The sequence below is a fragment of the Streptomyces sp. NPDC058335 genome, from assembly GCF_042723915.1.
In the GTDB taxonomy this organism is placed as follows: Bacteria; Actinomycetota; Actinomycetes; order Streptomycetales; family Streptomycetaceae; genus Streptomyces.
Window position 1 is genome coordinate 510656 of sequence record NZ_JBHXHX010000002.1, and the last position, 56230, is coordinate 566885.

The 56230-nt window shown below is 71.7% G+C and carries 52 protein-coding genes, 1 tRNA gene, 1 pseudogene and 1 riboswitch (1 of these 55 only partly in view); of the genes and pseudogenes, 35 read left to right on the forward strand and 19 right to left on the reverse strand.

Annotated elements, in window-relative coordinates; genetic code table 11:
• Positions 1–505 precede the first annotated feature (505 nt).
• From ACFWJX_RS05390 to ACFWJX_RS05430, 9 genes are all read left to right on the forward strand, one after another.
• Positions 506–1804, forward strand: a complete 1299-nt coding sequence (locus ACFWJX_RS05390; protein WP_383237103.1) for a cytochrome P450 — start codon at positions 506–508, stop codon at positions 1802–1804.
• A gap of 180 nt (positions 1805–1984) precedes the next feature.
• Positions 1985–2992 (forward strand): transglycosylase family protein, encoded by a 1008-nt coding sequence (locus tag ACFWJX_RS05395; RefSeq protein ID WP_383237105.1) that lies wholly within the window; start codon positions 1985–1987, stop codon positions 2990–2992.
• 203 nt (positions 2993–3195) lie between these two features.
• Positions 3196–3378, forward strand: a riboswitch (cyclic di-AMP (ydaO/yuaA leader).
• Between the two features lie 3 nt (positions 3379–3381).
• Entirely contained in the window at positions 3382–4092 is a 711-nt protein-coding gene (locus ACFWJX_RS05400; protein WP_383237108.1) for a transglycosylase family protein, read from the forward strand.
• Between the two features lie 331 nt (positions 4093–4423).
• Positions 4424–5710 carry a phosphopyruvate hydratase gene (gene eno, locus ACFWJX_RS05405; protein WP_073496092.1) on the forward strand — a complete coding sequence of 429 codons (1287 nt, stop codon included), beginning with the start codon at positions 4424–4426 and terminating at the stop codon, positions 5708–5710.
• 132 nt (positions 5711–5842) lie between these two features.
• Positions 5843–6322 carry a septum formation initiator family protein gene (locus ACFWJX_RS05410; RefSeq protein WP_383237111.1) on the forward strand — a complete coding sequence of 160 codons (480 nt, stop codon included), beginning with the start codon at positions 5843–5845 and terminating at the stop codon, positions 6320–6322.
• Between the two features lie 40 nt (positions 6323–6362).
• Positions 6363–6938, forward strand: a complete 576-nt coding sequence (locus ACFWJX_RS05415) for a DUF501 domain-containing protein (protein ID WP_383237114.1) — start codon at positions 6363–6365, stop codon at positions 6936–6938.
• Positions 6935–7879, forward strand: coding sequence for an exopolyphosphatase (locus ACFWJX_RS05420; RefSeq protein WP_383237117.1), 945 nt, complete (start codon positions 6935–6937; stop codon positions 7877–7879). Before ACFWJX_RS05415 ends, ACFWJX_RS05420 begins: the two co-directional genes overlap by 4 nt.
• Before the next feature lie 418 nt (positions 7880–8297).
• Positions 8298–9698: an NAD(P)/FAD-dependent oxidoreductase gene (locus ACFWJX_RS05425; RefSeq protein ID WP_383237120.1), complete on the forward strand. Its 1401-nt coding sequence runs from the start codon at positions 8298–8300 to the stop codon at positions 9696–9698.
• A 225-nt stretch (positions 9699–9923) separates the two neighbouring features.
• Complete coding sequence (locus tag ACFWJX_RS05430) at positions 9924–11213, forward strand: class I SAM-dependent methyltransferase (protein WP_383237123.1); 1290 nt, start codon at positions 9924–9926, stop codon at positions 11211–11213.
• A 66-nt stretch (positions 11214–11279) separates the two neighbouring features.
• On the opposite strand, the gene ACFWJX_RS05435 is transcribed toward ACFWJX_RS05430, so the two are convergent.
• Both ACFWJX_RS05435 and ACFWJX_RS05440 read right to left on the reverse strand, forming a co-directional pair.
• Positions 11280–13808 (reverse strand): ABC transporter permease, encoded by a 2529-nt coding sequence (locus ACFWJX_RS05435; protein WP_383237126.1) that lies wholly within the window; start codon positions 13806–13808, stop codon positions 11280–11282.
• Positions 13809–13896: 88 nt separating this feature from the next.
• Positions 13897–14667 (reverse strand): ABC transporter ATP-binding protein, encoded by a 771-nt coding sequence (locus tag ACFWJX_RS05440; protein ID WP_355906450.1) that lies wholly within the window; start codon positions 14665–14667, stop codon positions 13897–13899.
• Positions 14668–15059: 392 nt separating this feature from the next.
• Between ACFWJX_RS05440 and ACFWJX_RS05445 the strand changes: the two genes are divergently transcribed.
• From ACFWJX_RS05445 to ACFWJX_RS05455, 3 genes are all read left to right on the forward strand, one after another.
• Positions 15060–15142 (forward strand) — tRNA-Leu (locus ACFWJX_RS05445).
• Positions 15143–15344: 202 nt separating this feature from the next.
• Positions 15345–16520 (forward strand): 4-hydroxybenzoate 3-monooxygenase, encoded by a 1176-nt coding sequence (locus ACFWJX_RS05450; protein WP_383237129.1) that lies wholly within the window; start codon positions 15345–15347, stop codon positions 16518–16520.
• Between the two features lie 247 nt (positions 16521–16767).
• Positions 16768–17682 carry a Bax inhibitor-1/YccA family protein gene (locus ACFWJX_RS05455; RefSeq protein WP_383237132.1) on the forward strand — a complete coding sequence of 305 codons (915 nt, stop codon included), beginning with the start codon at positions 16768–16770 and terminating at the stop codon, positions 17680–17682.
• A 104-nt stretch (positions 17683–17786) separates the two neighbouring features.
• Here ACFWJX_RS05455 and ACFWJX_RS05460 read toward each other — a convergent pair whose 3' ends face one another.
• Positions 17787–18017 carry a DUF4287 domain-containing protein gene (locus ACFWJX_RS05460; RefSeq protein ID WP_319259027.1) on the reverse strand — a complete coding sequence of 77 codons (231 nt, stop codon included), beginning with the start codon at positions 18015–18017 and terminating at the stop codon, positions 17787–17789.
• 104 nt (positions 18018–18121) lie between these two features.
• On the opposite strand from ACFWJX_RS05460, the gene ACFWJX_RS05465 reads away from it, so the two are divergent.
• On the forward strand, positions 18122–18433 hold the full coding sequence (locus ACFWJX_RS05465) for a hypothetical protein (RefSeq protein ID WP_383237135.1): 312 nt from the start codon (positions 18122–18124) through the stop codon (positions 18431–18433).
• 39 nt (positions 18434–18472) lie between these two features.
• On the opposite strand, the gene ACFWJX_RS05470 is transcribed toward ACFWJX_RS05465, so the two are convergent.
• The 3 genes from ACFWJX_RS05470 to ACFWJX_RS05480 all read right to left on the reverse strand — a co-directional run bounded on the left by ACFWJX_RS05470 (position 18473) and on the right by ACFWJX_RS05480 (position 22110).
• On the reverse strand, positions 18473–19273 hold the full coding sequence (locus ACFWJX_RS05470) for a hypothetical protein (protein ID WP_383237138.1): 801 nt from the start codon (positions 19271–19273) through the stop codon (positions 18473–18475).
• 312 nt (positions 19274–19585) lie between these two features.
• A complete protein-coding gene (locus ACFWJX_RS05475; protein WP_383237141.1) occupies positions 19586–20806 on the reverse strand; it encodes an acetyl-CoA C-acetyltransferase in 1221 nt (406 codons plus the stop codon).
• Positions 20807–21090: 284 nt separating this feature from the next.
• Entirely contained in the window at positions 21091–22110 is a 1020-nt protein-coding gene (locus ACFWJX_RS05480) for an SGNH/GDSL hydrolase family protein (protein WP_383237144.1), read from the reverse strand.
• Positions 22111–22260: 150 nt separating this feature from the next.
• Here ACFWJX_RS05480 and ACFWJX_RS05485 point away from each other — a divergent pair, with 150 nt between their 5' ends.
• The gene (locus tag ACFWJX_RS05485; RefSeq protein WP_383237147.1) at positions 22261–23652 is read left to right on the forward strand and encodes a cystathionine beta-synthase; all 1392 of its coding nucleotides are present in this window, start codon (positions 22261–22263) and stop codon (positions 23650–23652) included.
• A 383-nt stretch (positions 23653–24035) separates the two neighbouring features.
• On the opposite strand, the gene ACFWJX_RS05490 is transcribed toward ACFWJX_RS05485, so the two are convergent.
• Positions 24036–24881 carry a helix-turn-helix transcriptional regulator gene (locus tag ACFWJX_RS05490; RefSeq protein ID WP_383237149.1) on the reverse strand — a complete coding sequence of 282 codons (846 nt, stop codon included), beginning with the start codon at positions 24879–24881 and terminating at the stop codon, positions 24036–24038.
• Positions 24882–25027: 146 nt separating this feature from the next.
• On the opposite strand from ACFWJX_RS05490, the gene ACFWJX_RS05495 reads away from it, so the two are divergent.
• Entirely contained in the window at positions 25028–25786 is a 759-nt protein-coding gene (locus ACFWJX_RS05495; RefSeq protein ID WP_383237152.1) for an SDR family oxidoreductase, read from the forward strand.
• Positions 25787–25803: 17 nt separating this feature from the next.
• Here ACFWJX_RS05495 and ACFWJX_RS05500 read toward each other — a convergent pair whose 3' ends face one another.
• Positions 25804–26229: a hypothetical protein gene (locus tag ACFWJX_RS05500; protein WP_383237395.1), complete on the reverse strand. Its 426-nt coding sequence runs from the start codon at positions 26227–26229 to the stop codon at positions 25804–25806.
• 136 nt (positions 26230–26365) lie between these two features.
• Between ACFWJX_RS05500 and ACFWJX_RS05505 the strand changes: the two are divergent.
• The 3 genes and pseudogenes from ACFWJX_RS05505 to ACFWJX_RS05515 all read left to right on the forward strand — a co-directional run.
• A pseudogene (locus tag ACFWJX_RS05505) lies at positions 26366–26632 on the forward strand (histidine ammonia-lyase); the annotation flags it as partial.
• Positions 26629–27534 carry a MurR/RpiR family transcriptional regulator gene (locus ACFWJX_RS05510; RefSeq protein ID WP_383237155.1) on the forward strand — a complete coding sequence of 302 codons (906 nt, stop codon included), beginning with the start codon at positions 26629–26631 and terminating at the stop codon, positions 27532–27534. The pseudogene ACFWJX_RS05505 and the gene ACFWJX_RS05510, both read left to right, overlap by 4 nt.
• Positions 27535–27645: 111 nt before the next feature.
• Positions 27646–28230 (forward strand): hypothetical protein, encoded by a 585-nt coding sequence (locus ACFWJX_RS05515; RefSeq protein WP_383237157.1) that lies wholly within the window; start codon positions 27646–27648, stop codon positions 28228–28230.
• A gap of 62 nt (positions 28231–28292) precedes the next feature.
• Here the strand turns inward: ACFWJX_RS05515 and ACFWJX_RS05520 are convergent, their stop codons facing one another.
• Genes ACFWJX_RS05520 through ACFWJX_RS05535 form a run of 4 tightly spaced genes read right to left on the reverse strand, consistent with a single transcriptional unit; the run spans position 28293 to position 30471 of the window.
• Entirely contained in the window at positions 28293–28667 is a 375-nt protein-coding gene (locus tag ACFWJX_RS05520) for a hypothetical protein (RefSeq protein WP_356568617.1), read from the reverse strand.
• Positions 28668–28686: 19 nt separating this feature from the next.
• Positions 28687–29226: a roadblock/LC7 domain-containing protein gene (locus tag ACFWJX_RS05525; RefSeq protein ID WP_383237161.1), complete on the reverse strand. Its 540-nt coding sequence runs from the start codon at positions 29224–29226 to the stop codon at positions 28687–28689.
• Between the two features lie 34 nt (positions 29227–29260).
• Positions 29261–30082, reverse strand: coding sequence for a transcriptional regulator (locus ACFWJX_RS05530; protein ID WP_383237163.1), 822 nt, complete (start codon positions 30080–30082; stop codon positions 29261–29263).
• Positions 30079–30471 (reverse strand): hypothetical protein, encoded by a 393-nt coding sequence (locus tag ACFWJX_RS05535; RefSeq protein WP_383237166.1) that lies wholly within the window; start codon positions 30469–30471, stop codon positions 30079–30081. Before ACFWJX_RS05535 ends, ACFWJX_RS05530 begins: the two co-directional genes overlap by 4 nt.
• Positions 30472–30956: 485 nt before the next feature.
• Between ACFWJX_RS05535 and hutU the strand changes: the two genes are divergently transcribed.
• The 4 genes from hutU to hutI all read left to right on the forward strand — a co-directional run bounded on the left by hutU (position 30957) and on the right by hutI (position 36596).
• Entirely contained in the window at positions 30957–32621 is a 1665-nt protein-coding gene (gene hutU / locus ACFWJX_RS05540) for a urocanate hydratase (protein ID WP_383237169.1), read from the forward strand.
• Positions 32622–32797: 176 nt separating this feature from the next.
• The gene (locus tag ACFWJX_RS05545; RefSeq protein ID WP_383237398.1) at positions 32798–34015 is read left to right on the forward strand and encodes an allantoate amidohydrolase; all 1218 of its coding nucleotides are present in this window, start codon (positions 32798–32800) and stop codon (positions 34013–34015) included.
• On the forward strand, positions 34012–35388 hold the full coding sequence (locus ACFWJX_RS05550) for a formimidoylglutamate deiminase (RefSeq protein WP_383237172.1): 1377 nt from the start codon (positions 34012–34014) through the stop codon (positions 35386–35388). The genes ACFWJX_RS05545 and ACFWJX_RS05550 overlap by 4 nt, the downstream gene beginning before the upstream one ends.
• A 35-nt stretch (positions 35389–35423) precedes the next feature.
• The gene (gene hutI, locus ACFWJX_RS05555) at positions 35424–36596 is read left to right on the forward strand and encodes an imidazolonepropionase (protein WP_383237174.1); all 1173 of its coding nucleotides are present in this window, start codon (positions 35424–35426) and stop codon (positions 36594–36596) included.
• On the opposite strand, the gene ACFWJX_RS05560 is transcribed toward hutI, so the two are convergent.
• The 3 genes from ACFWJX_RS05560 to ACFWJX_RS05570 all read right to left on the reverse strand — a co-directional run bounded on the left by ACFWJX_RS05560 (position 36536) and on the right by ACFWJX_RS05570 (position 38829).
• The gene (locus tag ACFWJX_RS05560) at positions 36536–37516 is read right to left on the reverse strand and encodes a DMT family transporter (RefSeq protein WP_383237177.1); all 981 of its coding nucleotides are present in this window, start codon (positions 37514–37516) and stop codon (positions 36536–36538) included. The two genes, hutI and ACFWJX_RS05560, sit on opposite strands and share 61 nt — an antisense overlap.
• Positions 37517–37636: 120 nt before the next feature.
• On the reverse strand, positions 37637–37927 hold the full coding sequence (locus tag ACFWJX_RS05565) for a hypothetical protein (protein ID WP_383237180.1): 291 nt from the start codon (positions 37925–37927) through the stop codon (positions 37637–37639).
• Positions 37924–38829 carry an RNA polymerase sigma factor SigF gene (locus ACFWJX_RS05570; protein WP_383237183.1) on the reverse strand — a complete coding sequence of 302 codons (906 nt, stop codon included), beginning with the start codon at positions 38827–38829 and terminating at the stop codon, positions 37924–37926. The genes ACFWJX_RS05565 and ACFWJX_RS05570 overlap by 4 nt, the downstream gene beginning before the upstream one ends.
• 246 nt (positions 38830–39075) lie before the next feature.
• Between ACFWJX_RS05570 and ACFWJX_RS05575 the strand changes: the two genes are divergently transcribed.
• The 6 genes from ACFWJX_RS05575 (at position 39076) to ACFWJX_RS05600 (ending at position 45540) form a co-directional block, all read left to right on the forward strand.
• Entirely contained in the window at positions 39076–39459 is a 384-nt protein-coding gene (locus tag ACFWJX_RS05575) for an STAS domain-containing protein (RefSeq protein ID WP_383237186.1), read from the forward strand.
• A 346-nt stretch (positions 39460–39805) separates the two neighbouring features.
• On the forward strand, positions 39806–40288 hold the full coding sequence (locus ACFWJX_RS05580; RefSeq protein WP_383237190.1) for an ATP-binding protein: 483 nt from the start codon (positions 39806–39808) through the stop codon (positions 40286–40288).
• Positions 40289–41493: 1205 nt separating this feature from the next.
• A complete protein-coding gene (locus ACFWJX_RS05585; protein WP_383237193.1) occupies positions 41494–42192 on the forward strand; it encodes an LPXTG cell wall anchor domain-containing protein in 699 nt (232 codons plus the stop codon).
• 23 nt (positions 42193–42215) lie between these two features.
• Positions 42216–43040, forward strand: a complete 825-nt coding sequence (locus tag ACFWJX_RS05590; RefSeq protein WP_383237196.1) for a hypothetical protein — start codon at positions 42216–42218, stop codon at positions 43038–43040.
• Positions 43037–44203 (forward strand): hypothetical protein, encoded by a 1167-nt coding sequence (locus tag ACFWJX_RS05595; RefSeq protein WP_383237198.1) that lies wholly within the window; start codon positions 43037–43039, stop codon positions 44201–44203. The genes ACFWJX_RS05590 and ACFWJX_RS05595 overlap by 4 nt, the downstream gene beginning before the upstream one ends.
• Positions 44200–45540 (forward strand): hypothetical protein, encoded by a 1341-nt coding sequence (locus ACFWJX_RS05600; RefSeq protein WP_383237201.1) that lies wholly within the window; start codon positions 44200–44202, stop codon positions 45538–45540. The genes ACFWJX_RS05595 and ACFWJX_RS05600 overlap by 4 nt, the downstream gene beginning before the upstream one ends.
• Before the next feature lie 66 nt (positions 45541–45606).
• Here the strand turns inward: ACFWJX_RS05600 and ACFWJX_RS05605 are convergent, their stop codons facing one another.
• Positions 45607–47103 (reverse strand): oligopeptide:H+ symporter, encoded by a 1497-nt coding sequence (locus ACFWJX_RS05605; RefSeq protein WP_383237203.1) that lies wholly within the window; start codon positions 47101–47103, stop codon positions 45607–45609.
• Between the two features lie 507 nt (positions 47104–47610).
• Here ACFWJX_RS05605 and ACFWJX_RS05610 point away from each other — a divergent pair.
• Positions 47611–48288 carry a response regulator transcription factor gene (locus ACFWJX_RS05610; protein WP_073499288.1) on the forward strand — a complete coding sequence of 226 codons (678 nt, stop codon included), beginning with the start codon at positions 47611–47613 and terminating at the stop codon, positions 48286–48288.
• A 191-nt stretch (positions 48289–48479) separates the two neighbouring features.
• Entirely contained in the window at positions 48480–49754 is a 1275-nt protein-coding gene (locus tag ACFWJX_RS05615) for an ATP-binding protein (protein ID WP_383237208.1), read from the forward strand.
• A 61-nt stretch (positions 49755–49815) separates the two neighbouring features.
• Here ACFWJX_RS05615 and ACFWJX_RS05620 read toward each other — a convergent pair whose 3' ends face one another.
• The gene (locus ACFWJX_RS05620; RefSeq protein ID WP_383237210.1) at positions 49816–50331 is read right to left on the reverse strand and encodes a GtrA family protein; all 516 of its coding nucleotides are present in this window, start codon (positions 50329–50331) and stop codon (positions 49816–49818) included.
• 167 nt (positions 50332–50498) lie between these two features.
• Between ACFWJX_RS05620 and ACFWJX_RS05625 the strand changes: the two genes are divergently transcribed.
• The 5 genes from ACFWJX_RS05625 (at position 50499) to ACFWJX_RS05645 (ending at position 54963) form a co-directional block, all read left to right on the forward strand.
• Positions 50499–51638 carry a 5-(carboxyamino)imidazole ribonucleotide synthase gene (locus tag ACFWJX_RS05625; RefSeq protein ID WP_383237213.1) on the forward strand — a complete coding sequence of 380 codons (1140 nt, stop codon included), beginning with the start codon at positions 50499–50501 and terminating at the stop codon, positions 51636–51638.
• Positions 51635–52165: a 5-(carboxyamino)imidazole ribonucleotide mutase gene (gene purE, locus ACFWJX_RS05630; protein WP_383237216.1), complete on the forward strand. Its 531-nt coding sequence runs from the start codon at positions 51635–51637 to the stop codon at positions 52163–52165. Before ACFWJX_RS05625 ends, purE begins: the two co-directional genes overlap by 4 nt.
• 5 nt (positions 52166–52170) lie before the next feature.
• Complete coding sequence (locus ACFWJX_RS05635) at positions 52171–53349, forward strand: dipeptidase (RefSeq protein ID WP_383237219.1); 1179 nt, start codon at positions 52171–52173, stop codon at positions 53347–53349.
• A gap of 28 nt (positions 53350–53377) precedes the next feature.
• A complete protein-coding gene (locus ACFWJX_RS05640; protein ID WP_383237401.1) occupies positions 53378–53737 on the forward strand; it encodes a MerR family transcriptional regulator in 360 nt (119 codons plus the stop codon).
• Positions 53738–53838: 101 nt separating this feature from the next.
• Positions 53839–54963 (forward strand): dipeptidase, encoded by a 1125-nt coding sequence (locus ACFWJX_RS05645; protein WP_383237222.1) that lies wholly within the window; start codon positions 53839–53841, stop codon positions 54961–54963.
• 12 nt (positions 54964–54975) lie between these two features.
• On the opposite strand, the gene ACFWJX_RS05650 is transcribed toward ACFWJX_RS05645, so the two are convergent.
• Entirely contained in the window at positions 54976–55383 is a 408-nt protein-coding gene (locus ACFWJX_RS05650; RefSeq protein WP_383237225.1) for a VOC family protein, read from the reverse strand.
• Between the two features lie 224 nt (positions 55384–55607).
• Positions 55608–56230, reverse strand: partial view of a UDP-glucose dehydrogenase family protein gene (locus ACFWJX_RS05655; RefSeq protein ID WP_383237228.1) — the 3' end only. 721 nt of this gene lie beyond the right edge of the window; only the last 623 of its 1344 coding nucleotides appear in the window; its start codon lies off the right edge, out of view; its stop codon occupies positions 55608–55610.

A 56230-nucleotide genomic window follows, 5' to 3' on the forward strand; every position in this document is an offset into this window, starting at 1 on the left:
CGGACGCGACCAGGCCGGACGCAGACGGCCGTAGGGCCACCGATCCAGGCACGGGGGCGCGGCGGGCCTCCGTCGTCGCTCCGGTCCGGCAGCGCGCCGGGGCGGTTCGGTCGTTCCGCCTCGGGGGGTGTGGCGCATACGGTCAGGCCGCATGTCGGTGTCGTGGCGCCGCTGACCCCGGCACTGGGGTTGCAGGGCCTCCGCCGTCGCTCCGGTCCGGTAGCGCGCCGGGGCGGTTCGGTCGTTCCGCGTCGGGGGGTGTGGCGATCACGGTCAGGCCAGGCGCAGGCGGCCGTAGTGCCACCGATCCAGGCACGGGGGCGCGGCGGGCCTCCGTCGTCGCTCCGGTCCGGCAGCGCGTCGACGCGTCTCGGTCGTTCCGCCTCGGGGGGCGACTACGGCCGGGCCGCGCGTCGGTGCCGTGGAGCCGTGGATTCGGCATCCGTGTCCAGGACGGGTAAGGCCTGCGCGAGGCCCCCGCGCCTGTCCCCGATACCGTCGAGGTGTGACCGACCAGCCCGTACCCGAGACGTCCGCGCCAGCCCTGTTCACCTGGGAGTTCGCCACCGATCCCTACCCCGCCTACGCCTGGCTCCGTGAGCACGCGCCCGTGCATCGCACCCGGCTGCCCAGCGGTGTGGAGGCCTGGCTGGTCACCCGGTACGCCGATGCAAAGCAGGCGCTCGCCGACCCGCGGCTCAGCAAGAACCCGGCGCATCACGACGAGCCCGCGCACGCCAAGGGCAAGACAGGAATCCCCGGTGAGCGCAAGGCCGAGCTGATGACGCATCTGCTGAACATCGACCCGCCGGACCACACCCGGCTGCGACGGCTCGTCAGCAAGGCGTTCACACCCCGCCGCGTCGCCGAGTTCGCGCCCCGCGTCCAGGAGCTGACGGACGAACTCATCGACCGGTTCGTGCAGAAGGGGACCGCCGACCTCATCCACGACTTCGCCTTCCCGCTCCCCATCTACGCCATCTGCGACCTGCTCGGTGTCCCCCGCGAGGACCAGGACGACTTCCGTGACTGGGCGGGCATGATGATCCGGCACGGCGGCGGCCCGCGCGGCGGTGTCGCGCGGTCGGTGAAGAAGATGCGCGGCTATCTCCTGGACCTCATCCACCGCAAGCGCGCCGAGCTTCCCGCCGACCCGGCGCCCGGCGAGGACCTCATCTCCGGTCTGATCCGCGCCTCCGACCACGGCGAGCACCTCACCGAGAACGAGGCCGCCGCCATGGCCTTCATCCTCCTGTTCGCCGGTTTCGAGACGACCGTGAACCTGATCGGCAACGGCACCTACGCCCTCCTGAACCACCCCGAGCAGCGCACCCGCCTCCAGGACTCCCTGGCGGCGGGCGACAGCGACCTCCTGGCGACCGGCGTGGAGGAACTCCTGCGCTACGACGGCCCGGTGGAACTCGCCACCTGGCGGTACGCCACCGAGTCCGTCACCGTCGGCGGACAGGACATCGCCCCCGGCGACCCCGTCCTCGTCGTCCTGGCGGCCGCCGACCGGGACCCGGAGCGGTTCACCGACCCGGACGTCCTCGACCTCTCCCGCCGCGACAACCAGCATCTCGGCTACGGCCACGGCATCCACTACTGCCTGGGCGCCCCCCTGGCCCGCCTGGAGGGACAGACCGCGCTGGCCACCCTCCTCACCCGCCTGCCGGATCTGCGACTGGCCGCGGACCCGGCCGACCTGAGGTGGCGCGGCGGCCTCATCATGCGCGGACTGCGCACGCTGCCCGTGGAGTTCACTCCCGCTGTTTCCGGTGAACCCGCCGCAGCCGTCCGCTGACCGTCCGTTATGTGACCAAGTGGCGAAGCAAAGGTGACCGTTCCTCAACTCTGTGATCTTCACGTGATCTGCGCGGCATTAACTTGTGACAAGTGATCGTCTGCCGATACGTTCACCTGTCAGCGCGGCGCCCCGCTTCACTCGCCGCGCAGGCACTGCTGTCTCGAGAAAGGCCCCCGCATGCTCTCCGGGAACGGTCGTCACCGGCGCCCCCGCCAGGCTCCGGCCCTCCTCGTCGCGGCCGGCGTGACCGGCACCGCGATCGCCATCCCGCTGCTCGGCGCCACCGGCGCGAGCGCAGCCGACGGCACGGTGTGGGACACGGTGGCGGAGTGCGAGTCCGGCGGCTCCTGGAGCGCCGACACGGGCAACGGCGAGTACGGCGGCCTGGCGCTGAGCCAGGAGGACTGGGAGGCGTACGGCGGCCTCGACTTCGCCGAGCGCCCCGACCTGGCCAGCCGCAACCAGCAGATATCCGTCGCCCAGAAGGTCCTCGCGGACCAGGGCATCGGCGCCTGGGGCACCTGCGGGCTGACGTCCGGGCTCACCAAGGACAACGGCGCGGGCAGCGTGGACACCGGAGTGGCGGACGACTCGTCCGACTCCTCCGTGTCGTCCGGCTTGTCCGACCTGTCCAAGGGTTCGTCCGGTTCGTCGGGCTCCACCGACTCCTCGCAATCCTCGGGTTCCACGGGGGGTTCCGCCGACCCGTCGGCCGAATCGTCCCTGGACGGCACGGACTCGACGTCCCCGTCACCTTCGTCCCCTTACTCCGGTACGCCGGACAGCTCCTCGAAGTCCGATACGCCCGCAGATGCGGACGCGAGCGCCTCGGGGTCGGGCGACAGCTCACCCACGGCCAACCCAGAAGTGGACGACTCGGACAAGTCGGTCCAGGATGTGGGTTCTTGGAGCCTCGTCGACACGGGCTCCCTCACCTCCGGCCGGCACCGCGGCACCACCGCCGAGGAGGCCGCGCCCGCGCCGGACGGCACCACCACCGCCTCGTCCGGCCGTCACGCCGCGAGCACCTACGTCGTGCGCGAGGGCGACTCCCTGGCCTCCATCGCCGACTCCCTTGCCCTCGACGGCGGATGGCGTGCCCTCTACGCCGAGAACAAGGCCGCCATCGGCGCCGACCCGAACAACATCACCGCCGGTCAGACGCTCGACACAGCGGTCGAATAGGGCCGAAAAACGGGAAAAGCAGCGGGAGTTCACGTCACGCTTCGCACTGAATGTCTGGTTTGGTGAAAGTGTGGGATGAGTCTCAGAAGGCGTGATCGTCTTTGAAATTCCGCCGAGCGCGTGTCTACCGTCAGGACCGCTCGGCAACCCGAGCCCCGGCTGTCGCAACGCCGAATCCTGCCAGTGGCAGCCCGGGAACAGTCGTCGCGCAAGCGCCGTAGGCAGGAGCGGGGGACCCAAGGTAAGTGCCGGACCGGTCGGTTGACCGGAACGGCTTGGGGTGAAGCCACACGTCCCAGGGAGCGGCGCTCCCGAGGGCGAGTGGCCGGGCAACTCACACGGCCCGAACCCGACAGCTCACCTCGCAGGCGTCGGTGAGGGGATCCACCATGCTGTTTTCCGGCAAGGGCAAGCACCGCCGCCCGTCCAAGGCCACCCGTGTCGCCGCGCTCGCCGGTGTCACCGGCGTCGCCATAGCCGCCCCGCTGATGGCGGCCGGCAACGCCTCCGCCGCCACCGCCTCCGAGTGGGACGCCGTCGCCCAGTGCGAGTCCGGCGGCAACTGGTCCATCAACACCGGCAACGGCTACTACGGCGGCCTGCAGTTCTCGGCCTCCACCTGGGCCGCGTACGGCGGCACGCAGTTCGCCTCCACCGCCGACAAGGCCTCGAAGTCCCAGCAGATCCAGATCGCCGAGAAGGTCCTCGCGGGCCAGGGCAAGGGTGCCTGGCCGTCCTGCGGCGTGGGCCTGTCCGGCGCCGCGTACAACGGCGGCTCGGCCTCCACGGGCTCGTCGTCCACCGGCAGCTCCTCCTCCGGCGGCTCCTCGGAGACCACCACGCGCTCCACCGAGGAGCAGAGCGCCTCCCGCTCCGCCGAGCGCCCGGCCGCCAAGGCCCCGAAGACGGTCACCACCCCGACCGGCAAGAAGGTCAAGAAGGGTGACGGCGAGTACAAGGTCGTCAAGGGCGACACGCTCAGCTCCATCGCCGAGGCGCACGACGTCAAGGGCGGCTGGGCCAAGCTGTTCGAGCTGAACAAGGACATCGTCCAGGACGCCGACCTCATCTACCCGGGTCAGCAGCTGCACCTGAAGTGACATCCGGCTCCCAGCCGGACCACAGCCCCCTCACAGCCGAGGCCGCCACGCTGAAGGCCTCGTGAGGGAGCCCCCGTCCCCACGGTCCCCCGCCCCGGTGCGTGTTCCCCCGTACGCACCGGGGCGGGGTTTTCTTTTCCCGTTCGCCACCTTCTGTTGGCCACCCCCCTTTGTTCCGGCCGGAAACAATGGGTACCGTCTCCCTGTCCACGGGACGGTCGGTCGGCCGACCGACCGCCCGAGACGGTTAGGCTCTAGTCGCAAGGCTCGCCAAGGGCTCATCAACGCCCCCACGTGCCCCGCACAACCAGCGTCACATCCCAAGAAGGAGATGCTCGTGCCGTCCATCGACGTCGTCGTAGCCCGGGAAATCCTGGACTCCCGAGGCAACCCCACGGTCGAGGTCGAGGTCGGCCTCGACGACGGCAGCACGGGTCGTGCCGCCGTTCCCTCCGGCGCCTCCACCGGCGCCTTCGAGGCCATCGAGCTCCGCGACGGTGACCCGAACCGCTACCACGGCAAGGGTGTCGAGAAGGCCGTCCTGGCCGTCATCGAGCAGATCGGCCCCGAGCTGGTCGGCTACGACGCCACCGAGCAGCGCCTGATCGACCAGGCGATGTTCGACCTGGACGCCACCGACAACAAGGGCTCCCTCGGCGCCAACGCCATCCTCGGCGTCTCCCTGGCCGTCGCGCACGCCGCCTCCGAGGCCAGCGACCTCCCCCTCTTCCGCTACCTGGGCGGCCCGAACGCGCACCTGCTGCCCGTTCCGATGATGAACATTTTGAACGGCGGCTCGCACGCCGACTCCAACGTGGACATCCAGGAGTTCATGATCGCCCCGATCGGCGCGGAGTCCTTCTCCGAGGCCCTGCGCTGGGGCGCCGAGGTCTACCACACCCTCAAGAAGGTGCTGAAGACCAAGGGCCTGTCCACCGGCCTGGGTGACGAGGGCGGCTTCGCCCCGAACCTGGAGTCCAACCGCGCCGCGCTCGACCTCATCATCGAGGCCATCAAGCAGGCCGGTTACGTCCCCGGCGAGCAGATCGCGCTCGCGCTCGACGTCGCCGCGTCCGAGTTCTACAAGGACGGCAAGTACGAGTTCGAGGGCAAGTCCCGCTCGGCCGCCGAGATGACCGAGTACTACGAGGAGCTGGTCTCCGCGTACCCGCTGGTCTCCATCGAGGACCCGCTGTACGAGGACGACTGGGCCGGCTGGAAGGTCATCACCGACAAGCTGGGCGACAAGGTCCAGATCGTCGGCGACGACCTCTTCGTCACCAACCCGGAGCGCCTGGCCCGCGGCATCGAGGAGGGCTCCGCGAACGCCCTGCTCGTCAAGGTCAACCAGATCGGCTCGCTGACCGAGACCCTGGACGCCGTCGAGATGGCCCAGCGCAACGGCTTCAAGTGCATGATGTCCCACCGCTCCGGCGAGACCGAGGACGTCACCATCGCCGACCTCGCCGTCGCGGTGAACTGCGGCCAGATCAAGACGGGCGCCCCGGCCCGCTCGGACCGCGTCGCCAAGTACAACCAGCTGCTGCGCATCGAGGAGATCCTCGACGACGCCGCGGTGTACGCCGGCCGCAGCGCCTTCCCCCGCTTCAAGGGCTGAGCAGGGCAGGCCTGAAACCGGCCCGGCTGAGCCGTTAAGGGTCAAGCCTGCGCCAGTCGTACGTACGTCCCCGTACCGGTCCCGTACCGTGTCCGGGGACGTACGCACGTGTGAGACGGGAGGCGGGGACACATGGCCGTGAAGGACCGGGACCGTTTCTCCACCGCGACCAGGATCAAACTGCTCGGCGAGCAGACCGCGGCCCGGGTCTACCGGTCCCAGACCAAGCGCCAGGCCCGCCGCTCCCGCCTCACCGGCCGGGCGGCCCTCCTCGCGCTCGTCCTGTGCACGCTGATCGTGGCCCTGGCCTACCCCATGCGGCAGTACGTCTCCCAGCGCGCGGAGATCGCCGATCTCCAGCGCGAGAAGCGGGAGGCCCGCGAGCGGGTGGAACAACTCCGCGACCTCAAGGCACGCTGGCAGGACGACGCCTACGCCGAACAGCAGATCCGGCTGCGGCTCCACTACGTGATGCCGGGGGAGACGGGTTTCGTCGTCGTCGACCCCGACGCCGCGGAGCAGTCCCGCGCCGACCAGGGGGCCGCCGACCGCCCCTGGTACTCGAACGTCTGGGACGGCGTCGACAAGTCCGACGCCGCCGCCGGACGATGAACTGCGACCGATGAACTGACAGAGAGACTTTCGTACAGGCATGGAAACCCCCCCGCCGACCACTCCCCGCACCGAGCCCACCGACGCCGACGTCGAGGCCTTCAAGCAGCAGCTCGGACGCCCGCCACGCGGCCTGCGCGCGATCGCGCACCGCTGCCCGTGCGGCCAGCCGGACGTGGTGGAGACGGCCCCCCGCCTCCCCGACGGCACCCCCTTCCCGACGCTGTACTACCTGACGTGCCCGAAGGCCAACTCGGCGATCGGCACGCTCGAGGCGAACGGCGTGATGAAGGAGATGACGGAACGGCTCCAGACCGATCCGGAACTGGCGGCGGCGTACCGTGCGGCGCACGAGGACTATGTGCGGCGGCGGGACGAGATCGAGGAGCTGAAGAACTTCCCCAGTGCGGGAGGGATGCCGGACCGGGTGAAGTGTCTCCACGTGCTCGTCGCCCACTCCCTGGCCGCGGGGCCCGGGGTGAACCCGCTCGGGGACGAGGCGCTGGGCATGTTGCCGCAGTGGTGGTCCAAGGGGGCGTGTGTGACGCAGGTGGGGACACCGGAGGACGGGTCGGGCCACTTCGCCTCCGAGCCGGCCGAGGGAGACGCCCGATGACTCGCGTCGCCGCCGTCGACTGCGGTACGAACTCCATCCGTCTGCTCGTCGCCGACGCCCACCCCGAGACGGGTGAACTGGTCGAGCTGGACCGCCGTATGACGATCGTGCGGCTCGGGCAGGGGGTCGACCGGACCGGGCGGCTCGCGCCCGAGGCGCTGGAGCGGACCTTCGCCGCGTGCCGGGAGTACGCGGCCGTCATCAAGGAGCACGGCGCCGAGCGGCTCCGCTTCGTGGCCACCTCCGCCTCGCGCGACGCGGAGAACCGGGACGAGTTCGTGCGTGGGGTGCTCGACATCCTGGGCGTCGAGCCCGAGGTGATCTCCGGTGACCAGGAGGCGGAGTTCTCCTTCACCGGCGCCACCAAGGAACTGACGGGCCGTGACGACCTGACGAAGCCCTACCTCGTCGTGGACATCGGCGGCGGCTCGACCGAGTTCGTCGTAGGGAACGACCAGGTGCGCGCGGCACGTTCCGTGGACGTCGGCTGCGTGCGGATGACCGAGCGGCACCTGGTCGTCGACGGGGCGGTCACCGACCCGCCGACGGAGCAGCAGATCGCGGCGATGCGCGCCGACATCGAGGCGGCCCTGGACCTCGCGGAGCGCACGGTCCCGCTGAGCGAGGCGCACACCCTGGTCGGCCTCGCCGGTTCGGTCACGACGGTCTCGGCGATCGCGCAGAAGCTGCCCGCGTACGACTCGCGGGCCATCCACCACTCCCGGGTCTCCCGGGAACGGGTCCGCGAGATCACCGAGTGGCTGCTGCGCTCCACCCACGCAGAGCGCGCGGCGGTCCCGTCGATGCATCCGGGCCGGGTCGACGTGATCGGCGCGGGCGCGCTGGTCCTGCTGTCGATCATGGACCGGATCGGCGCGGAGGAGGTCGTGGTGAGCGAGCACGACATCCTGGACGGCATCGCCTGGTCGGCTCTCTCCTGAGCAGGTCGGACACCGTTTGAGCATGATCGAGGGGCTCGATCCGGCCCGGAATCGCCCCTTGGTGACACCCTCTCGGAAAACTTCGTGAAGTTCTTCACAAGGAAAACGGCCCTGCCGGGGGACGAAGAGCGGCCGACTGGCCCTTCCGGGGCCCCGGAAGGCGGGTGAACATGTTCAAAAGTGGAAGGCGCGGACGTTTCCCGAGTGTTGCGCGAGGCGTGTTTCGAGGGCCTCACTCGGCACCCCGAGCCCCGGAGAGGCAGCTCACGCGGCATTGACAACGGCACCGGATGCATACGGGTTCCCATGGCGCACCATGACGTGGATCACGTGAGCGGCGGAGGATAGCACATACCCCGAGGAAGCTTGTGAAGGGGCGCACGAGCGACCCCCCTCGGGCGGGTGGATACTCGATGGCATGAGCACCACGGAGCGTCCCAGGATCCTCGTAGTAGGCGGTGGGTACGTAGGCCTGTACGCAGCTCGGCGTATCCAGAAGAAGATGCGCTACGGCGAGGCGACCGTCACGGTCGTCGACCCCCGGTCGTACATGACCTACCAGCCCTTCCTCCCCGAAACCGCCGCCGGCAACATCTCCCCGCGCCACGTCGTCGTCCCGCTGCGACGCGTGCTGCCCAAGGCGGAGGTCCTCACCGGCCGGGTCACCACCATCGATCAGGACCGCAAGGTCGCCACGATCGCCCCGCTGGTCGGCGAGGCGTACGAGCTGCCCTTCGACTACCTCGTCGTCGCGCTCGGCGCGGTCTCCCGCACCTTCCCGATCCCCGGCCTCGCCGAGCAGGGCATCGGCATGAAGGGCATCGAGGAGGCCATCGGCCTGCGCAACCACGTCCTCGAGCAGCTCGACAAGGCCGACTCCACCACCGACGAGGAGATCCGCCGCAAGGCGCTCACCTTCGTCTTCATCGGCGGCGGTTTCGCCGGTGCGGAGACCATCGGCGAGGTCGAGGACATGGCCCGCGACGCCGCGAAGTACTACAAGAACGTGTCCCGCGAGGACATGCGCTTCATCCTGGTCGACGCCGCCGACAAGATCCTTCCCGAGGTCGGCCCGAAGCTGGGCGCCTACGGCAAGGAGCACCTGGAGAGCCGCGGTGTGGAGATCTACCTCTCCACCTCGATGGACTCCTGCGTCGACGGCCACGTGGTGCTGAAGAACGGCCTGGAGGTCGACTCCAGCACGATCGTCTGGACGGCCGGCGTCAAGCCGAACCCGGTCCTCGCCCGCTACGGCCTCCCGCTGGGCCCCCGTGGTCACGTCGACACGGCCGCCACGCTCCAGGTGCAGGGCACCGACTACATCTGGGCCGCCGGCGACAACGCCCAGGTGCCCGACGTCGCCGCCCGCAAGGCCGGCGTCGAGAACGCCTGGTGCCCGCCGAACGCGCAGCACGCGCTCCGTCAGGCCAAGGTCCTCGGCGACAACGTGATCTCCGGTATGCGGGGCTTCCCGCAGAAGGAGTACGCGCACTCCAACAAGGGTGCGGTGGCGGGCCTCGGCCTCCACAAGGGCGTCGCGATGATCGTCATGGGCAAGATGAAGATCAAGCTCAAGGGCCGGCTGGCGTGGTACATGCACCGCGGCTACCACGGCCTGGCGATGCCGACGTGGAACCGCAAGATCCGCGTCTTCGCCGACTGGACGCTCGGCATGTTCCTCAAGCGCGAGGTCGTCGCCCTCGGCGCGCTGGAGTCCCCGCGCGAGGAGTTCTACGAGGCCGCGAAGCCGGCCCCGGTAGCGGCCAAGCCGGCCGCGGAGAAGACCGAGAAGACCGGGGAAAAGGCCAAGGCCTCCTGACCTCGGTCACCGAAACACCCCCGAAGGGGCCGCCCGCCATCCGTGGTGCGGGCGGCCCCTTCGGCGTGCCGCAGGACCGCCGGGTCCGCGCGGGGGTCCGGGGCGGGACCACACCGGTTCGGATGGTTTGCACAGACATAACCCTCGGAGGGGACTGCGTTCCGGCCGCGGTGGTGTTTACGTGGTGCAAGGACATCCGGGATCACCGTCACGGAGGTGTGCACCATGGCAGACGCCGCGCCGCGGCTCCATGCCCTCGTCCAACAGTTGCTGGGAGCGCCTTTTCCGGTGCGGGTCCGGGCCTGGGACGGCTCGCTGGCCGGGCCGCCCGACGCGCCGACCCTCGTCGTACGGAACCGCAGAGCCATCCGCCGGCTCCTCTTCAAGCCGGGTGAGCTGGGTCTTGCCCGCGCCTGGGTGTCCGGTGACCTGGAGGTGGAGGGCGACCTGTACCGGGCCCTCGACCTGATCTCCGGCCAGGTCTGGGAGCGCGACGAGGACGCCCGTACCCTCACCGAGGCCCTGCGCGACCCCGCCTTCCGCGCCGCGGTCCGCGGTCTGCTGAAGCTCGCCGGACCGCCGCTGCCGCCCGCCCCGCCCCCCGAGGAGGTCAGACGGACGACCCACCTGCACACCCGCCGTACCGACCGGCGGGCGATCAGCCACCACTACGACGTCGGCAACGACTTCTACGAGATCGTCCTCGGCCCGTCCATGGTGTACTCCTGCGCCTACTGGGAGTCGGCCGACAGCACCCTCGAGGACGCCCAGCGCGACAAGCTCGAACTCGTCTGCCGCAAACTCGGACTGACACCCGGTCAGCGCCTGCTGGACGTGGGGTGCGGCTGGGGCTCGATGGCGATCCACGCCGCCCGTGAGCACGAGGTGAACGTCGTCGGCATCACCCTCTCCCAGGAGCAGGCGGCGTACGCCCGCAAGCGCGTCGCGGACGCCGGCCTCACCGACCGGGTCGAGATCCGCGTCCAGGACTACCGGGACGTCGCCGACGGGCCGTACGACGCGATCTCCTCCATCGGCATGGCCGAGCACGTCGGCGCCGACAGGTACCTGGAGTACGCCGGCGTCCTGTACGCCCTCCTCAAGCCTGGCGGCCGGCTGCTCAACCATCAGATCGCCCGCCGCCCGCATCGCGACGAAACCGCCTACGAGATCGACGAGTTCATCGACGCCTACGTCTTCCCGGACGGCGAACTCGCCCCCCTCGGCTCCACCGTCACCCAGCTCGAACGGGCCGGCTTCGAGGTCCGTGACGTGGAGTCGATCCGCGAGCACTACGCCCTCACCCTGCGCCGCTGGGTGTCCCGGCTGGAGGACGACTGGCGCCGGGCGGTGCGAATGACCGGTGCGGGCCGGGCCCGTGTCTGGCGCCTCTACATGGCGGCCTCCGCGCTCGCCTTCGAGCACCAGCGCATCGGCGTCAACCAGGTCCTGGCCGTCCGCACCCCGCCCTCCGGCGCCTCCGGCCTGCCCCTGCGCTCCCGCACCTGGAACTGAGCCGGTCGGCAGACAGCGGAAGGGGCCCCGCCGACGTTCCCGACGGGGCCCCGAACCAGCTCGTCCCTACTCGGACTTGATGGCGGCCAGTACGTTCAGCCCGGCCGCCCGCCGCGCCGGCCAGAGCGCCGCGAGGACACCCACCGCAGCGGCCAGCGCCAGGAACACGGCCATCCGGGCCCACGGCAGGACGAGTTCGTACGTCGGCATCGACGTGCCGATCAGCTCACCGGCCGCCCAGCCGAAGAACACGCCGAGCCCGATGCCGAGCACCCCGCCGAACAGCGCGATGACGAGCGACTCAAGCCGCACCATCCGCTTCACCGCCCGCCGGTCCAGCCCGATCGCCCGCAGCATGCCGATCTCCTGCGAGCGCTCGAACACCGACATCGCCAGCGTGTTGATGACGCCGAGCACCGCGACGATCACGGCCATGGCGAGCAGGCCGTAGAGCATGTTCAGCATCAGCGTGAACATCTGCGCGATCTCGTCGGAGAGGTCCTGCTTGCTCTGCACCTTGATGGCCGGGTTGGCGCCGAGGGCCTTCTCCAGCCTGTCCTTCGTCGCGTCCGAGGCGCCGCCGGACGTCTTGACCATGATCTGCATGTCGGTCGGGTCGTCCTGGTGCGGCGCGAGGGCGGTGTTGTCCAGGATGATGCCCTGGATCATCTCGTTGCCCTGGTAGACCCCGGCGACCGTCAGCTCCTGCTTCTTGCCGTCCTCGTACGCCACCGTGAAGTCCGAACCGGCCTTCCAGCCGTGCGACGTGGCGGTGTCGTCGTCGACGACGACCTTGGTGCCGCCGACCGTGAAGGAGCCGTCGTCGAGCGTGAGGTCGGTCAGCTCGCCGATGGCGGAGCCGGTGACGCCCGTGACGTACTCGGTCTGTCCGTCGATGCGGGCGGGCGCGTTGCGCAGCGGGCTGGTGACGGCCACCCCGTCGGTGGCCTTCAGCTTCTTCTCGACGTCGGGGGACAGCTCGTTGCCGTTCGCCATCGACACGACGTAGTCGGCCTTGATCGCCGTGGAGGCCATCTTGTCGATCGACTTCTGGAGGCTGCCCGCCATCACCGTCATGCCGGTGATCAGGGTGAGGCCGACCATCAGCGCGGAGGCCGTGGCGGCCGTACGGCGCGGGTTGCGCACCGAGTTCTGCCGGGCGAGCTTGCCGGACACCCCGAAGATCCGCAGGACCGGCGAGGCGGCCGCGATCAGCGGGCGGGACAGCAGCGGGGTCAGCACGAACACGCCGATGACGAGGAGGACCGCGCCGAGCCCCATGGGGGCCTGGCCGTCGGAGCCGCTCATGGTGGTGGCCGCGAGGACCACCGCGATGCCCGCGGCCGAGAGCAGGGCCCCGATGGTGTTGCGCAGCACCAGCGACTTGGTGGACGCCGTGGCGTGCACACTGCTCATCGCGGCGACCGGCGGGATCTTCGCGGCCCGGCGGCCGGGCAGCCAGGCCGCCAGCATGGTGATGACGACGCCGACGACGAGGGCGGTCGCGACCGTGCCGGGCGAGACGACCAGCGGACCGTCGGGGACGGTCGCGCCCAGGCTGCCCATCAGCGAGCGCATTCCGGCGCCGATGCCGACGCCGGCGACCAGTCCGGTCAGACCGGCGACCGTACCGACCACGAACGCCTCGATCAGCACCGACCGGGTCACCTGCCGGCGGGAGGCACCGACCGCGCGCAGCAGCGCCAGCTCCTTGGTGCGCTGGGCGACCAGCATGGTGAAGGTGTTGGCGATGATGAAGGTGCCGACGAAGAGCGCGATGCCGGCGAAGACCAGCAGGCCCTGCCTCAGCCCGCTGGTCGAGGCGGAGATCATCTCGGCCTGGTCGTCGGCGAGTTGCTCGCCGGTGGTGGTCTCGACGAGGTCCTTCGGCAGCGCCTTGTCGAGAGCGGCCTTCAGCGCGCTCTGCGAGGTGCCGGCGGCGGCCTTCACGTCGATCTCGTCGTACGTGCCGGTCTTGCCGTACAGCTGCTGGGCGGTGGCCGTGTCGAACAGGGTGAGGCTGCCGCCCGCGGCGACGTTGCCGTCGTCGGTGGTGAAGATGCCGGTGATCTTCGGGCTGAGGACGGGGCCGTCCACCGAGAGGCGCACGGTGTCGCCGACCTCGTAGCCGGCCCGCCGGGCGGTCTCGGAGTCCAGGGCGATCTGTCCGGGGCCCCGCGGTGCGGTGCCCTCCTTCAGCGTGTACCGGGGGTCCTTGTCGCCCCAGTAGTTGCCGCCCTGCGACTGGAAACCGCCGCCGACGAGCTTGCCGTCCTTGTCGGCGATCGCCGTGAAGCCGCCGACCACGCCGATCGCGGACCCGGCGCCGGGAACCTTGGCGCTCTCGTCGAGCAGGGCCTGGGTCAGCTCGGGCGTCTTGCCGATGCGGTCGCCCTCGTCCTCCTGGGACTCGGCCGTGACGGCGACGTCGACCTGGTCGAATCCCTTGGCGGAACTCTTCTGGAAGGCGTCGGAGATGGTGTTGGTGAAGACCAGGGTCCCCGACACGAAGGCCACGCCGAGCATCACGGCGAGCACGGTCATCAGGAGCCGGGCCTTGTGCGCGAGGACGTTGCGCAAGGCGGTACGGAACATGGGTTCTTTTCTTCTCAGTCGTGCCGGGACGGCCGGGGCTGTCGGTTCTGCCGGTGCAGGCTGTCGGCCAGGCCGGACCGACCGGGGATCAGCTGGTGCGGCCCTTGGCGTCGAACTGCTTCATGCGGTCGAGGACCGACTCGGCGGTGGGGCCGTACACCTCGTCGACGATCCGGCCGTCCGCGAGGAACACGACCCGGTCCGCGTACGCCGCGGCCACCGGGTCGTGGGTCACCATGACGACCGTCTGCCCCAGTTCGCGCACGGAGTTGCGCAGGAAGCCGAGCACTTCGGCGCCCGACCGGGAGTCGAGGTTTCCGGTCGGCTCGTCACCGAAGACGATGTCCGGCCGGGAGGCCAGGGCGCGGGCCACGGCGACGCGCTGCTGCTGGCCGCCGGAGAGCTGCGAGGGGCGGTGGCGCAGCCGGTCGGCGAGCCCGACCATCCGGATGACGTTGTCCAGCCACTCCTTGTCCGGCTTGCGGCCGGCGATGTCCATCGGGAGGGTGATGTTCTCCAGGGCGTTCAGTGTGGGCAGCAGGTTGAACGCCTGGAAGATGAATCCGATCTTGTCCCGGCGCAACTTGGTGAGCTGCTTGTCCTTCAGGGAGCCCAGTTCGGTGTCGCCGATGCGCACGGAGCCGGAGGAGAAGGTGTCCAGCCCGGCCACGCAGTGCATCAGCGTGGACTTGCCGGAGCCGGAGGGGCCCATGATCGCGGTGAACTCGGCCTGCCGGAAATCGACGGAGACCCGGTCGAGGGCGACCACCTGGGTCTCGCCCTGTCCGTAGATCTTCGAGAGATCCGTGGCTCGTGCGGCCACGGCGGTGGTCCGGTCGGCGAGGGGCATGGTGGTCACGGAGGTGCTCCTGTCGGGACGACGGCGTTGTTCGTTTCGGGGTCCGCACCATCGTCTCGGCCGCCCGGCGCCGTGTAGTCAGCCGCTGTTCCGGTTCCGAGGGCAGACTTCGGAGTGACCGCCGGCCGCCGTGTCATACCAGGGGATGACCCGCGCCCCTGAGGGGCCGTTCGTCGAGAACCGGTGGAGCACCCTCGTTCGGACGGTGAAATTCCGTCATTCCGTGTACACCGGTCGACGTCGCACATGAGGCTATTGGCATGTGCGGATGGCCAGTTCCAGGGCTGATGAACCCTCAGGCCTCAATAAAATAAGACAACATGGGGTTGCCCGGCCCCTGTTGGCCCGACGCCTCCCGATAGGCTCGAACTTCGACGCGGAGCCCATGGCCTGCCCGGATGGTGGAATGCAGACACGGCGAGCTTAAACCTCGCTGCCCCTCGCGGGCGTACCGGTTCAAGTCCGGTTCCGGGCACCTCCCGTCTTTCGACGGCTCGTCGTTCGCCGGCCCTTCATCGAGTGCCTCGCCGCCTCCGGTCCGACCCGTTGACACCTGAGGGACACGCGCGCAGACTCACGTCCGACAAGAGTGAAGAAAAGTTCACTGGACGAACACGTCCAGAAGATGACCGTACGAACACCGCGTGGCAATGACGCCCGTCTGAAGGGAACGACCGATGCGCACCACCGTCGGCATCATCGGCGCCGGCCCCGCCGGCCTCCTCCTCGCCCGCCTGCTGCACAACGCCGGAATCGACTCCGTGGTCCTGGAGAGCCGCGACCGGAGCTACGTCGAGCAGCGCCAGCGCGCAGGGATCCTGGAGCAGGGCACGGCGGACGTCCTGCGCGCGGCCGGCGCCGGGGAGCGCCTGGACCGTGAGGGGCTGCGCCACGACGGGATCGAGCTGCGCTACGACCGCAAACGCCATCGCGTCGACTTCCCCGCCCTCACCGGCGGCCGGTCCGTCACGGTCTACGCCCAGACCGAGGTGTGCAAGGACCTCATCGCCCTCCAGCTGAAGGAGGGCGGCCCGCTGCTGTTCGAGGCGGAGGCGCTCGCCGTCGAGGGCGCCGACACCGACCACCCCCGCGTGCGGTTCCGGCACGACGGGCGCGAGGACGTCCTCGACTGCGCGTACGTCGTCGGATGCGACGGCTTCTGGGGGATCTCCCGTACGGCGATACCCGCCGAACTGACCCGTGTCTTCGAGCGCACGTACCCGTTCGGCTGGCTCGGCGTCCTCGCCGACGTGCCGCCCTCGCACGACGAGCTGGTCTACGCCCGCCACGACCGCGGCTTCGCCCTGCTGTCCATGCGCTCCCCCTCCGTGTCCCGGCTCTACCTCCAGGTGCCCGAGGGCACGGACGCCGGGACCTGGAGCGACGAGGAGATCTGGGCCGAGCTGGAGCGCCGCTTCGAGACCGACGACGACTGGACGCTGGAGCGCGGCCCGATCACCCAGAAGTCGGTCACCCCCATGCGCTCCTACGTCCACGAGCCCATGCGGCACGGCCGCCTCTTCCTCGCCGGCGACGCGGCTCACATCGTGCCGCCGACCGGCGCCAAGGGCCTGAACCTGGCCGTCGGCGACGTCGTCACCTTCGCCCGCGCCCTCGTCCACGAGCGGGAGACGGGGTCGGCGGAGCTGCTGGAGGCGTACTCGCGGACCTGCCTGCGCCGGGTCTGGCAGGCCGAGCGGTTCTCCTACGACATGACGACCCTCCTGCACCGCGCCCCCGGCGCCACCCCCTTCGAGGAGCGTCTCCAGCTGGCCCGCCTGGACCGGATCGCCTCCTCCCGGTCCGCCGAGACCGACCTGGCCGAGGGTTACACGGGGTTTCCGTTCGAGTGATGCCCCGAGTGATGGTTCGGGGGATGTAGGGGCGGCGTCAGCGGGGGATCACCGGTCGGTCCCGGACGCGTACCGGGTTGGTCATGAATGAGGCCCCCCACCGCGGGGAATCAGACATCGACGTAGCGTGTTGCGTACCACGGCAAGGGAAAGATCCTCCCCAAGCACTAGGGTCATTCCTTTGCCTACCTATTACTCTTGAGCCAAGGCCGCGCTGTGTGGCCATGTGTGGCCATGGAGGAGTGAAATGAGGAGCAGAAACCCGGTCTTCTCGCGACGGGGGTTCAGCCGCGACAACGGCTACGCGGGCTTCAACGCCGCGCCGCAGGCCGGGGGTCCCGCCGTCGGCACGCAGCAGGGCAACCCGTACGCGCAGGGCGGCACGTCCGCTCAGCCGACCGGCAACCCCTACGCGCAGAACCCGTACGCCCAGCAGGACGTCCGGCACGGCGCACCGCAGGCCCCGGTCACCACCGGCGGCGTCATGACCATGGACGACGTCGTCGCGCGCACCGCGACGACGCTCGGCACCGTGGTCGTCACCGCGGTGCTGTCCTGGCTGCTGCTGCCCGTCGACGAGGCGAACCTCAACAAGTCCTACGGCATCGCCATCGGCGCCGGACTGGTCGCGATGGTGCTGGCGCTCGTCCAGTCCTTCAAGCGCAGGCCGTCGCCGGCGCTGATCCTGTCGTACGCCGCCCTCGAGGGCGTCTTCCTCGGCGTGATCTCCAGCGCGGTGTCCACGTACATCGCGGACGGGGTCGTCGCCCAGGCCGTGCTCGGCACGATGGCGGTCTTCGCCGGTGTGCTCGTGGCGTACAAGGCGGGCTGGATCCGCGTCAACCGCCGCTTCTACGGCTTCGTGATGGCGGCCGCGCTCGGCTTCGTGCTGCTGATGGCGGTGAACCTGCTGTTCAGCGTCTTCGGCGGCGGTGACGGCCTCGGCTTCCGCAGTGGCGGCCTCGGCATCATGTTCGGAGTCATCGGCATCATCCTCGGTGCCTGCTTCCTCGCCCTGGACTTCAAGCAGGTCGAGGACGGCATCGCCTACGGCGCCCCGCGCGAGGAGGCCTGGCTCGCCGCCTTCGGCCTCACGCTGACCCTGGTGTGGATCTACATGGAGTTCCTGCGACTCCTGTCCATCCTCAACAGCAGCGACTAGCGCGAGCCGCCTCGGCACCATCGCGCCGACGCCACGAAGGGCCCCGGGTCACCCCGGGGCCCTTCGTCGTGTGCGGGTCCGGTGTGGTGTGTCGTGCGGGCGCGCTACAGGAGTTTGCGCGCGGCCCTCCTCAGGTCGTACTCGTGGACGATCGCCTTGGCGTGGCCGTACGCGAGGTCGTGCTCGTGGCGGAGCCAGCTCACCTTCTCCTCGAAGCGGAAGAGGGAGGGGCCTTCTTCTACGGTGCGGAGCCAGTCGGCGACTTCACGACCGGTGCAGTGGGGGATGCGGGCGAGCATGTTGCGGTGGGTCTCCTCGGAGAGGACGTGGGACATCGGCGCCTCCGGACGCAAAGGGGATGTAAGCCGGTCCTTCAGGTCACCGTGCCTGAGCGTTCGCCCGTTGGCAACAGTCCCGGTACGGCGCGTACGCTCGCGGCGTGCTGGATACGAAGCGTCTGACGCAGGCCGTGGATCACTTCGCCGACCGGTTGCGGGCGGCTCCGCAGAGTCGGCTCCAGCGGGGCGCCGCGGCGGAGGCACTGGGACTGGCCAGGGAGTTCGCCCGGCGTGCCCAGCTCGCGGAGGCGCCCGGAGCGGAGCCCCGGGAGATGCCCGACGCGGGGATGTTCGCCGCCGCCGACCAGATCACCGTGGCCGTGCACGACTTGGCCCTCGTCCTCACGGACGAGGGCCAGATCGACGAGGCCGTGCGGTTGGTCGAGGAGGCGCGGAAGCGGGCGGGGGTCTGACGGGGGGACGGGGGTCGGGTCCCGCCCGTCGAGGGCGCCTCAGAGGCTGGCTATGACCCGGTCCGCCAGGATGTAGACGCTCTCCTCGCCGCAGGCGAAGGTCAGGGCGTACGCGCCCGAGATGCCCGAGCCGCCCAGCAGATACGGCATCTCGCCGGCCGCGAGGGCTCGCGCGAGGCGGTCCGCGGTCTCCCGGTGGCCCGGGGTCATGCACAGGGTGGTGCCGTCGGCGAAGACGTAGACGTCGAGGGTGCCGAGCGGGCCGGGCCGCACATCGGTCAGTTCGACGCGGTCGGCGGCGAGTTCCTCCAGTGCGGTCACCGTGCGCTCGTGGTCGTTCACGACAGGTGACTGGACCGGCACGAAGTCCGGATGGGAAGGGTGTCGGCGGCGGGCCGCGGCCAGTTCGGGGGACTCCCCGGCGAACTCGTCGGAGTCCGCGGGCGGCTCGGTCACCGGCTCCAGCGGCTCCAGACCCACGAAATCGGCCTGCCTGGGCAGGAACAGCTCGCTGTCCGGCAGACCCAGCAGCGAGGGCGCGTCGGAGGCGTCACGGGCCTCCTGGGCGGCCCAGAAGGCGCGCGCCTCGGCCAGCTCCCGCTCCCGCTCCTCGGCGAGGGCCTCGGCCACCGCCGCGCGTATCTCATCCGTGTCGGCCGTCGTGCGTGCGGCCGGAACGAAGCCGCGCGGCCCGGTGGCGGCACTCTCGGCGGTCTCCGCGAGCTGCGTGTGCAGGGCCGCGACCTGACGGCGCAGCTGCAACAGGGTGCGCAGGACGGCGACGCCCACGGCGCCCGTGGCGGCCGTGGTGACCAGCAAGGCGATCGGCATGGCGCTCACTGACGTACTCCCGGTTCAAAGTCGACCCCCGACTTCCTACATCAGCTTGAAGGGCGGACTATCCAGCTGTCAGTGCGTAACGTCACGAAACGGGCAGGAGATTTGGCCCGGCCTCAGGTGGTGAAACGGCGCTGAGCTGCGTAAATCCCTCCGGGGAGGGAGATAGGTCACATCCTGGGGGAGATTGGATCACAAAACGGCCCGGAATCCAGGGGCTTCCCAGACTCCGGGCCATCAGCTCACGATGGGTGCAGCGACGGCTACCGAGAGGTCACCGACGGGCCACCGTAGGGCTCCTGCGATGCGTACGACTCAGCTGAGGCGCTCGATGACCATCGCCATGCCCTGGCCGCCGCCGACGCACATCGTCTCCAGGCCGAACTGCTTGTCGTGGAACTGGAGGGAGTTGATGAGCGTGCCGGTGATGCGGGCGCCGGTCATGCCGAAGGGGTGTCCCACGGCGATCGCGCCGCCGTTCACGTTCAGCTTGTCCAGCGGGATGCCGAGGTCGCGGTAGGAGGGGATCACCTGGGCGGCGAACGCCTCGTTGATCTCGACCAGGTCGATGTCGTCGATGGTCAGTCCGGCCCGGCGCAGGGCCTGGTTGCTCGCGTCGACCGGGCCGAGGCCCATGATCTCGGGGGAGAGGCCGGAGACACCGGTCGACACGATGCGGGCGAGCGGGGTGAGACCCAGCTCGCGGGCCTTCGTGTCGCTCATGATGACGAGCGCGGCGGCGCCGTCGTTCAGGGGGCAGCAGTTGGCGGCGGTGACCATGCCGTCGGGGCGGAAGACCGGCTTCAGGCCCGCCACGCCCTCCATCGTGACGCCGGCGCGCGGGCCGTCGTCCTTGCTGACCACCGTGCCGTCGGGGGTGGTGACCGGGGTGATCTCGCGCTCCCAGAAACCGTTCTTGATGGCTTCCTCGGCGAGGTTCTGCGAGCGGACGCCGAACTCGTCCATCTCCTGGCGGGTGACGCCCTTCAGACGGGCCAGGTTCTCGGCGGTCTGGCCCATCGAGATGTAGGCGTCCGGGACGACGCCGTCCTCGCGCGGGTCGTGCCAGGTGGTGCCCTCCTGCTCGGCGACGGCCGCGGTGCGGGCCTCCGCCTCGGCGAAGAACGGGTTGTGCGTGTCGGGCAGGCTGTCGGAGTTGCCCTTCACGAACCGGGACACGGTCTCGACGCCGGCCGAGATGAAGACGTCGCCCTCGCCGGCCTTGATGGCGTGCAGGGCCATGCGGCTCGTCTGGACGGACGAGGAACAGTAACGGGTGACCGTGCAGCCGGGCAGGTGGTCCATGCCCATCTGTACGGCGACGATGCGGCCGAGGTTGTTGCCCTGCTCGCCGCCGGGGAGGCCGCAGCCGAGCATCAGGTCGTCGATGTCCCTCGGGTCCAGCTCGGGGATCTTCGCGAGGGCGGCCTGGATGATGGTGGCGGTGAGGTCGTCCGGGCGCAGGTCCTTGAGGGAGCCCTTGAAAGCGCGGCCGATGGGGGAGCGGGCGGTCGACACGATGACGGCTTCGGGCATCACGGCTCCATTGGCGTACGGGGTGGGTTTTCCGGGTGGTGTTCCTGGCGGGACTCGTCTGGAAGTTACCCGTACGTATGGGCCAGGTCACGGGTGTGGTGGTGTGACCCTGGCCGCAGTTTTCTAAGCGCTTGCTTTTTTCGGCGCCGGCCGCACCCTCGCGTCCCGACCCGGGGGCTGCCGCCCCCGGCCCCCCGCGTCCTCGAACTCCCCCAGCGATACCCCCGGACGGGCCGGGTGTGGGCACAGGCCGGGGAGCCTCGGGGCGGAGTCCCCGGGGACGGTCACTGCGGGACCCGTTCCGGCTCCGGGACGCGGCGGCGGCGGCGCCGCTTGAGGAGGGCCCAGGGACCCCTCGGGCCCGTCGGCATCGCCGCCGTGACCTCCGTGCCTGCCTCCGACGCCGCCTCCGCCGCAGCTCGGGCCACCGGGAGGAAGCCCTCGCGGCGGGAGACGTCCGGGCGTTCCTCCTCCGCCGGCCACAGGCCCAGCGCCGCGCACACCGTCGGCAGGACCGCCATCGCCGCCGTGGCGTAGCCCTCCGCCGAGGGGTGGTAGTGGTCGGGGCCGAACAGCTCGCGCGGGTTCGCCTCGAACTCGGGGCCCAGCAGGTCGCCCAGCGACACCGTGCGGCCGCCCTGCTCGACGACGCCGATCGTCTGGGCGGCCGCCAGCTGGCGGGAGGCCCGTCTGGCGAGCCACCGCAGGGGCTGTCCGACGGGCTCGATCGTGCCGAGGTCGGGACAGGTGCCGACGACCACTTCCGCGCCGGCCGTACGCAGTCGCCGTACCGCCGCCGAAAGGTGACGTACCGAGCGCGTCGGGGGCATGCGGTGGGTGACGTCGTTCGCGCCGATCATGATCACGCAGACGTCGGGTACCGGGGCGGTGCCGCCCACGACGAGCGCGACCTGCCGGTCGAGGTCGTCGGAGCGGGCGCCGGGCAGTGCCACGTTCCGCAGCTCCACCGGCCGCTCGGCGACCGCCGCGAGTCCCGAGGCCAGCAGCGCGCCGGGGGTCTGCCCGGCCCGGTGCACGCCCTGGCCCGCCGCCGTGGAGTCGCCCAGCAGCGTCAGGTACAGGGGCTCCGCTCCGGGACCGGGGGTGTCGTAGACGCGGCCGTAGAGGCCGTCGGCCTGGGGGACGTGCGGGTGTGTGCCGTTGCCGACCTGGCGCCGGGCCAGCCGCATCTCCGTCAGTACCAGCCCGACGGCCGCCGCACCGGCCAGACCGATGCCGCCGCCGCCGTAGGCCGCCCCGGCCGCGATGCGCCGGGCCACTCGTGCCCTGGACATGCTCGTCATGCCTCGCCGCCACCTCCTCGTGTCCGTACAACCACTCCTTGCCCCGTACGGACGGTCGGCCAATCTCAACGGGCGGTGAACGTCCCGGCCGGGGTCGTAGGCTGGCGTGACCACTACGACCACTGTTTTTGCAAGCAACCGGAGACAACGGTGCAATTCCACGACTCGATGATCAGCCTCGTCGGCAACACCCCGCTGGTGAAGCTCAACAGCGTGACCAAGGGCATCCAGGCGACCGTCCTGGCCAAGGTGGAGTACTTCAACCCGGGCGGTTCCGTGAAGGACCGCATCGCCCTGCGCATGATCGAGGCGGCGGAGGAGAGCGGCGCGCTCCGGCCCGGCGGCACGATCGTCGAGCCGACCAGCGGAAACACCGGTGTCGGGCTGGCCATCGTGGCGCAGCAGAAGGGGTACAAGTGCATCTTCGTGTGCCCCGACAAGGTGAGCACCGACAAGATCAACGTGCTGCGGGCGTACGGCGCCGAGGTCGTCGTCTGCCCGACCGCCGTGGACCCCGAGCACCCGGACTCCTACTACAACGTCTCCGACCGGCTGGTCCGTGAGACGCCCGGCGCGTGGAAGCCCGACCAGTACTCCAACCCTCACAACCCGCTCTCGCACTATCACTCCACCGGCCCCGAGCTGTGGGAGCAGACGGAGGGGCGGATCACCCACTTCGTCACGGGTGTGGGCACGGGCGGCACCATCTCCGGGACCGGCCGCTACCTGAAGGACGCCAGCGAGGGCCGTGTGCGGGTCGTCGGCGCCGACCCCGAGGGGTCCGTGTACTCGGGCGGCTCCGGGCGGCCGTACCTCGTCGAGGGTGTCGGTGAGGACTTCTGGCCGAGCGCCTACGACCGGACCGTCGCCGACGAGATCGTCGCCGTGTCCGACAAGGACTCCTTCCAGATGACCCGTCGGCTGGCGAAGGAAGAGGGGCTGCTCGTGGGTGGCTCCTGCGGCATGGCCGTCGTCGCCGCGCTGCGGGTCGCCGAGCGGCTCGGTCCGGACGACGTCGTCGTCGTGCTGCTGCCCGACAGCGGCCGCGGGTACCTCAGTAAAATTTTCAACGACGAGTGGATGGCCGACTACGGCTTCCTGGAGGACGAGGGCCCCAGCGCCCGCGTCGCCGACGTCCTCAGCGACAAGCAGCACGGCGCCATGCCGTCCCTCGTCCACATGCACCCCGAGGAGACCGTCGGCCAGGCCATCGAGGTCCTGCGCGAGTACGGCGTCTCGCAGATGCCCGTCGTCAAGCCCGGCGCCGGTCACCCGGACGTGATGGCCGCCGAGGTCGTCGGCTCCGTCGTCGAGCGCGAGCTGCTCGACGCCCTGTTCAGCAAGCGGGCCTCGCTGGAGGACCCGCTCGAGAAGCACATGTCCGCCCCGCTGCCGCAGGTCGGTTCCGGCGAGCCCGTCGGCGACCTGATGTCCGTGCTGGGCACGGCCGACGCGGCGATCGTGCTCGTCGAGGGCAAGCCGACCGGTGTCGTCAGCCGGCAGGACCTGCTGGCCTTCCTGGCCAAGGGCGGCGCGAAGTAGCTTCCGGCGTCCGGGGGCGGAACACCGGGGAAACCTGCGGTGAACCGCCCTCACCGGCGGCGAAGTTCCGTTTGCCTACCGAAAGTGTGGACTTCGCGGAAGTGGTACGAGCGCGTCACGTCCGCGCAGCACACGCTTAACACGCGTCCGGCATATTTACGGATGTCGGCAGGGCGGGAGCGGCTCCCCGCCCCACCGGCACCAAAACGGCGTCACGGACCTCCGGAGCGGCTCCCGGACCTCCACCGACGCCATGGACGCGGAAGCCTGGCCCGACCCGGCTCGCGTCCCTCGCGGGGACCGCCGTCGTCCCGCCCCCCGGTAACGGGGGTGCGGCGGTCCCCGCGACATATCCTTTGCCGGGCTCCCGGCCTTCGGTCACCTCAGGCGCGTTCCGCGGCCACGGCCGCCGACGCCCAACTCCCCAGCAGCGCCAGCCGCTCCGCCGTCTCCGAGCCCGGCTCCGGGGTGTAGACGAGCAGCGTCTGCTCCGGGTCGGCGCTGACCGCCAGCGTCTCGTACGGGAAGGTGAGCAGGCCGGCGACGGGGTGCTGGATCCGCTTCACGCCGTACGCGCACTCCGCGACCGGGTGGTCCGCCCACAGGCGGCGGAAGTCCTCGCTCCTGAGGGAGAGTTCGCCGACCAGCGAGGTGAGTCCGCGGTCGTCGGCGTGCCGGCCGGCCAGCACCCGCAGGTGGGCGACGCACTGCGCGGCGACCGCGTGCCACTCGGGATAGAAGCCGCTCGCGGCAGGGTCGAGGAAGACGTGCCGGGGGATGTTGCGCTCCTCGGGGGACGTCCGCTCGTAGTGGAACACCGCGTCGGCGAGCGCGTTCCACGCCAGGATGTCCATCCGGTGGTTCATGACGAACGCCGGGGTGCGGTCCATGCCGTCGAGCAGGGCCTGGACACCGGGGCGGACCCGGGGCGCGGGCGTGGCCGCGCGGCCACGCTGCCTGCGGGGTCGGGCCACCGCGCGCAGATGTGCGTGCTCGGTCTCGTCCAGGCGCAGCACGCGCGCGATGGCGTCCAGGACGGCGTCGCTGACGCTCGGACCCCGGCCCTGTTCGACGCGGATGTAGTAGTCGACGCTCACTCCGGCGAGCTGCGCCACCTCCTCGCGGCGCAGGCCAGGGACGCGGCGCCGTCCGTGCGAGGGCAGGCCGACCTCCTCGGGCCGGATGCGGGCACGGCGCGAGCGCAGAAAATCTCCGAGATCCCCGTCCATGCGTTCGATCCTAGGCGAGCGGGCCGATCCCAGCCTGGTTCTGCCAGACCCAGGAAAAGCGCATCCCTGGGTAGCCGCGGCGCGGGCGGCCAGTGTGGTGCCTGCCGCCGGGGAGACGCCCCGGCCGAGCTGCCGAGGAGCACCTCATGTCGTACGAGAACCTGGCCGGCCGTACCGCCGTCGTCACCGGTGCCGCCAGTGGCATCGGCGAGGCCGCCGCCGTCCTGCTCGCCGCGCACGGAGCCCGCGTCGCGCTGGTCGCCCGGCGCGGGGAGCGGCTGGACGCGCTCGCCAGGAAGATCCGCGCCGACGGGGGCGAGGCCCTCGCCGTGGTCGCCGACGTCACCGACCAGGCGTCGGTGGACGCGGCCGCCGCCCGCATCCGGGATGCCTACGGCCGGGTCGACCTGGTCGTCAACAACGCCGGCGTCATGCTGGCCCATCCCATCGCCGACGGCCGGGCCGACGAGTGGCAGCGGATGCTGGACACCAACGTCACCGGCGTCCTGCGGGTGATCCGCGCCTTCACCGCCGACCTGGTCGACACCGCCGCCGACGGCGGCACCGCCGACCTGGTCAACGTGTCGTCCGTCGCCGCGCACCTGGTGTTCCCCGACTACGCCGTGTACGGCGCCACCAAGGCCGCCGTCACCTACCTCTCGCAGGCCCTGCGCACCGAGTTGGGGCCGCGGGACGTCCGGGTCACCAACATCGAGCCGGGGCTCACCGAGACCGAACTGCTCACGCACGTCGACGCCGGCCTGGCCGGCATGGTGAAGGACATGTTCGAGTCCATCGGCGGCCTGTCCGCGCGGGAGCTGGCCGATGTCGTCGCCTACGCCACCAGCCGGCCCCGGCACGTCAACCTGCGCCAGATCATGGTGCTGCCGACCCGTCAGGCCTGAGCCGGGCCGGCCGGTGGTCAGTCCTCCCAGTCACCGTTCTGGGAGGACCCGCGCCGCCGGCCGAACAGGCCCGGGTTGAGCCGGGCCGCCTGCACGACGTTGATGCCGACGATGCCCACCCAGGTCACGATGAGGCCCGGCAGGTGCGCCACGCCCGCGCCGATCGCGGACAGCGGGACCGCCAGCACCAGCGAGACGATCCCGAAGCCGAAGCGCTCGCCCCAGGAGTCGGTGGCCCCGGACGAGCGGCCCCCGCGGGCCGACACCATCTGCTGCTCGGCGTACTGCCGGCGCACCCGGCGCTCGACCGCGCCGTCGATGCGCTGGTCGACCTTCTCCAGGAACGAGTCCACCAGCGCGGACTCGTACTCCTCGCCCAGTTCCCTGCGGGCCTGCAGAGTGGCGTCGAGTTCCTTCTTCAGCTCGGTGTCCCGCGCGTCCATGGTGGTCTCCCGTCCCGTCATGGAGTCCACGGTAGGCAGCGGACAGGGTGCGGGCACTGGGGTTAGCCCCCCTGTTGATACGGGGGTCGGCCGCTTGCCCGGCTGCATATCCTCATGCAGAGTTCTTGGTATGTGAATGACTGCCCGGCAGACAGCGCGGGTCTGCGGCGCGTACCGTCTCGTCGTCGGCTGCGAACTCGTCGCCGCCGTACGGGCGCTGCACCAGCGCGACCTCAGGCCCGAGCCGGGGCTCGGGGTGGGGCTCGCGGTGGGCCGGGAGCCGCAGCCGGCCGAGTCGCTGCCCGACGAGGACCGGGCCGACCGGCCGCTCACGGACGACGTGACGGCGGCGGCCCGGCTGCTGGACCGGTTCACGGACATCTGGAGGGGGAGCGAGGCATGAGCGCGGACAGGGACGCGGGCGCGGGCGAGGGTGTGGAGGCGGGCGCGGGGCCCGGAACCGGAGGGCCTGCCGACAGTCCCGCCAACCGGCTCCAGGCACTCTTCGAGGGCCATCGGCTGACGCCCACCCAGCGGCGCATCGCGCACAGCATGGTGCGCCGCGCCGCCGACGTGCCGTTCCTGTCCAGCGTCGAGCTGGCCGAACTGGCCGGGGTCAGCCAGCCCTCCGTCACCCGTTTCGCGGTCGCCCTCGGCTTCGACGGCTACCCGGCCCTGCGCCGGCACCTGCGCGAGGTCGCGCCCGCCGAACAGAGCGCGGACTCGGCGTCGTACAACGAGTACCAGCAGGCCGTCGAGGCCGAGATCGAGAACCTCCGGCACCTCGCCGAGGTGCTGGCCGACCCGCGGCCGGTGCGGAGGGCGGGACGGCTGCTCGCGGCCTCCCGGCCGCTGCCGGTGCTGGGGCTGCGGGCCGCCGCCTCCCAGGCGTACGGCTTCGCCTACTTCGCCGCCAAGGTCCACCCGGACGTCCGGCTGCTGCACGAGGGCGGCACGATGATCCACGACCGGATCGACGCGGCCGTACGCGCGGGCGCCTCCACGCTGCTGTGCTTCGCGCTGCCCCGCCATCCGCGTGAGGTCGTCGACACCCTCGCCTACGCCAAGGAGGCCGGGCTGACCGTCGTCACGGTCGCCGACTCCGCGTTCGCGCCGGTCGCCAAGGTCTCCGACCTGCTGCTGCCGGCCGCCGTCGGCACCGGCCTCGCCTTCGACACCGCGTGCGCGCCGATGCTGCTCGGCCGGGTGTTGCTGGAGGCCATGTGCGACGACCTGCCCGACGCGCAGGCCCGGCTGGAGGAGTTCGACGCGAAGGCGGCGGTGCGGGGGCTGTTCGTGGAGTGAGCGCACGTTTTCAGGGCTTCTCGTGCCGTTCTCATTGTCGTTTCACGTTCGCTCGCTAATCTGCTCGATCGGAAAAGGATGCGAGTCATCCAGGCGACGAGGAGGCGGAACGTGGCACGCGGAGGTCAGGGACTGGCTCGGGTGGCCGTCGTCGTACGGGCCGGGGCCGCGCCGTTGTGGTGGTGCGGAGTGGTCGCGGCCGGTGTCGGCGTACTGCCGTCCGGGATCACGGGACGGCGGATCGGGGTGATGGCGGGGGCCGCGCTGTTCATCGTGGCGGCGGCCGTGGTGGCACTCGTGCGGCGCAAGCGGTACACCGCGCTCGCCCGTGCCGCCGTCCGCGCGAGCAAGCACGATGTGCTCCAGGACCGCGGAGTGGCAGTGCGCAACTGGCGCCGCGGTCATCGCTGGTGGCTGCTGCTCGCCTTCGCCGCCGCGCTGGGCAGCGCGTTCGCGGTGCCCGCCGCGGCCGGTCTGCTGCTCGCCGGGTGCGGTACGGGGCTGCGGCTGAAGGCAGCCTGGCTCGGGCGGCTGGAACGGGCCGAGGACGCGCTGCTGTGGGTGCGCGTCGACTGGCTCGCCGGGAACGGGGGCCACCCGGCCGGCAAGGCGGTCAAGTCGTACCGCAGCACGGGCATCGCGGCGGGCGACGCGGCTCCGGGTGGAGCGCGCCGCCGCACCGCGGCACTCGTGTAGCCGGCGGCCGGTGGGGGGCGGGGCGGGCCTGGCGGGAAGGGGGGACAGGGGGGCCTGGTGGGTCAGACCTCCAGGTCCTCCTCGATCCGCTTCAACTGGTGGCGGGCCATCGCCAGGTTGGCCCGCTTGGCGTCCAGGACCAGGTAGAGGAAGAGACCGTTGCCGCCGCGCCCGCTGATCAGGCGGATCAGGTGGTACTGGTCGGACAGCGTGATCAGGATGTCCTCGATCTGGGCCTTCAGCCCGAGGTGCTCCATGGTGCGCATCTTGGAGCGCACCACGTCGGTGTTGCCCGCGGCGGCGACGTTCAGGTCGAACGTCTTGCCGCCGCCGAGCGTGCCCAGCGCCATGCCGCTGGTGTAGTCGACGAGCGCGACGCCGGTGGCGCCCTCGATGGAGGCGAGAGCTTCTTTGAGCGCAGTTTCGGTGTTGGCCATGACTGGTCCTCGGTTCCCTTCAACTTTCGGTGGTGGTACGGGGTTCGGTAGCGGTACGGGGCTCGGTGGTCGTGGGGCGCGGGGTGCGCGCGCTCCTGGTCCGGGCGGCGGCAGTCCTGGTGGGGGCAGTCCTGGCGGGGGCCGGGGCCGGGGCTGGGACCGGGGTCGAGGCGGGGGTACGCGCCCGCTCGGCCGCGTCGACGAGTTCACCGACGCGGGTGCCGCACCGGCGGCTCTCCAGGTGCAGCCGGCCGACGTTGACGCGGTCCTGCGCGAGCACCGTCAGCACGGCGCTCTCCCCGGCCGCGTACGTCGCGACGTAGCCGTGGACGCCGCGCACGAGCAGCTCGCGGAAGGGGCCCTGACCGGTGGTGTCCGCCAGCCGCACGGCGACGGCCAGCGAGGTCGCGGTGAGCGCGGCCACCCCCTCCGCCTCCACGCCGGGTGTGTCGTGGGCCAGGACGAGGCCGTCCACGCCGGCCACGAGCGCCCCGGACAGCTGGGGCACCCGCGCCCGCAGCCGCCGCAGCTCGGCGAGTATCTCGGGTTCCGCTGCCATCAGCTCGCTCCTCTCGGCGCGCGGTCGCTGCCGTTCAAAGGGCCTCCAGCGCATCCCTGAGCCTCTTCAGCAGGGTGATGTCGGGGTCGTTGACCTGGGGCAGGGCGAGTGCGGGCGGCGGCTGGGCGACCGGCGGGAACTGGGCGGTCACCAGCCCCGCCGCCGCCAGCCGTCGGACGTCCACCAGCGTGGGGAACGCCGGCCGGCCCAGTTCGCGGGCGATGTCCGACGCCGTGCGCACACCGTCCACCAGCGCCAGCACCGCGCGCTGCCGGGGCGGCGGCAGCGGGGCGGCGGCCGGGTCGGCCCGTAGCAGCGGCGCGCTGTCCGGCAGCGGATCCGGCCACAGCCGGTCCAGCAGCTCGCGGCGGCGCAGTGTCTCCCGCTCCACCGCGTCGACCGGCACCGGCCGCAGCGCGCCGAACCAGTGACCGGCGCCGTACCGGAAGCGGCCCGGAGCACTGCTCGGCGCCAGCGCGAAGTACGCGGCGTCGTACAGCGCCCCCAGATGGCACACCTCCAGCGCGCCCCGCCCGATGCGGCCGGCGTCGAGCAGCAGCCGGGCGGCGCCGCGCTCCTCGCCGGCCCGCTCCACCGCCTCCCACCAGACGCCGGGCTCCAGCGTGCCGTGGGTCAGGAGGAGCACGTCGAGGCCCGGGGCGAAGGGGCTCTCGGCGTGCACCACCCGGCCCTCGGCCAGGTAGAGCGCCCCGCGCTCGCGCTCCAGGACGCCGGTGGCCCGCTCGGCGGCGAGCCGGGTCAGCATCGGCGAGACCGCGCCGCCCCCGCGCTCCCGGCCCGCCGTCCGGTCCCGCACGGGCAGGCGGGGCGGCGGGGTCGTGCCCACGACGGTCATCCCAGCACCAGCCGTCCGGCCATCTCGCCCAGCCGGATCCGGGCCAGCGCGAGATTGCCGTCCGACCGGGCCAGCCACACGTGCAGGAACACGCTGCTGTCGAAGGACGTGGGCACGAACCGCAGCACGTGGTAGCTGTCCCGGTTGCTGATGATCAGATCCTCGACCGGGGGATCGGCGTCCTCTCCGCCGTCCTCGGGAGTGAACGCCCGCTGCTCCGCCGTCAGCCGCGCGACCTCCGCGGCCTCGGCGGCCGCGGCCTCCTGGTCACCGCCCGGGAACTCCCCGACCGCGCCGAGGGCCAGCCCGCTGGCCCAGTCGACCAGCGCCGCTCCCCGGGCTCCGGGCAGCCGCATGGCCTCCAGTAGACACTCGTCGATTCCGGGCACCGTTGGCTCCCCTCCTGCCTGCGGTTCGGCTGAGTGAGGAAGAAGCTACGCAACGTGTGCGCGATGGGTGAGTCTTCTGGCATTTTCCAGCGGAACATGCGCGGCGGTGGCTAGGGTGGGTCAACTGACCTCTTTTTGCGGCCAGTTCAGCCCAGTCCAACACCGTGTCGCCGGGCGTGCGTCAAGGGCGCGCGAGGTGTGGAGGGGTGGTGCGGGGCTGTTTCGCGCGCCCCTGCGGTCTCGCCGCGTGTGGCCGCCCCCCGTGGCCGGGCTTCCCGACGGTGGGTGCCCCCGGCATTCACTCACCCTGAGGTGCTCCCTCATCGTGAGGTGCTCCCTCCGCCCCTCTGTCCCTCCGTCCCCTCGGCCCCAGCTCGGCCCCGTCTCGTCCCCTCGACGTATTGACTAGTCCTATTCAGCGGTTCAGGATGTGAATAACCACTGCAACAATCCGTCGGGATCGCCCACCCTCCAGGAGGCAGACCATGTCAGGACCCCGCCCCGTCCGAGCACCGCGCGGTACGGAACTGAGTGCCCTGGGATGGCAGCAGGAAGCCGCCCTGCGGATGCTGCAGAACAACCTCGACCCCGAGGTCGCCGAGCACCCCGACAAGCTCGTCGTCTACGGCGGCACCGGCAAGGCGGCCCGTGACTGGCACTCCTTCGACGCGATGGTGCGCACCCTGCGGACGCTCAAGCAGGACGAGACGATGCTCGTCCAGTCCGGGCGCCCGGTCGGTGTCATGCAGACCCACGAATGGGCCCCGCGCGTCCTGATCGCCAACTCCAACCTCGTCGGCGACTGGGCCAACTGGGAGGAGTTCCGCCGCCTGGAGCAGCTCGGGCTGACCATGTACGGCCAGATGACCGCCGGTTCCTGGATCTACATCGGCACCCAGGGCATCCTCCAAGGCACCTACGAGACCTTCGCCGCCGTCGCCGCCAAGAAGTTCGGCGGCACCCTCGCCGGGACCATCACCCTGACGGCCGGCCTCGGCGGCATGGGCGGCGCCCAGCCCCTCGCGGTGACCATGAACGACGGCGTGGCGATCTGTATCGACTGCGACCCGCGCGCCATCGACCGCCGCATCGAGCACCGCTACCTGGACGTGAAGGCCGACAGCCTGGAGCACGCCCTCCAGCTGGCCGTCGAGGCCCGCGACCAGCGCAAGCCCCTCTCCATCGGCGTCCTCGGCAACGCCGCCGACCTGGTCCCGCAACTCCTCGCGATGGGTGCGCCCATCGACATCGTCACCGACCAGACCTCGGCCCACGACCCGCTGGCCTACCTGCCCACCGGGGTCGCCTTCGAGGACATGGCCGACGCCGCTGCGAAGGACCCGGCCGGCTTCACCACCCGGGCCCGCGAGTCCATGGCCCGGCACGTCGAGGCGATGGTCGGCTTCCTGGACGCCGGCGCCGAGGTCTTCGACTACGGCAACTCCATCCGCGGCGAGGCGCAACTGGCCGGATACGACAGGTCGTTCGCCTTCCCCGGCTTCGTCCCCGCCTACATCCGCCCGCTGTTCTGCGAGGGCAAGGGACCCTTCCGCTGGGCCGCCCTGTCCGGCGACCCCGCCGACATCGCCAGGACCGACAAGGCGATGCTCGACCTCTTCCCGGAGAACGAGTCCCTCGCCCGCTGGATCAAGCTGGCCGGTGAGCGCGTCCACTTCCAGGGCCTGCCCGCCCGCATCTGCTGGCTCGGCTACGGCGAACGCGACAGGGCCGGTGAGCGGTTCAACGACATGGTCGCGAGCGGCGAGCTGGCCGCACCGCTGGTCATCGGGCGGGACCACCTGGACTCCGGCTCCGTCGCCTCGCCCTACCGCGAGACGGAGGCCATGCTCGACGGCTCCGACGCGATCGCCGACTGGCCGCTGCTGAACGCCATGGTCAACGTGGCCTCGGGCGCCTCCTGGGTGTCGATCCACCACGGCGGCGGCGTCGGCATGGGCCGCTCCATCCACGCCGGCCAGGTGACGGTGGCCGACGGCACGAAGCTGGCCGGCGAGAAGATCCGGCGCGTGCTCACCAACGACCCCGGAATGGGCGTCATCCGGCACGTCGACGCCGGATACGACATCGCCGAGTCGGTCGCCGACGAGCGGGGCGTACGGGTGCCGCTGCGCGAGGGTGACGAGGCGTGACCCGTCCGGGAGCTGAAGCGGGCGGCAGCCGTCCGGCCGGGACCGGGACCGGGGCCGGCACCGTGGCCGGGACCGTGGCCGGGACCGGGACCGCTGTCTCGTCGCCGGGCGCGGGCGCGGGCGCGGGCGCGGATGCGGGTCCGGGAACCGGTCCGGTCGGCGTGTCCTTCCAGCAGATGTGGCACGACCTGCGCCCCGTCGGGCGGCACCCCGACTCCGGTGGCTACCGCCGTTACGCCTGGACGGCCGCCGACGCCGACTGCCGGGCCTGGTTCAAGGAGCAGGCCGAGGCACGCGGGCTGGCCTACGAGGCCGACCGCAACGGCAATCAGTGGGCCTGGCTCGGCGACCCCGCCGCCGGGGACGCCGTCGTCACCGGATCGCATCTCGACTCGGTGCCCGACGGCGGTGCCTTCGACGGGCCCCTCGGTGTCGTGTCGTCCTTCGCCGCGCTCGACGAACTGCGCCGCAGGGGAGTGCGGTTCGCCAGACCCCTCGCCCTCGTCAACTTCGGCGACGAGGAGGGCGCCCGCTTCGGGCTCGCCTGTGTCGGCTCCCGGCTCACCGCCGGGCACCTCACGGTCGAGCAGGCCCACCGGCTGACCGACGGCGACGGCATCACCCTGCCGCGGGCCATGGAGGCCGCCGGGTACGACCCCGACGCCATCGGCCCGGACCCGGAACGGCTCGGCCGGATCGGCGCCTTCGTCGAACTGCACGTCGAGCAGGGCCGCGCCCTCGACCTCAGCGGCGACCGGGTCGGCATCGCCAGCGCCATCTGGCCGCACGGCCGCTGGCGGTTCGACTTCCGGGGCGAGGCCAACCACGCCGGCACCACCCGGCTGGCGGACCGGCGCGACCCGATGCTGCCGTACGCAGAGACCGTGCTCGCCGCCCGCCGCGAGGCCCGACTCGCCGGTGCCGTCGCCACCTTCGGCAAGATCTCCGTCGAGCCGAACGGTGTCAACGCCATCCCCTCCCTGGTGCGCGGCTGGCTCGACTCCCGCGCCGCCGACCAGCAGTGCCTCGACCAGGTGGTCGGCGGCGTCGAGAAGGCGGCCCGCGAGTACGCGACGGCACACGGCATCGACCTGGACGTCGTCCGCGAGTCCTTCACGCCCGTCGTCGAGTTCGACCACGCCCTGCGCGACGAACTCGCCCGCCTCCTGGGCAAGGACACCGGGCTCAAGGACACCGGCCTCACGGTCCCCGTCCTCGGCACGGGCGCCGGACACGACGCCGGAATCCTCTCCGGGAGCATCCCGACCGCCATGCTGTTCGTGCGCAACCCCACGGGTGTCTCGCACTCCCCGGCCGAGTACGCGGCCGAGGACGACTGCGTGGCCGGGGTGCTCGCACTCGCCGACGTACTGGAAGGGCTGGCCTGCACGTGACCCCCACGCAGCGGACACGGACGTACTGGCTGGAGCACGCCTGGCTCGACACCCACGTCGAGCCGGGCGTCGCCCTCACGGTGTCGACCGGCGGCTCCGCCGCGGGCACGGACGGCCGGATCACCGCCGTCCGCACGGGCGTCGACGCCCCGCCGCCCGGCGCCGAGATCCTGCGCGGGCTGACCATCCCGGGCTTGGCGAACGCCCACAGCCACGCCTTCCACCGCGCCCTGCGCGGCACCGTCCAGGTCGGCTCCGGCACCTTCTGGACCTGGCGCGAGGTCATGTACTCGGTCGCCGACCGGCTGACCCCGGACACCTACCACCAGCTGGCCCGCGCGGTGTACGCCGAGATGGCCCTGGCCGGCATCACGGCCGTCGGCGAGTTCCACTACGTGCACCACGCGCCCGGCGGCACCCCCTACGCCGACCCCAACGCGATGGGCGAGGCCCTGATCGAGGCCGCCGCCGAAGCCGGCATCCGCATCACCCTCCTCGACACCGCCTACCTCTCCTCCGGCTTCGGACAGGCCCCCAACGCCCACCAGCTCCGCTTCTCCGACGGCGACGCGGACGCCTGGGCCGAACGCTGTTCACTTCTCAAGGAACGGGATCACGCACGGATCGGGGCCGCGATCCACTCCGTACGGGCCGTGCCCGCCGGGCAGTTGGCGACGGTGGCCCGCTGGGCCGAGGAGCGCGGGGCGCCGCTGCACGTCCACCTGTCCGAGCAGACCGCCGAGAACAACGCCTGCCGCGAGGCCCACGGCCGCACCCCGACCCAGCTCCTCGCCGAGCACGGTGTTCTCGGCGCGCGCACCACCGGCGTCCACAACACCCACCTCACCGACGAGGACATCGCCCTCCTCGGCCGCTCCCGCACCGGCACCTGCATGTGTCCGACGACGGAACGGGACCTCGCCGACGGCATCGGCCCGGCCGTCGCCCTGCAACAGGCCGGCTCCCCGCTCTCCCTCGGCTCCGACAGCCACGCCGTGATCGACCTGCTCGAAGAGGCCCGCGCGATGGAGCTGAACGAGCGGCTGCGCAGCCGCACCCGGGGGCACTGGACGGCCGCCGCCCTGCTGCGGGCCGCCTCCGCCGACGGTCACGCCGCCCTCGGCCGGGACGACGCGGGCACCCTGGAGACCGGCACGGCCGCCGACTTCACGACGATCGCGCTCGACTCGGTCAGGACAGCGGGCCCGCTGCCAGGACTGGGCGCCGAGACGGCAGTATTCGCGGCGACCGCGGCCGACGTACGGCATACGGTCGTCGCCGGGCGGCACGTCGTACGGGACGGGGCGCACACGCTCGTACCGGATGTGCCGCAGGCCCTCGCGCGGGCCGTCGAAGCCCTGCGCTCCTCCTGACACCACCCACCGACGCCCACGCCCACGAGGACACGATGAGCAGCACCGTCATCACCAACATCGCCACGCTGGTCACCAACGACCCCTCCCTGGGTGATGGTTCCGCCCTCGGCCTGATCCAGGACGCGGCCGTCGTCATCGACGGCGACCGCGTCGCGTGGACCGGTGAATCAAGCAAAGCACCCGCCACTGACAACCGGGTCGACGCCGGCGGCCGGGCGGTCCTCCCCGGCTTCGTCGACTCCCACTCCCACCTGGTCTTCGCGGGCGACCGGACAGCGGAGTTCAACGCCCGGATGTCAGGCCGTTCCTACACCGCGGGCGGCATCCGTACGACGGTCGCGGCGACCCGTGCGGCGAGCGACGACGACCTCGAACGCAACCTCACCCGCTACCTCGACGAGGCCCTGCGCCAGGGCACGACCACCTTCGAGACCAAGTCCGGCTACGGCCTGACGGTCGCCGACGAGGCCCGTGCCCTGCGCATCGCCGCCGCCCACACCGACGAGGTCACCTACCTCGGCGCCCACATCGTCGCCCCGGACCTCGCCGACGACCCGGCCGCCTACGTCGCCCTCGTCACCGGCGAGATGCTCGACGCCTGCGCCCCGCACGCCCGCTGGATCGACGTCTTCTGTGAGAAGGGCGCCTTCGACGGCGACCAGGCCCGCGCGATCCTCACCGCCGGCAAGGCCAGGGGGCTGCACCCCCGCATCCACGCCAACCAGCTCTCCTACGGCCCCGGCGTACAACTGGCCGTCGAACTGGACGCGGCCAGCGCGGACCACTGCACCCACCTCACCGACGCCGACGTGGACGCCCTCGCGAACAGCGCGACGGTCGCCACGCTCCTGCCCGGCGCGGAGTTCTCCACCCGGGCCGCATGGCCGGACGCCCGCCGCCTGCTGGACGCCGGCGTCACCGTGGCCCTGTCCACGGACTGCAACCCGGGCTCGTCCTTCACGTCGTCCGTGCCGTTCTGCATCGCCCTCGCCGTCCGCGACATGCGGATGACCCCGGACGAGGCCGTCTGGTCGGCCACGGCGGGCGGCGCCGCGGCCCTGCGCCGCACGGACGTGGGCCGCGTGGCCCCCGGCGCCTACGCCGACCTGACCCTCCTGGACGCCCCGAGCCACGTCCACCTGGCTTACCGGCCGGGCGTACCGCTCGTCTCCGAGGTGTGGCGACGGGGCGTACGGGTGGCCTGAGGGGGCTCATCCGCAGACACACGCCCCTTGTCCGCCACCGACCGCCCCCACGCCGTACCCACCAGTACCAGCACCGCGCCCACCAGCCCCAGCCACCCCGGCCGGTCCCCGGCGAGCGCGATGCCCACGGCCGCCGCCCACACCGGCTCGGTGCCCAGCAGCAGGCTGACCCGGGACGGCGACGTACGGCGGACGGCCCACATCTGTACGAAGAACGCGAACAGCGTGCAGAAAACGGAGAGGTAGACCAGCCAGGCCCAGTCCCCGGCGCCGAAGGCCGCCGCGGCGGCCCACGGTGACGCACCCGTCCCCGGCATCGTCACCAGCACGGTGAACACGGCGACCGCACCGCCCAGTTGGACGGTCGTCAGGGACAGCGCGTCCGCCCCGCGCACAGACTCCATCCGCGCCATGGCCAGTACGTGCACGGTACGGGCGACCGCCGCCCCCAGCATCAGCAGATCGCCCCCGGACGGAGCGGTGAACCCGGCCCCCTGCGTCAGCAGCGCCACGCCCGCCACCGACACGCCCGCCGCCGCCAGGAACGCCCCCGGCAGCCGCACCCCGCGCACCCGACTTTCCGCGAGCGGCGTGAACACCATGGTCAGGCTGATGATCAGGCCCGCGTTGGTCGCCGAGGTGTGCACCACCCCGTACGTCTCCAGCAGGAAGATCCCGGCCAGGATCAGCCCGAGCAGCCCCGCGCCCCGCCACTGCGCGCCGCTCAGCGCCCGCAGCCGCCGCCAACCGACGGCCACCAGCACCGGAAGCACCACGCCGAACCGCAGCACGAGCACGGCCAGCACGGTGTCCGCGGTGGTCACGCCCTTCGCGGCGAGGTAACTGGACCCCCACACGACGGCGACCAACAGCACGGGAAGATCGGCGAGTCGGCCGAGGCGGGAGACGGAAGCGGGCATCGGGGTGGGTCCTCACGGCAGTAGGCGGCCCCACTGCTGGTCAGAGGGCCGGCACAGCGTAAGGGAGGACGGCGGGCCGGGTCAGCGCCTTATCTCACGATGAGGACGGCCGTCTGTCCGTCACGCCGCCCCGGCCCGCCACCGCTGCCGGGCGCTCTCGTCCAGCGGCGCGAAGTACACCCCGCCGCCCGTGTCCGCCGTGACGGTCACCGGCGGGAGGGTCGGCGGGCCGGTGACGACCGCACCCGCCGAGCCCTGCAGAGGGGCCGCCGGCGGCACCGGCGACGGGTCCGCCGCCGGGCCCGGCGGCAAGGCCGCGGCCCGGCGCGGGGCGACCACCCCGCCACCCCGCGGGGCCCGCCCCGGGGTGGGGGCCTCCCCCGGCACCGCCGCCGGGGGAGGCGCGCTCACTCCTCCAGCGTCAGGCCCTTGCGCAGCCGCACCAGCGTGCGCGACAGCAGCCGCGAGACGTGCATCTGCGAGATGCCGAGTTCCTCGCCGATCTCCGACTGGGTCATCCCGGCGACGAAGCGCAGCGAGAGGATCTTCCGGTCACGGGGCGGGAGTTCGGCGATCATCGGCTTCAACGACTCGACGTACTCGATGCCTTCGAGTCCGTGGTCCTCGTAGCCGATGCGGTCGGCGAGGGCGCCCTCCGCGTCGTCCTCCTCCGGCTGGGCGTCCAGCGAGGAGGCGGTGTACGCGTTCGAGGCGGCCATGCCCTCGACGACCTCCTCGTTGGAGAGGCCGAGACGCTCCGCCAGCTCGGCCACGGTGGGGGCGCGGTCGAGCTGCTGCGCCAGTTCGTCGCCGGCCTTGGCCAGGTCGAGGCGCAGTTCCTGGAGCCGGCGCGGGACGCGCACGGACCAGGACGTGTCACGGAAGAAACGCTTGATCTCGCCCACGATGGTTGGCATCGCGAAGGTGGGGAACTCCACACCACGGCTGAGCTCGAAGCGGTCGATCGCCTTGATCAGGCCGATCGTGCCGACCTGGATGATGTCCTCCATGGGCTCGCTGCGGGAGCGAAAACGGGAGGCCGCGAACTTGACCAGCGCGAGGTTCAGTTCGACGAGTGTGTTGCGCACGTACGAGTACTCGTACGTGCCTTCCTCCAGCGACTCCAGTCGCTCGAAGAGGGTCTTGGACAGGGCCCGCGCGTCGACGGGTCCGACCTCGTCGTACGGGGGGATCTCCGGGAGTCCGGCGAGGGCGTCACGCGGATCGCCGCTCTGCGCGATGGGATTCAGTTGTTCCGGAGGGGGTGTCGACGTCGCCCTGTGGGTACGCGGAGCGTCGAGCCGGGATGACATGATGTCCTCCATCGTTCTCGGCATATGGCTGCCGAAGCCAGTGCGTGCACTACGGTGTGCGGCGCCTCCAAAGCCGGCCGTGTCGGGTGTGTCCCTCTAGCCCTACCCGCTTTACTCAGCCGATCGCAAGTGCGTTTTGTTGAGTTATGTCCGTTTGTGGGTGATTGTTCGGCTGTTGGAGTGCGTATCAAGGGCGTAGTGTTCGAGGGCGTCAGCTAGCACACACGACCTCGGGAGAGACACGGCATGGACCGCGGGACGGTCGGCAGCGCACAGTCTGGCCGGCTCATGGTGGAAGTGCGGGAAGAGGGCTCCAGCGCCGTCGTGACCCCGGCCGGTGAGCTGGATCACCACACGGCTGATCTGTTGCGCGAGCCGCTCGAGGAATGCCTCGCCAAGGGCTTCAGCCGACTCGTCGTGGACTGCTCACGGCTGGAGTTCTGCGACTCCACGGGACTCAACGTCCTGCTCGGCGCCCGCCTGAAGGCGGAGGCCGCGGGTGGCGGCGTGCACCTGGCGGGCATGCTGCCCGTCGTGGCCCGGGTGTTCGAGATCACCGGCGCGGACGCCGTCTTCACCGTGCACGACACGGTCGAGGCGGCCCTCGCGGACGGTGACGGCGACGGCTGACCCCGGGGCCCGCCCTGTCGGCCCCGTCTCGGGGGCCGGGCGCGACCGGTACTTCCGCGCGCCTCGGCCCACCAGGGGTGGACAAGGTGGTCACCTCTGGGCGAACGAGGGGTGTTCGGTCCGATCCGTCGGGCAGGAGACACGTGAACATGTCGGCGGCACAGCACGAGAAGAGGGCGGGATGCGCAGACCTACCGTGCGGCGGCCGCTGAACGTTTGTACTGGCTCCGGCACCGCCGAGGTGCCGCTCCGGCTGGAGATCCCCCATCGTGCGAACGATGAACCGAACCATGAACTGAATGTTGAATTGAACTCTGAACTGGTGAATCGGTGAGGTGAAGCGCTGATGAGCACCACCCGGCCTTACTCGCCGGGCGACCGCGGCCCGGAGCCCAGCGGCGCTTCCGGAGCGTCGGCGGGTCGTCAGGTCCGCAGACTGAGCTTCGACGGCGCGAGCGGTGTCGTACCCCTCGCCCGCGACTTCGCCCGTCAGGCGCTGTACGCCTGGGGCTGGCTGCCCGCCGCGGGCGCCGACCAGCGGGCCGCCGCCGAGGACGTGCTGCTCGTCGTCTCCGAACTGGTCACCAACGCCTGCCTGCACGCCGAGGGCCCGGACCGGCTCCAGCTCAGCTGCGACAACAAGGTGATCCGCGTCGAGGTCTCCGACCGCGGCACCGGCCAGCCGGCACCCCGCACCCCCCACCGCGCGGGCCGCCCCGGCGGCCACGGCATGTTCATCGTGCAACGCCTCTGCCTCGACTGGGGAGTCGTACGCACTCCCGACGTCGCGGGCAAAACGGTGTGGGCGGAACTGGGCGCCCCGGCCTGAGCCGACTCAGACGCGACGGGGGGACGGCGAGGGCGGAGGGCTGTCGCGTCGGCATGGCCTGGCTTCCGCCTGACGGTCCGCCCGCTGTGTCTCGACCGGCCGTCCCGACGCGAAGCCGTCCCGGCTTGAGCGGCCGTCCCGGCACCGATCCGTCCCCGGCCCGAGTGGGCGGTCTCCGCCTGACACGCCGCCGGGCGCGCGGTCCGACCCAGTCTCGACCGGCCGTCCCGGCACGAAACCGCCTCCGGCTTGAGCGGCCGTCCCGGCACGAAACCGCCTCCGGCTTGAGCGGCCGTCTCCACCTGGCCCGCTTCCGGCGTGGCCTGCTGCCGTCTTGGTGCGGCCCGAGTCCGGGTGTGACCGGCCGTTGCCGGCGCTGATCCGTCCGGCTTGGCGGGCCGTCCCGGCGTGAGTCTGTTCCGGCGCGGCAGGTCGCTGCGGTCCGCTTCCCGTGTGACCTGCCGCCTCGGCGAGGCCCGCGTCCTGGCCCGACTGACCGGCCGGCCGGCGTCCTGACCGGCTCCCGGCTCCCGGCTGACCGGCCCGCGTCCTGACCGGCTGACCGACCGGGCCCGTCCTTGCCCGACCGACCCGTCCTGTCCCGGCCCGCCCGTCCGGCCCTTGGCGCCGCCCCGTCCCGGCCCGACCGCCCGACCGCCCCGTCCCGGCCCGACCAACCCGTCCCGGCCCGTCCCGACCGACCGCCCGACCGCCCCGTCCCGGCCCGACCGCCCGACCGTCCCGGCCCGACCGCCCGACCGTCCCGTCCCGGCCCGACCAACCCGTCCCGGCCCGTCCCAACCCGTCCCGGCCCGTCCCGGCCCGTCCCGACCGACCGCCCGACCGCCCGACCGCCCCGTCCCGGCCCGATCAACCCGTCCCTGCCCTTCCCGGCCCGCCCGGTCGTCCCGGTGCACCGCCCTTCCCGGCCGCGTCTGCCGTCCCGTCGGTGACCCGCTCCCCGGCCTCGGCCTGGCCCGGGTCTCGGTGGGTCCAGGAAGCCAGCCCAGCCCCGCGGGACCCGCTCCCCACGTCGCGGCCCACCACACCCGCCCCGCCCCACCACCCGCACGCCGGATCGTCACAACTCCGGCGTGCGGCTCCCCTTCCTTCCTTACGGCGCCGGGCGTACCTTGACGGCCCTGTCTGATGCGCCGTCAGGAAATGAGCGGTGCCGTCGACGACCTGTCAGGAAAGAGGGGACCGTGTCGTACCGGAAGCCAACCGCCGTGCTCGCGACTGCCGCGGCCCTGGCCGGACCGGCGGTGTGGATGGCCGCCCCGGTGGCCAGTGCCCAGGTCGTCGACGTCAACTACGCCTGCAAGACGCCCATCGGCGACAAGAGCGCGGTCTCGCCCATCGACATCAGGGGCGTCGAGAGCGGCGGCACCTACAAGATCACCATGTCCTGGCAGAAGGGCGTCTCCTCCAGCCCCGTCGAACTCGGCAAGGGCGCGATGAACCCGAGCGCGACGATCAAGCTCGGCGGCGCCGACAGCGGCACCCTGAACGTCAGCGGCCCCGCCAACCAGGAGGCCATCCCGGCCGACACCCCCATCAAGATCAATGACCTGAGCGGCACCTACACCCCGAAGAAGACCGGCAAGGTCACCTTCACCGCCGGTGTGCTCACCATCAAGGCGCTCGGTACGACCACGACCTGCACTCCCACCAAGAGCCCTCCGCCGTCGCTCACCCTCGACGTGACGGCCAAGGGCGGCGGCGGGACACCGGCAGGCGGCGGAACGCAGAACGACAACGGCTCAGGCACCGGCTCCGGCGGCGAGCTTCCGAAGACCGGACCCGAGGACTCCGCGATCGCCCTCGCCACCCTCGGCGGCACGGCGCTCCTGGCCGGCGCGGCGGGCACCCTGTGGCTGACCCGGCGGAACCAGACGCGCTGACCTCACCTCCCCGGGAGCCGCCGATGCCGTACGCCGCCGCCTGTGCCCTGCTGCTGACCCTGCCGGTCCTGCCGGTCCTGTCCGCCTCCGCCGACACCGGCTGGTCCGCCGCGCCCGCCGGCCAGGGCAGGCCGTCCTTCTACGCGGAGGGCGTGCCCGGCGCGCTGCTCCGGGACACCCTCGCCGTCACCAACCGCGGCACCCGACCGCTCACCGTCCGGCTGCGCGTCACCGGCCTGCCCGTCACCCTCGCCGAGACGGCCCTGCGCATCCCCGCCCGCACCCGTGCCGAGGTGCCCTTCACCCTGGAGGTCCCCCCGGACGCGCCGCCCGGCGACCGCCCCGCCACGATCGTCGTACGCGCCGCGGACGGCCGGGCGTCGACGGTACGGCTGCTGCTGCGGATCGGCGGTCCGCGGCTGGCCGCGCTGACCGTCGAGCACGTGGCCGTACGCGCGGGGCGGATCACGTACGAGCTGGTCAACCGGGGGACGACGGTCCTCGTGCCGCGGCTCGCGGTGCGCGCGGACGGCGTCCTCGGCACCGTCCTCGACCGCTCCCCGCGCACCCTGCCCGTCCGCCTGCCGCCGGGCGGCCGGCTGAAGCTCGACGAGCCCTGGCCCGACCGCCCGGCCCTGGACGTGGTGACCGTCCGGCTGACGGTGACCGCGTCCGGCGGCGCGCGGGCCACGGGCACCGCGTCGGCCCGGTTCGTGCCCTGGCGTACGGCGGCGGGCACGACGGCCGGCGCGCTGCTGCTCGCGGCGACCCCCGTGGCCGTACGCCGGCGAAGGCGCCGTACGACGGCCGAACTCCCGCGTACGGAGACGGAGGTGGAGTCGACGTGAGCGCCAAGGCCCGGATTCCGGCGCTGGCGGTGGTGCTGGCGCTGCTGGTGCTGCCCTGGGCGGGGTCGGGGGCGGCCTCGGCGGCCGGGACGCCCACCGTGAGGCTGTCCGAGTCGCAGGCGGGGACCGGCGGTTCGGTCACCGTGACCGGCAGCGGATGGCGGCCCCGCGCACTGCTGATGCTGCTGATCTGCGGGCAGGCCGAACCGTCGAGGGGCGTCATCGGGGGCACCAACTCCTGCGCCAACGCCGACGGCCGGGCCGTCACCACCGACGCCGACGGCCGTTTCAGCCGCGCGCTGCCGGTGGCCGACCCGCCCGTGCCGTGCCCCTGCGTCGTGCACGTGGCCACCGCGACCGGCGCGAAGGCGCAGGCCGACGCGGTGTTCCAGGTGGCCGGGCACGCCGTCGAACCACTGCCCGCCGAGGCGGTGGGCGGCCGGCTGTCGGTCCTCACCGACACCGTGCTGAAGGGCTCCGACGGAGTGCTCACCTGGTTCGGCGCGCCCCCCACCCGCACGCTGGTCCTCACGGTCGGCAACGTGGGCACCGCGCCGGTGAAGGACCCGGTGTTCGAAGTCGGCACCGCCCACGGCGTGTTCGCGCCGCAGTGGGACGAGCGCCGGTGGCGCGGCACCGTCGCCCCCGGGAAGAAGGCCCGCGTCGAACTCCCCGTGGAGCTCGCGGGCGGCGCGCACGGCGACTACACGGTCTCCCTCAGGTACGGCGGCAAGGTCCTCGCCGAGCAGCCGTGGGGCGTGGGCCGCCCCTGGGGCGTGACCCTGTTCTGGGTCCTGCTCTGCCTGGTGGTGCCGACGGCGTTGTTCCGCGTCGGCATGGCGGTGGTGGACCGCGTCCGGCCGCGGGCGAGCGGGGGCCGGCGGAGTACGACCGCCCCGCGCAGGCACCGGGTACCGCGCCCGACCGCTCGCGTCCCCCGCCCGCCCTGGCGCACGCCCGCCCCCGAAGAGGCACCCGTGTCACCCCCGACCCCGACCCTGCCGTGGTTCACCCCGGACTCCGGTCCGGGCCCGGCGGGCCGGCTCTCCGCACCGCACGACGACCATCCGAGGAGTCCCACGACTCCCACCACTGCGACGACTCCGACGACTCCGACGGCTCCGACGGCTCCGAGGAGTCCCGGCAGGAAGGGAATGACGTGAGCGAGCGCGAGAGAGCCGTACCCCGCGGGCGGAGGAGAGCGGCGGCGGCCGCCGTCGCCGTACTGGCGGGCGGATCCGCCGTCCTCCTCGGCCCGGCCGCCGTGCAGGCACAGGCCGCCGAGGTGTCCTACGCCACCCGCTGCATACCGCCCGCGGGCATCGGCCTGCCCGACGTCAACGGCACCACCGAGGTCGAGATCACCGCGCCCGCCGCGGCGAAGGTCGGCGACACCGTCGACATCGTCTGGAAGTTCACCCAGGCCGCCTCGAAGAACCCCGACATCATCGATCTGCCCGCCGACTCGGTCCAGCCGTCCGGCACCCTCAAGGCGGCCGGCGCGCAGACCGCGAGCGTCGCGATGCAGGGTCCGCGGGATAACCCGGCCATCCCCAAGGGCGGCGCGATGGTCCTGTCCGCGATGAAGGGCACCCTGAAGCTGACGACGGCGGGGCAGGTCACGCTGACCCCGGACGCGTACGTCGTCAACGCGATGTCGACGGACACCAAGTGCGCGCCGACGGAGCCGGTGCAGCCCGCCGCGACGATCACGGTGACGGCCGGGGGCTCCTCCAGCGGCTCGCCGGACCCCTCGCAGTCCCCGCCCCCGTCATCGTCGCCGCCTCCGTCCTCGACGCCGACGGCCACCCCGTCCGCCTCGCCGCCGTCCGCCTCGCCCTCCTCCTCCGGAGGCGGCGGGCAGACCGACTTCACGGGCAAGGTCGTCGACGTCCCCTACACCTGCGCCTCGCCCATCGGTGAGAAGAAGGCCACCTCGCCGGTGCAGATCAACGCGAAGAAGGACGGCGGCGGCTACGACCTCACCGTGCAGTTCAAGAAGTCGGTGATGGACAGCCCGATCGACATCCCCGCCGACTCGGTGAAGCCGTCGATGCAGATCGTCCTCGGCGGCGCGGACCAGGGCTCGGTGAAGGTGACCGGGCCGACGAACAAGCAGCCCATCAAGTCGGGTGCGCCGATCGAGATCCCCGATCTGACGGGCACGTACAAGCCGGGCGCGACCGGTACCTCCACCCTCGCGCCGGGAGTCCTCACCATCGAGGCCCTCGGTACGACCACCACCTGCACCCCCGACACATCGGTGGTCTCCCTCACCCTGGACACCGCCGAACAGGCGAGCGGAGCCTCGGGCGGCGGCAACGGCTCCGGCTCCTCCTCGTCCTCCTCCGGCGGAGGTACGGCGACGGGCGGCGGCCTCGCCGACACGGGCGCCGGCGACCACGGCGCCCTGAAGGCGCTCGGCCTCCTCGCGGGCACGGCGGTGCTGCTCGGCGGCGCGGTGTTCACGTATCTGCCGGGGCGCCGGCGAACCCGCTGAACGCGCGGAGGGCCGCCGCGACGCAGGTCGCGGCGGCCCTCGGGAACCGTGGGGGGGGAGGGGACGTCAGCGGACGTCGCCCATGAGTTCCTTGACGCGCTTGCGGTACATCCACACCGCGACACCGGCGACCACCGCGAGCGTGGCCTCCATGGCGACGATGCCCGTCTTGTTCAGGTCGACGCCGGCGATGGAGAGCAGACCGGTGGTGGCGTCGCCGGCGGTGACGGCCAGGAACCAGACGCCCATCATCTGCGAGGCGTACTTCGCGGGCGCCATCTTCGTGGTGACCGACAGGCCGACCGGGGAGAGCAGCAGCTCACCGACGGTCTGCACGAAGTAGATCGCCACCAGCCACATCGCGGCCGCCTTGTGACCGCCGTCGGCGATCGACAGCGGGGCGAGGAAGAGGAAGAAGGACGCGCCGACCAGGACCAGACCCGAGGCGAACTTCACGATCGTGCTCGGCTCCTTGCCGCGCTTGTTCAGCGCGAGCCAGAACCAGGCGAAGACCGGGGCCAGGGCCATGATCAGGACCGGGTTGACCGACTGGTACCAGGAGACCGGGAACTCCCAGCCGAGCACGGTGTTGTCGGCGGAGGAGTCGGCGAAGATCGACAGGGTCGAGCCGCCCTGGTCGTAGATCATCCAGAACACGGCCGCGGCCACGAAGAACCAGATGTACGCGGACATCTTCGACTGCTCGGGGCGGTCGAGTTCCTTGTCCCGCTTGATGTTGACCAGCACCATCACCGGGATGATCACACCGAGCAGGGTCAGCGGGACCAGGATCCAGTTCAGCGTGTAATGGCCGGAGAAGCCGATGACCGCGTACGCCACGACGGCGATGCCGGCCCAGATCGCGGCCTTGCGCAGCGTGCCGGCCTTCTCCTCGGCGGACAGCGGCTTGGGCACGACGCTGGAGCGGTCGGCCAGGTGGCGGCTGCCGAGCAGGAACTGGACCAGACCCAGCGCCATGCCGAGCGCGGCGAGCGCGAAGCCGAAGTGCCAGTTCACGTTCTCGCCGATGGTGCCGATGATCAGCGGCGCGGCGAAGGCACCGAGGTTGATGCCCATGTAGAAGACGGTGAAGCCGCCGTCGCGGCGCGGGTCGTCCGGGCCGTCGTAGAGGTGGCCGACCATCGTGGAGATGTTGGCCTTCAGCAGACCGGAGCCGATCGCGACCAGGCCGAGGCCGGCGTAGAAGGTCCCGGAGGACGGAAGGGCCAGCGTGAGGTGGCCGAGCATGATCACCACGCCGGCGACGGCGACGGTCCTGCGCGGACCCCAGACGCGGTCGCCGAACCAGCCGCCGGGCATGGCGAGCAGGTACACCAGCGACACGTACACGGAGTAGATCGCGGTCGCGGTGCCCGCGTTCAGGTTCAGGCCGCCCGGTGCGACCAGGTACAGCGGGAGGAGAGCCCTCATGCCGTAGTAGGAGAACCTCTCCCACATCTCGGTCATGAAGAGAGTGGCCAGTCCGCGGGGGTGGCCGAAGAAGGTCTTCCCGGTTCCGGGTGTGCCCGGACGGACCGAGTCCTTCGTCAGGCTGGACGCCATGGTCGTTCCTTGCTGGTCGGGACGCGCGGTGGAGCGTGCGCGCCCGGTTGGGGCGGCCGGCACCGGCTTGATCGGCCCGTCCACCCACGCCCATGGGGAAACCGCTCCGGGTCACGGAACGAGGACGGCGACCACCGGGATCCACGCCCCGCGAGTGGGGGCCCGGCCACAGGTCATTCCTTTCGAAGGCCGGCGGAGAGCCGGCCCGCACACAAAAGAGACCCTCGGCATCAAGTCGAGCGCCAAAGGTCGCTGCGTGCTACAGGCGTCCTTTCACCATACGGCAGGACAGAACCGGATATGGAAGGACTTGAGGCGCAGATCACAGGCGGAGGAGGAACCGGGGCAAGGTTTCCAAGGTCCATACCAGGATGACATCCCGCGACCCCAGGTCCGGACCAAGATCGGCAGTGTTGCTGCGGGCGGGTTGTCCGTCATGTCCCCGAGTAAGAGACCGGGTGGGGCATCACACCACTGGCCCTGCCCTCCGCGGACTACCATCGCCTCATGACCCGTGTACTGCTCGCCGAGGACGATGCGTCCATCTCGGAGCCGCTGGCCCGCGCACTGCGCAGGGAAGGGTACGAGGTCGAGGTGCGTGAGGACGGACCCACCGCACTCGACGCCGGAATGCAGGGCGGCATCGACCTGGTCGTGCTGGACCTCGGGCTCCCCGGCATGGACGGCCTGGAGGTGGCCCGCCGGCTGCGCGCCGACGGCCATGCCATCCCCATCCTGATCCTCACCGCGCGCGCCGACGAGGTCGACACCGTCGTCGGACTGGACGCGGGCGCCGACGACTACGTCACCAAGCCGTTCCGGCTCGCCGAACTCCTCGCCCGCGTCCGGGCCCTGCTGCGGCGCGGCGCCTCCGAACCCCAGCAGCCGCCCGCCACCCACGGCGTGCGCATCGACGTCGAGTCGCACCGCGCCTGGATGGGCGAGGAGGAGCTCCAGCTCACCGCCAAGGAGTTCGACCTCCTCCGGGTCCTCGTGCGCGACGCCGGCCGGGTGGTCACCCGCGACCAGCTGATGCGGGAGGTCTGGGACACGACCTGGTGGTCGTCGACCAAGACCCTCGACATGCACATCTCGTGGCTCCGGAAGAAGCTGGGCGACGACGCGGCGAACCCCCGCTACATCGCGACGGTGCGCGGCGTGGGCTTCCGCTTCGAGAAGAGCTGAGCGGTCCGCGGGAAGTGCGGTATTGATCCTGCGGGCCGTCCGTGGCTGGTCGCGCAGTTCCCCGCGCCCCTGTGGGGGCGCTGTACAGCACCGGGCTCCGTCGATTCCGCTCAGCGGGCGAGGAGCCGGCCGACGACGAGTGGGTCGGCGCGGTCCACTGATCCACGTAAGTCACCTGCCCGGAGGGCCCTGTGCGTCGCCGTCTGATTCAGTCCACGCTGTCCGTCGTGCTGGTCGTGATCGCCGTGTTCGGGGTCTCCCTCGTCATCGTCGAGACGCGCACGATCAGCAACAGCGCACAGGAACGCGTGGAGCTGGAGGCGGCCCGGCTGGCCAGCATCGTGGACAGCCGGATCCTCGGGGCCGGGACCGTCGACGCGAACATGCTGCGGGACCAGCTCACGAACGAGCGGTACGCGGTGGTCCGGATTCCCGGCAGGCCGGCCATCGCCGTCGGCAGCCGCCCCGAGGGCGATGTGATCCGGGGCGAGGCCAGGGGCGAGGAGGGCGAGACCGTCGTCGTCGAGGAGCCCCGCTCCTCCGTGACCCGTGAGGTCGGCCGCACCCTGCTCATCATCGGCCTGGTGGCGCTGCTCGCGGTGATCGCGGCCGTCCTCCTGGCCATCCGCCAGGCCAACCGGCTCTCCTCCCCGCTCACCGACCTCGCCGAGACCGCCGAACGCCTCGGCTCCGGCGACCCCCGCCCCCGCCACAAGCGGTACGGCGTCCCCGAGCTGGACCGGGTCGCCGACGTGCTGGACTCCTCCGCCGAGCGCATCGCCCGCATGCTCACCGCCGAACGCCGGCTCGCCGCCGACGCCTCCCACCAACTGCGCACCCCCCTCACCGCGCTGTCCATGCGCCTGGAGGAGATCACCCTCACCGACGACCCGGACACGGTGAAGGAGGAGGCCACCATCGCCCTGACACAGGTGGAACGCCTCACCGACGTCGTCCAGCGCCTGCTGACGAACTCCCGCGACCCGCGCACCGGCTCCGCCGTCACCTTCGACCTCGACGAGGTGATCCAGCAGCAGCTCGCCGAGTGGCGCCCGGCCTACCGCGGTGTGGGCCGCGCGATCGTCAGCTCGGGCAAACGCCACCTCCAGGCGGTGGGCACGCCCGGTGCGGTGGCCCAGGTGCTGGCGGCCCTGATCGAGAACTCGCTGATGCACGGCGGCGGTACGGTCGCCCTGCGTACCCGCGTCACCGGCAACCAGGCCGTCATCGAGGTCACCGACGAGGGCCCAGGCGTCCCCGCCGACCTCGGCGCCCGCATCTTCGAGCGCACGATCAGCGGCCGCAACTCCACGGGAATCGGCCTGGCGGTGGCCAGGGACCTGGCCGAAGCGGACGGCGGCCGCCTGGAGATGCTCCAGACCAAGCCCCCGGTCTTCGGCCTGTTCCTGTCCCGAACGGCCCCGGAGAAGAAACCCCGTCCGGACCCGGAACCCACGGTCAGATAACCCGGCGTTTCCGGCACGCCGAAAGCACCGGTCGGGCGATCCGGCCCGTCCGGCGTTCGCCTCAGCCCACCCGCTGCTTGGCAGCAGAACCCGCCGAATCCGCGGCCGCCCCCGGAGACTCCACAGCTCCCCGCAGCGGCAGCGCCTTGAACACCCACGTCCGATACGACCAGAACCGGAACAGCGTGGCGACCCCGATCCCGAGGAACTTGAACACGTTGCTCTGCAACGGACTGTCCCACCCGAACCCGTACGTCGCCAGGAACAGCAACCCGTTCTCGATGACCAGCCCCACCATGCTGAACAGCAGGAACAGCGTCATCTCCTTCGTGCGCCCACCCTTGTCCCGGTCCCGATAGGTGAAGTACCGGAACCCGACGTAGTTGAACGCGATGGCGACGACCGTGGCGATGACGCTCGCCCGCACCACCTGAAGGTCGGTGACGTGCCGCACGAAGTTGAAGACACCGAGGTTGACCAGCAGCCCCGCCCCGCCCACCGCGCCGAATTTGGCCAGCTCCCGGGTGAGTCGCCGCAGCCGTCCTCCCCCCGAGGAACCAGCGGAACCATGTGCCATGGTCGTACAGGCCCCCGTCCGGGTGTCGGTTTCGTCAACCCAGCCATGCTAACCACCCCCCTCGCAGGTTTCCTGTGCGGCCGCCTCCCAGCCGGCCAGGAGCCGCAGAACAGGCGCAAAACAGGAGCGGAATTCAGCCGGTGCGTTGTGGCCGATACCCTGGGGGTGTGACGTTCCCGGTAGTCGGCATGGTCGGCGGGGGTCAGCTCGCTCGTATGACACACGAGGCGGGCATCCCGTTGGGCATCAGGTTCAAGCTCCTCAGTGACACTCCCCAGGATTCCGCGGCCCAGGTGGTGAGCGATGTCGTCGTCGGCGACTATCGCGACCTGGACACGCTGCGCGAGTTCGCGCGGGGCTGTGACGTGATCACCTTCGATCACGAGCACGTCCCCACCGAGCACCTCAGGGCACTGGAGGCGGACGGCATCCCCGTCCGTCCGGGCCCCGACGCGCTCGTGCACGCCCAGGACAAGGGCGTGATGCGCGCGAAGCTCGACGCGATCGGCATCCCCTGCCCACGGCACCGCATCGTGGCCGATCCGGCGGACGTCGCCGCGTTCGCCGCGGAGGGTGGAGGCTTCCCCGTCGTCCTCAAGACGGTCCGCGGCGGCTACGACGGCAAGGGCGTCTGGGTCGTCGGCAGCGAGGCCGAGGCCGCCGCACCCTTCCGCGCGGGCGTGCCCGTCCTCGCGGAGGAGAAGGTCGACTACGTCCGTGAGCTGGCCGCCAATGTCGTACGGTCCCCGCACGGCCAGGCCGTCGCCTACCCGGTGGTCGAGTCCCAGCAGGTCGACGGCGTCTGCGACACGGTGATCGCGCCCGCCCCCGGCCTCGACCAGGGCCTGGCCCTGAAGGCCGAGGAGATGGCGCTGACCATCGCCAAGGAACTCGGCGTCGTCGGCCACCTCGCCGTGGAGCTGTTCGAGACCCGCGACGGCCGCATCCTCGTCAACGAACTGGCGATGCGCCCGCACAACTCGGGCCACTGGTCGATGGACGGCGCGATCACGTCGCAGTTCGCCAACCACGTCCGCGCGGTCCTCGACCTCCCCCTCGGCGACCCGCGCCCGCGTGCCGGATGGACGGTCATGGTCAACGTCCTCGGCGGCGACTACCCGGACATGTACTCCGCGTACCTGCACTGCATGGCCCGCGACCCCCAACTGAAGATCCACATGTACGGCAAGGACGTGAAGCCCGGCCGCAAGGTCGGCCACGTGAACACCTACGGCGACGACCTCGACGACGTGCTGGAACGCGCCCGTCACGCTGCCGGCTACCTGAGAGGCACGATCACCGAATGAGCCGTGTTGTAGGCATCGTGATGGGGTCGGACTCCGACTGGCCCGTCATGGAGGCCGCCGCCCAGGCCCTCGACGAGTTCGAGATCGCGTACGAGGTGGACGTCGTCTCCGCGCACCGCATGCCGCGCGAGATGGTCGCCTACGGCGAGGAGGCGGCGGGGCGCGGGCTGAAGGTGATCATCGCGGGCGCGGGCGGGGCCGCCCACCTGCCCGGCATGCTGGCCTCGGTCACCCCGCTCCCGGTGATCGGCGTGCCCGTGCCGCTGAAGTACCTCGACGGCATGGACAGCCTGCTGTCGATCGTGCAGATGCCGGCCGGCGTGCCCGTCGCGACCGTCTCGGTCGGCGGCGCCCGCAACGCCGGTCTGCTGGCCGCCCGCATCCTCGCCGCGCACGACGAGGACCTCCTCGCCCGGATGCGCGAGTTCCAGCAGGACCTCAACGACCAGGCCACCGAGAAGGGCAGGCGGCTGCGCGCCAAGGTCGACGGCGGCGGCGCCGGCGGCGGCTTCGGCTTCGGGAAGTGACGCCGATGACCTCCCTGGAGCAGGCCCGGGAACTGCTGCGCGCCCACCCGGTCGTCGACGGCCACAACGACCTGCCGTGGGCGCTGCGCGAACAGGTCCGCTACGACCTCGACGCCCGTGACATCGCCACCGACCAGCACACCCACCTGCACACCGACATACCCCGCCTGCGCGCGGGCGGCGTCGGCGCGCAGTACTGGTCGGTGTACGTCCGCTCGGACCTGCCCGACGCGGTCCCGGCGACGCTGGAGCAGATCGACTGCGTACGGCAGCTGATCGACCGCCACCCCGAGGCGCTCAGGTCCGCCCTGACCGCCGCCGACATGGAGGCGGCGCGCGCGGAGGGCCGTATCGCCTCGCTCATGGGCGCGGAGGGCGGCCACTCCATCGCCAACTCGCTGGGCACCCTGCGCGGCCTGTACGCGCTCGGCGTGCGGTACCTGACGCTCACCCACAACGACAACGTGGACTGGGCGGACTCAGCGACCGACGTGCCGAAGGCCGGCGGGCTGACGGCGTTCGGCCGCGAGGTCGTGCGGGAGATGAACCGCGAGGGCATGCTGGTCGACCTCTCGCACGTGGCGGCGACGACGATGCGCGACGCGCTGGACGTCTCCGCCGCCCCGGTGATCTTCTCCCACTCGTCCTCCCGTGCCGTCTGCGACCACCCGCGCAACATCCCGGACGACGTGCTGGAGCGGCTGCCCGCCAACGGGGGCATCGCGATGGTGACGTTCGTGCCGAAGTTCGTGCTCCAGGCGGCGGTCGACTGGACGGCCGCGGCGGACGAGAACATGCGCGCCCACGGCTTCCACCACCTCGCCGCCACCGCCGAGGCGATGAAGGTCCACCGCGCCTTCGAGGAGTCGAACCCCCGCCCGGTCGCCACCGTGGCCACGGTCGCCGACCACCTCGACCACATGCGCGAGGTCGCCGGCATCGACCACCTCGGCATCGGCGGCGACTACGACGGGACCGCCTTCACCCCCGAGGGCCTGAACGACGTCTCCGGCTATCCGACACTCCTCGCCGAGCTCCTCGACCGAGGCTGGTCCCACTCCGACCTCGCCAAGCTCACCTGGCAGAACGCGGTCCGAGTCCTGGGCGCCGCGGAGGACGTCTCCCGCGACCTCCGGACCACCCGGGCCCCGTCCAACGCGACGATCGAGTCACTCGACGGCTGAGCCGCCTGCCACGGAGGGGCGTGTGGGGATGCGGATAGGTGAGCTGGCCCGGCGTACCGGGGTGAGCGAGAGGTCGCTCCGGTACTACGAGGCTCAGGGGCTGCTGTGGGCCGGTCGTACGCCCGGAGGGCACCGGGACTATCCGGAGGCGGCCGTGGACCGGGTCGTACGGATCCAGGAGCTGTTCGCGGCCGGGCTGCACAGTGCGAAGATCGCCGAGCTGCTGCCCTGCATGCGCGACGCCGACGGCGGCCCCTCCGAGGTCGCCACCCCGCGCCTGGTCGCCGACCTCACCGCGGAGCGCGAACGCATCGACTGCATGATCGCCGACCTCGTCCGGTCCCGCGAGACTCTCGACGAGGTGATCCAGGTGGCGCGGCAGGACTGACCGCGGCCGGGGCGCGTACCCCGAACGGCACCTTCCACCAGGAAGCGGCCCGCCCGCCGTGCGACGGTGACCGTACTGCTGATCGACGTACGGAGACCGCCATGGCCGACCTCCAGCACGAACTGCACACCACGCCGGAGGTCGGCGAGCTGCCGGACCCGTTCCCCCCGTTCGCCGACGTTCCCGACGCCGCGGCCACCGCGCTGTCCGACCCGGACGCCGACCCCCTCGACCGCGCCCACGTCCTCCTCGCCGCACACCCCGTCGTCGACGGCCACAACGCCCTGCCCCGCGCCCTGCGCCGGCTGCCCTTCTACGACCTCCAGCTCGGTGAGAGCGCCGTCGGCACCGACCTGCCCCGACTGCGCGAGGGCCACGTCGGCGCCCTGTTCTGGTCACTGCACCCGCCGACGGGGCTCGCCACCGGCCGGGCCGTCGCCGCCACCCTGGACCAGGTCGACCTCGTCCGGTCGGTGATCCGTGCCCACCCCGAGGGACTGCGCCCCGCGTACGGCGCCGGCCAGGTCATCGACGCCCGCAACTGCGGCCGCGTCGCCGTCGTCCTCGGCCCCGCCCCGGCCACCGCCCTCGACGACTCCCTCGGCATCCTGCGCGTCCTGCACTCCCTCGGCCTGCGCGTCCTCACCCTCGCCGGCACCTCCTGGGCCAGCGAGGCCGGGCTCACCCGGTTCGGCGAGGAGGTCGTGCGCGAGATGAACCGGCTCGGCGTGCTCGCCGACCTCTCCGCCGCCTCCGACGCCACGATCGCCCGGACCCTCACCCTCTCCAGGACACCGGTCCTGTGCACCCGCTCCGCCGCCCGCGCCCTGCGCCCCCACCCCGACAACCTGCCCGACGAACTCCTCGCCGCCCTCGGCGCGGCCGGCGGCCTCTGCATGGTGCCGCTGGCCGCCGAACAGACCGGCCCGACCCTCAGGGACGTCGCCGACCACCTCGACCACGTCCGCGAGATCGCCGGACCCGGCTGCGTCGGCCTGTCCGGCACCCATGACACGGGCGCCGCCCATCCCCAGGACCTGGCCGACGCCGCCGGCTACCCGCACCTGATCGCCGAACTCCTCCGCCGGGGCTGGCCGGAGACCGAAATCACCCAGTTGACCTGGGGAAACGCGCAGCGCGTCCTGCGCACCGCGGAATTCGCCGCCCAGACTGCGCAGCAACGCAGAGAGCCGTCGACGGCGACCATCACGGAACTGGACGACTAGGACCCCGGAGACTCACGAGGACGAGGCGTTCTCGATCCGGCAGAGGCAGAACGGGTGCCCTGCCGGGTCGGCGTACACCTGGAAGTCCTTCTTCTCCCGGTCCTCCAGGTCCAGCGGCCGTGCCCCCAGCTCCAGCACGCGCGCGTGGGCCGCGTCGACCTCCTCCCAGGTGGCACCGGCGTCGAGGTCCAGGTGGAACTGCTGCGCGTTGCGGTCGGCCCGCGGCCACTCGGGCGGGGTCAGCCCCTCCGCCCGCTGGAAGGCCAGCCGGGGCCCGCCGGGCACCTGGAGGACGTACCAGTCCTCCCCGCCGTCCTCGGCTTCCGGTGCGCCGCCCACGACGGCGGCGTAGAACTCGGCGAGAGCGCGCGGGTCGGGGCAGTCGAGCACGACGGAACGCAGACGGACGGTGGGTGCCATACGGCGCCTCCTCGGTCGGGGTGCGAAACGGACGCAGAGGGCGACCGAGTGCCCGGACGGCTGGCAGCCCTAACCCACGGGGCGTCATCCCCAGGGCGTCCCCCACAGGGAGTTCACACGTCACACACCGCCCCCGTGCGGCAGAATGCAGGAAGACGCCGGTTCGGCCGACTGAGCCTCGGCCGAACCGGCGTCACCCGCCTGTCGGCCGCCCCGTCCCCGTCTCAGGCGGTCGGGCGGCCCATCGCCCGGTACGTCCAGCCGGCCTTGCGCCACAGCACCGGGTCGAGCGCGTTGCGCCCGTCCAGGATCAGCCGGGCCGTCGCGACCTCGCCGAGCGCCGCCGGGTCCAGCTCCCGGAACTCCCGCCACTCGGTCAGATGCAGGACGACGTCGGCACCCCGGACGGCCTCCAGGGCCGTATCCGCGTAGCCGAGCGTCGGGAAGACGCGGCGGGCGTTGTCCATGCCCTTCGGGTCGTAGACCGTCACCTGGCCGCCCTGGAGGTGGATCTGCCCGGCGACGTTCAACGCAGGCGAGTCCCGCACGTCGTCCGAGTCCGGCTTGAAGGTCGCGCCGAGCACGGCGACCCGCTTGCCGAGGAACGGCCCCCCGCCCAGCGCCTGCCGCGCCAGCTCCACCATCTGCCCGCGCTGCCGCATGTTGATCGAGTCGATCTCGCGCAGGAACGTCAGCGCCTGGTCCGCGCCCAGCTCACCGGCGCGCGCCATGAACGCCCGGATGTCCTTGGGCAGACACCCGCCGCCGAAGCCGATCCCGGCCCGCAGGAACTTCTTGCCGATCCGGTCGTCGTACCCGATGGCCTCCGCCAGCTTGGCCACATCGC

Coding starts and splice junctions, on each gene's coding strand:
- ACFWJX_RS05435 (WP_383237126.1), bottom strand. CDS start 13,808: ATGTTCCGTACCGCCTTGCGCAACGTCCTCGCGCACAAGGCCCGGCTC.
- ACFWJX_RS05525 (WP_383237161.1), bottom strand. CDS start 29,226: ATGGCAGCGGAACCCGAGATACTCGCCGAGCTGCGGCGGCTGCGGGCG.
- ACFWJX_RS05425 (WP_383237120.1), top strand. CDS start 8,298: ATGAGCACCACGGAGCGTCCCAGGATCCTCGTAGTAGGCGGTGGGTAC.
- ACFWJX_RS05480 (WP_383237144.1), bottom strand. CDS start 22,110: ATGACGAGCATGTCCAGGGCACGAGTGGCCCGGCGCATCGCGGCCGGG.
- hutU (WP_383237169.1), top strand. CDS start 30,957: ATGTCAGGACCCCGCCCCGTCCGAGCACCGCGCGGTACGGAACTGAGT.
- ACFWJX_RS05420 (WP_383237117.1), top strand. CDS start 6,935: ATGACTCGCGTCGCCGCCGTCGACTGCGGTACGAACTCCATCCGTCTG.
- ACFWJX_RS05500 (WP_383237395.1), bottom strand. CDS start 26,229: ATGGACGCGCGGGACACCGAGCTGAAGAAGGAACTCGACGCCACTCTG.
- ACFWJX_RS05645 (WP_383237222.1), top strand. CDS start 53,839: ATGGCCGACCTCCAGCACGAACTGCACACCACGCCGGAGGTCGGCGAG.
- ACFWJX_RS05545 (WP_383237398.1), top strand. CDS start 32,798: ATGTGGCACGACCTGCGCCCCGTCGGGCGGCACCCCGACTCCGGTGGC.
- ACFWJX_RS05510 (WP_383237155.1), top strand. CDS start 26,629: ATGAGCGCGGACAGGGACGCGGGCGCGGGCGAGGGTGTGGAGGCGGGC.
- ACFWJX_RS05415 (WP_383237114.1), top strand. CDS start 6,363: ATGGAAACCCCCCCGCCGACCACTCCCCGCACCGAGCCCACCGACGCC.
- ACFWJX_RS05635 (WP_383237219.1), top strand. CDS start 52,171: ATGACCTCCCTGGAGCAGGCCCGGGAACTGCTGCGCGCCCACCCGGTC.
- ACFWJX_RS05475 (WP_383237141.1), bottom strand. CDS start 20,806: ATGCCCGAAGCCGTCATCGTGTCGACCGCCCGCTCCCCCATCGGCCGC.
- ACFWJX_RS05560 (WP_383237177.1), bottom strand. CDS start 37,516: ATGCCCGCTTCCGTCTCCCGCCTCGGCCGACTCGCCGATCTTCCCGTG.
- ACFWJX_RS05530 (WP_383237163.1), bottom strand. CDS start 30,082: ATGACCGTCGTGGGCACGACCCCGCCGCCCCGCCTGCCCGTGCGGGAC.
- ACFWJX_RS05455 (WP_383237132.1), top strand. CDS start 16,768: ATGAGGAGCAGAAACCCGGTCTTCTCGCGACGGGGGTTCAGCCGCGAC.
- ACFWJX_RS05590 (WP_383237196.1), top strand. CDS start 42,216: ATGCCGTACGCCGCCGCCTGTGCCCTGCTGCTGACCCTGCCGGTCCTG.
- ACFWJX_RS05450 (WP_383237129.1), top strand. CDS start 15,345: ATGCGCACCACCGTCGGCATCATCGGCGCCGGCCCCGCCGGCCTCCTC.
- eno (WP_073496092.1), top strand. CDS start 4,424: ATGCTCGTGCCGTCCATCGACGTCGTCGTAGCCCGGGAAATCCTGGAC.
- ACFWJX_RS05460 (WP_319259027.1), bottom strand. CDS start 18,017: ATGTCCCACGTCCTCTCCGAGGAGACCCACCGCAACATGCTCGCCCGC.
- ACFWJX_RS05410 (WP_383237111.1), top strand. CDS start 5,843: ATGGCCGTGAAGGACCGGGACCGTTTCTCCACCGCGACCAGGATCAAA.
- ACFWJX_RS05395 (WP_383237105.1), top strand. CDS start 1,985: ATGCTCTCCGGGAACGGTCGTCACCGGCGCCCCCGCCAGGCTCCGGCC.
- ACFWJX_RS05490 (WP_383237149.1), bottom strand. CDS start 24,881: ATGGACGGGGATCTCGGAGATTTTCTGCGCTCGCGCCGTGCCCGCATC.
- ACFWJX_RS05400 (WP_383237108.1), top strand. CDS start 3,382: ATGCTGTTTTCCGGCAAGGGCAAGCACCGCCGCCCGTCCAAGGCCACC.
- ACFWJX_RS05580 (WP_383237190.1), top strand. CDS start 39,806: ATGAGCACCACCCGGCCTTACTCGCCGGGCGACCGCGGCCCGGAGCCC.
- hutI (WP_383237174.1), top strand. CDS start 35,424: ATGAGCAGCACCGTCATCACCAACATCGCCACGCTGGTCACCAACGAC.
- ACFWJX_RS05495 (WP_383237152.1), top strand. CDS start 25,028: ATGTCGTACGAGAACCTGGCCGGCCGTACCGCCGTCGTCACCGGTGCC.
- ACFWJX_RS05640 (WP_383237401.1), top strand. CDS start 53,378: ATGCGGATAGGTGAGCTGGCCCGGCGTACCGGGGTGAGCGAGAGGTCG.
- ACFWJX_RS05605 (WP_383237203.1), bottom strand. CDS start 47,103: ATGGCGTCCAGCCTGACGAAGGACTCGGTCCGTCCGGGCACACCCGGA.
- ACFWJX_RS05610 (WP_073499288.1), top strand. CDS start 47,611: ATGACCCGTGTACTGCTCGCCGAGGACGATGCGTCCATCTCGGAGCCG.
- purE (WP_383237216.1), top strand. CDS start 51,635: ATGAGCCGTGTTGTAGGCATCGTGATGGGGTCGGACTCCGACTGGCCC.
- ACFWJX_RS05570 (WP_383237183.1), bottom strand. CDS start 38,829: ATGTCATCCCGGCTCGACGCTCCGCGTACCCACAGGGCGACGTCGACA.
- ACFWJX_RS05520 (WP_356568617.1), bottom strand. CDS start 28,667: ATGGCCAACACCGAAACTGCGCTCAAAGAAGCTCTCGCCTCCATCGAG.
- ACFWJX_RS05650 (WP_383237225.1), bottom strand. CDS start 55,383: ATGGCACCCACCGTCCGTCTGCGTTCCGTCGTGCTCGACTGCCCCGAC.
- ACFWJX_RS05575 (WP_383237186.1), top strand. CDS start 39,076: ATGGACCGCGGGACGGTCGGCAGCGCACAGTCTGGCCGGCTCATGGTG.
- ACFWJX_RS05620 (WP_383237210.1), bottom strand. CDS start 50,331: ATGGCACATGGTTCCGCTGGTTCCTCGGGGGGAGGACGGCTGCGGCGA.
- ACFWJX_RS05430 (WP_383237123.1), top strand. CDS start 9,924: ATGGCAGACGCCGCGCCGCGGCTCCATGCCCTCGTCCAACAGTTGCTG.